The following is a 54421-nucleotide window of genomic DNA, read 5'->3' on the forward strand; positions in this document are numbered from 1 at the left end:
GATCTGGGTCAGGATCAGCGCGGCCAGCGCACCACCCGCGGCAGCGGTGTTGGTGTTGGCGAAGATCCGGCTGATGTCGGCGACGTTGCCTGCGGTGTCCATGTAGAGCTGCGAACCGCCGTTGAAGCCGAACCAGCCCAGCCACAGGATGAACGTGCCCAGCGTGGCCAGCGGCAGGTTGGCGCCCGGCATCACGTTGACCTTGCCGTCCTTGTACTTGCCAAGGCGCGGGCCGAGGATCAGCGCACCGGCCAGAGCGGCCCAGCCACCGACAGAGTGCACGACGGTCGAACCGGCGAAGTCGAGGAAGCCGCCAGCATCAAGGAAACCGCCGCCCCATTTCCAGGACGCCTGGATCGGGTAGATCAGGGCGGTCAGGATGACGCAGAAGATCAGGAACGGCCACAGCTTGATCCGCTCGGCCAGCGTGCCCGACACGATCGAACAGGTCGTCGCGCAGAACATGAGCTGGAAGTAGAAGTCCGAGCCGACAGAGGCATAGGTCAGGTCGGTTTCGGTATCGGCCAGACCCACCGGCTCCAGCGAGGTGATCGCGAAGGCGCCAAGAACGCCGTCGATCGACCAGCCGTCACCCGGGTACATCAGGTTGTAGCCGATCAGGTAGTACATGACCGCCGCGATCGCGAAGAGCGAGACGTTCTTGATCAGCTGCATGGTGGTGTTCTTCTGGCGCACCAGGCCGGCCTCGAGCATGGTAAAGCCCGCGGCCATCCACATCACCAGAAAGCCGGTGACGAGGAACATGAAGGTGGTGAAGATATAGCCGATGTCTTGCATCGGCGGCGTTTCTTCCACTGCCTCGGCAGCTTCTTGCGCCAGCCCCATCACCGGCAACAGCGCGACGGCTGCGGCGACAGGCAGAATGCGGGAGAATTTCATTTCGTTGCGTCCTCTCTTCATCTCTCTGCGCCGCCTTACAGCGCGTCCTCATTCGTCTCGCCCGTGCGCACGCGAACCGCGGACTGCAGGTCGAGGACAAAGATTTTGCCGTCGCCGATCTTGTCGGTCTTTGCCGTGGTCTGGATGGTTTCGACCACCTGGTCGGCCATCGAGGCCGGCACCGCGATTTCCAGCTTCACCTTCGGCACGAAGTTCACCGCATATTCCGCACCGCGATAGATCTCGGTGTGGCCGGACTGCGATCCGAAGCCCTTGATTTCCGTAACCATCATGCCGCGCACGCCGATGGCGGTCAGGGCTTCCCGGACCTCCTCCAGCTTGAACGGCTTGATTGCTGCAATGATGAGTTTCACGTCTTCACCCTTCCGATTGACAGGTCGCCCCTGCGGGATTCCACGCCGCACAGAAAGCGCGCGCTGACCCCGGGTGACAATGATGTGAAGGTCAATTTACGATCTATTAGGACATCGAATTGCACAATTTTTGCACAGTTTGGTGTTTCTGATTAAAAAATGTGCAGGTCAAAAAGATGCCACATTCAAACGGTCCTGTCTCCACATTCGCGCCCGCAGCGTTTATCCTGACCAAAACCAAAGGCATCGAGTAGCAGACCCTTACATGAGCGGGAACGGACCAAAGCGGCCGCCCCTTGTAGCCGATAAACGGCCCAAGGCGTCCGGCAAGCCGAAGACGTCGAAAAAGCCGTCGCCCTCAAAGGCGCGGGGCAAGTCCAGTGGCGGACGCCGGGGCCGGCGTCGCACGGCGCCGCGGCGTCGGCGCGGAATACTGGGATTTTTCGGCGCGATCTTTGCGTTTTTCTTCCGGCTGTTCTTCCGGCTGTTCCTGGCCGGAACCGCCGCGGTGGTGCTGATCCTCGGGATCTCGACCTACTATTTCAATTCCCAGCTTCCGCCGCTCGAGGATCTGCTCGACGGCCGGTCGCGCGGCTCCGTCACCATGCTCGACCGCAATGGCGAGGTCTTTGCCTGGCGCGGCGAGCAGTTCGGCGGCTACATCACCGCCGACACGGTCTCGCCGCATCTGAAGAACGCCGTCGTCGCCACCGAGGACAAACGCTTCTACCGCCATTTCGGGATCAGCCCGCGCGGCATCGCCTCGGCGATGCGGATCAACCTGCGCGAGGGCCGCGGACCGCTTTCGGGCCACGGCGGCTCCACCATCACCCAGCAGGTGGCGAAACTGCTCTGCCTCGGCGTGCCCTACGACAAGGAAGTGTGGAAGACCCAGGCCGATTACGAGGCCGACTGCCGCCGCACCACGGTCTGGCGCAAATTGCAGGAGATGCCGTTCTCCTTCGCGATGGAGACGAAATACACCAAGGACGAAATCCTTTCGATCTATCTCAACCGCGCCTATCTCGGCGCCGGCGCCTATGGCTTCGAGGCCGCCGCCCAACGCTATTTCGGCAAATCCGCCGCCGAGGTGAACGCGCCCGAGGCGGCGATGCTCGCCGGGCTCCTGACCGCACCGTCCTATTACGCTCCGACCGCCGATCTGGCGCGGGCGCAGAACCGCGCGAACGTGGTGCTGGGCCTGATGCACGAGCAGGGCTATCTCACCGATCAGGAGTTCGCCCATGCCGAAGGCGCGCCGGCCGAGCTGTCGCAGGCCGCAGAGGCCAGCGCCGGAGGCTATTTCGCAGACTGGATCATGGATTCCGGCCCGGGATTCCTGACCCGGGAGACGACCGAGGACGTGATCATCCGCACCACCTTCGACCAGCGCATCCAGGAGGCGGCCGAATCCGGGCTGAACGCCGTTCTCGATGCCAAGCTCAAGGAAGGCTCCAAGGCCCAGGCGGCGGTGGTGATCATGTCCGCCGATGGCGCCGTCCGCGCCATGGTCGGCGGACGTCAGTTCAAGGGCATCGCCGGTCAGTTCAACCGGGCCATCATGGCCAAGCGACAGACCGGTTCGGCCTTCAAGCCCTTCGTCTACGCGACCGCGCTGGAACTCGGCTACCGTTACGACGACACCATTCTCGACGGGCCGTTGACCATCAACGTCCCCGGCTCCGGCCCGTGGTCGCCGCGTAACTACACCCGCGAATTCTATGGCGAGGTGACCCTGACCGAGGCGCTCGCGCGTTCACTCAACACCGCCACAGTGCGCCTGTCCGAGGCCGTTGGCCGCGAGAATGTGCGCCACGTTGCAGAGGATTTCGGCATCGTCTCGGACCTCGCCGTCGGTCCGGCGCTGGCGCTCGGCACTTCCGAGGTCACGCTCCTGGAAATGACAGGCGCCTATGCCGGCATTCTGAACGGCGGCTCCTCTGTGAAACCCTACGGCCTCATCGACCTCCGCCTGATGGGTGACGACGCGCCGCTGATGGACCAGGCCGGCGGCATGGGCGAGCGGGTGATCTCCGAAGACGCAGCGCGCCAGCTCGTCTACATGATGACCAAGGTCATCGAGTACGGCTCCGGCGGGCGCGCGAAACAGCCCGGCCGCGAGGCGGCGGGCAAGACCGGCACCACCCAGGCATCCCGAGATGCCTGGTTCATGGGCTTCACCGCCGATTACGTCGCCGGCGTGTGGATGGGCTATGACGACAACACGCCGCTGGCCGGCGTCACCGGCGGCGGCCTGCCCGCCGAAATCTGGGGCGAGGTGATGACCCGCGTTCACGAGGGCCTGCCGGCCAAGCCGCTGCCAATGATCGACCCGAACACCTTCCCGCCGCGAAATCCGCCGCCCAACACCGTCGACAACGGCTTTGGCAATCGCGGCGGCGGCGGTTTCGGCAGTGGCCCCCTGACCACGCCGGATCGCGGCGGCACCGCCGACCGCATCATCCTCGACGTGCTCGATTCGATCTTCGGCATGCCGAACCGCTAAAGCCTCTGCGCCAAAATGCCGGTTTGGTTTTCCCGCCGCACCGGCTACATGCTCCCCAAGCCGGGCAACAAAGGACCGAACCCATGTGGCAGGATCCCCTCTTCGTCGTCATCGTCATCGCGGTGCTGCTGGTTCTGGTGATCCTGATGGTCGGCATTGGCAGCTTCGCCAAGGGCGGAGCGTTCCACAAGAAACACGCCAACCGCATCATGCGCTACCGCATCGCGGCGCAGGCGGTGGCGGTGCTGCTGGTCCTGCTCTTCGTCGCGGTGCGCCGGATGGGAGGGAACTGATGGTCGTTCTGTCCAAGATATACACCCGCACCGGCGACGGCGGCGACACCGCCCTGGGCGACGGCACCCGCGTGCCCAAGCATTCCGCCCGCGTCGCCGCCTATGGCACCGTGGACGAGTTGAACGCGACGCTGGGCCTCGCCCGGCTTCATGCGGACGGAGACCTCGACGCACAGCTCTCGCGCATCCAGAACGACCTCTTTGACCTCGGCGCCGATCTCTGCCGCCCGGGCATGGAAAAGGATGCCGAGGCGGAATACCCGCCGCTCCGCATCATCGACGCACAGGTCACGCGGCTGGAACAGGAAATCGATGCGATGAACACGCGGCTGGAACCGCTGCGCAGCTTCATCCTGCCAGCAGGCACCGCCCTGTCGGCGCATCTGCACATCTGCCGCACCGTCGCCCGCCGGGCGGAACGCGGCGCCGTGGAACTCGCCGGACTGGAACCGGTGAACCCCGCCGCGGTCAAGTACCTCAACCGCCTGTCGGACTGGTTCTTCGTCGCCGCCCGCATCGCCAACGACGACGGCAAAGCCGACGTGCTTTGGGTTCCAGGCGCGAATCGCTGATCGTCAGATCGGCGGCGAAACCATGGGCTTCGGCGACTGGAAGCGCAAACCGCTGATCCGCAAGTCAGCGGCGAAACCTGGGACCATGGCCCCTTAGCCCGCAACCGGCTCCCACAGCTCGATCGGCGTGCCTTCCGGGTCGTGGATATGGGCGAACCTGCCGATCCCCTCCATCACCGCCTCGTTGGTCACTTCGATCCCCGCGCCGCGCAGCTGCGCCAGCATCGCGTCCATGTCGCGCACCCGGAAATTCAGCATGAACGACTTGTCGGCCGAAAAGTAATCCGTGTCGGCCCTGAACGGGGCGAACACGGTCGGCCCGCCTTCCGCCATCCATGGCAGCGTGCCCGCATCCGTAGGCACCGGCGAAATCCCGAGATGGTCGTGATACCACTTCGCCAGTGCGTCTGGGTCCTTCGCCCGAAAGAAGAACCCGCCAAATCCCTCGATCCTCTGCATCCTGTCCTCCCGTCATGAACTCCAACACGCCGGCGCGTACCCGTGCGCCAGACCACCGCGCCTACGGTACCCGTTCCACCGGAAACCAGATCTCCAGACCGCCTTCGCCTGTTTCCGGGTCGAACTCGCGCCCGTACAGCTCGAACTGCGGTCCCTGACCCAGTGAATAGCCCGATTGCTCGTCGACCCACTCGCTGAAAAACCATGCCCATGTTTCGCCAAGCTCAGAGATATGCCCCCGATGCTCCACCACGGCATAGCGCCCCGGCGGCAGTGTCACCTCTGCCATGCCCTCCGGCAATTCCCAATCCGCGGGCACTTCCGCCCCGGCGAGATAGTGAAACCGCATACCTTCCTCGAACATGTAGCACACGCCGTACCAGTCGGTCGGATACGGCTCGCCGTACATCGCCGGGTCCAGCATCTCCCATTGCGCCGGAATCTCGCGCCGGCTCTCCGCGTCGTATCCCACCGCGCTCCCCGCGATCCGCCGCGGCTCGCGCAGCTCCATGATCCTCGGCTCCGGCCGCATCTCCGTCATTCCGCATGCTCCTGTTCCAGATGGCGAATCGCCGGGCAGCCGCGCCGCCCGGTTAGCGCTCACCTTCTGATCTAGCACCGCGAAACCCGGCGTCCAAACGCCGGAACAGGTCGGATTTGCCCTGTTTCCCGGCTCTAGGACCGGATAACACATGGCGGGAAATCGAAACCGCGCCTGCGGTTAGGGAGGCGCAGATGACATCGAAAGGATCGCCATGAAGGTACTCGTACCGGTCAAGCGTGTGATCGACTACAACGTGAAGGTTCGCGTGAAGGCGGACGGGACGGGGGTTGATCTTGCCAATGTGAAAATGTCGATGAACCCGTTCGACGAGATCGCCGTGGAAGAGGCGATCCGTCTGAAGGAAGCGGGCAAGGCGGAAGAGGTCGTGGCGGTTTCGATCGGCGTCAAGCAGGCGCAGGAAACGCTCAGGACCGCTCTGGCGATGGGCGCCGACCGGGCGATCCTCGTTGTGGCCGCCGACGACGTGCATCAGGACATCGAACCGCTGGCGGTCGCCAAGATCCTGAAGGGCATCATCGACGAGGAACAGCCGGGTCTGGTCCTCGCCGGCAAGCAGGCAATCGACAACGACATGAACGCCACCGGCCAGATGCTCTCGGCGCTCCTTGGCTGGTCTCAGGCCACTTTCGCCTCGAAGGTCGAGATCGAAGGCGACAGCGCCAATGTCACCCGCGAGGTCGACGGCGGTCTGCAGACGATCAAGGTGAAGATGCCTGCCATCGTCACCGTAGACCTGCGCCTGAACGAGCCGCGCTATGCCTCGCTGCCGAACATCATGAAGGCCAAGAAGAAGCCGCTCGATGAAAAGACGCCCGCCGATTACGGCGTCGACGTCGCGCCGCGGCTGGAGATCGTGAAGACAGAGGAACCGGCGGCACGCAAGGCCGGGGTCATGGTCGGCTCGGTCGAAGAGCTGATCGCGAAACTGAAAGACGAAGCGGGGGTTCTCTGATGGCTGTTCTTCTTCTGGGCGAAGTCAACAACGGCGAACTGTCGCTGGACGCCACCGCCAAGGCCGTGACTGCGGCAAAGACTCTGGGCGATGTCACCGTGCTCTGCGCCGGTGCCCATGCCGCCGCCGCAGGTGAAGCCGCCGCCAAGATCGACGGCGTGGCCAAGGTTCTGGTCGCCGAGGATGCCTCGCTGGGCCACCGCCTCGCCGAATCCACCGCCGCGCTGATCGTGTCGCTGGCCGGCGATTACGACCACATCGTCGCGCCCGCCACGACCGATGCGAAGAACGTGATGCCGCGCGTCGCGGCGCTGCTCGACGTGATGATCCTGTCGGATGTCTCCGGCGTGATCGATGCCGACACCTTCGAACGCCCGATCTACGCGGGCAACGCGATCCAGACGGTGAAGTCCTCGGATCCGAAGAAGGTGGTGACGATCCGCACCTCGACCTTCGAGGCGGCGGGCGAACAGGGCGCCGCACCGGTGGAGACGATCTCCGCCGCCGACAACCCGGGCCTCAGTGAATGGGTCGAGGACAAGGTCGCCGAGAGCGACCGCCCCGAGCTGACCTCGGCGGGCATCGTCGTCTCCGGCGGCCGTGGCGTGGGCTCGGAAGAGGACTTCGCACTGATCGAGAAGCTGGCCGACAAGCTCGGCGCCGCCGTCGGCGCGTCGCGGGCGGCGGTCGACTCCGGCTACGCCCCGAACGACTGGCAGGTCGGCCAGACCGGCAAGGTGGTCGCCCCCGAGCTCTACGTCGCCGTCGGCATCTCCGGCGCGATCCAGCACCTCGCGGGGATGAAGGACTCGAAGGTGATCGTCGCGATCAACAAGGACGAGGAAGCGCCGATCTTCCAGGTCGCCGATTACGGCCTCGTCGCAGACCTCTTCACCGCCGTGCCGGAACTCATCGAAAAGCTCTGAGTGGGGCGCGCGGCCCGTAAGGACCGTGTCCAAGGTATGCACTGATCAAGTCCGCCGGTTTCGGCGGACTTTTTCCTGCCCGGCGCCGCGTGCTTTTCAGTGTCCAGCCGCGATGAGCCATCCCTGCCGCCGGTGTCACCCGGATTAGTGGCGTTCCCCGAGGAATTTTCGACCGGGGGAATCAGAGGATCACATATTTCCCAGAATCTGGCCCGAATGCTCAGCCAGATATATGCGCAGCCAGGGTGTGAACCGTTCCGGTTCGGCGGCAATCTCCGCTTCAAGCTCGGGCAGACCAACCCACCGGGTTTCCATCACTTCCTGCGGTTTCGGCACCACCTGAAGGTCCGGCCCGGCGGCGCATAGATAGACCTGCACCACTTCGTCCTCGACCATCCCGTTGCCGACATCGGCGCGATACCGCACCTCGCCCCGGTACTCCGGCCGCAGTCCTGTAATCCCAAGTTCCTGCTCAAGCCGCCGCACCGCGCAATCCGCATCCGCCTCGCCCCAACGCGGATGCGTGCAGCACGTATTCGCCCACAGCCCCGGCGTATGGTACTTCTCCAGGCTCCGCCGCTGAATCAATGTTCTGCCATCCGCCACCACGAAGACCGACACCGCCTTGTGGCGCAGACCCTCGCGGTGCGCCGCCACCTTTTCCGCCGGAACCAGTTCGCCGTTGACCCAGGCCGGGATCATCTCCTGCATGCGCCGGCAGATAGGCCATCCCGCGCGCCCGCGCCAGCCCCGGATAAATCGACGCAGGTACGCCCCATCGGTCGCGGAACCGGTTGCAACCGCAGCCCAAAAAGACAAACTGGCCCCGCGCGCGAGTTGACCATGTTCCGCTCTGCCGGCGCCGGGCGGCCCGATCAGCAACGCCCCCGACCGCGCCCGCAAGAGCCCGATAGCGAAATGCGAGGGGAGCCCATGAAACGCCTAGCCATCACCAGCCTGACCGCCGCCACACTGGCCCTGCCGGCCGCCGCACAGGATCTGTCCGAAGCGGCCGCCTATGCCGCCGACGAATTCCGCCAGTGCGCCACCTGCCACGTGATCGTCGATGACGACGGCAACACGATCGCCGGCAAGCGGTCAAAGACCGGCCCGAACCTTTACTGCGCCTTCGGCCGCGCCGCCGGCACCTACCCGGATTTCCGCTATGGCAAGGATCTCGTCGCCGCGGGCGAGGCCGGGCTGGTCTGGGACGAGGAACACCTGATCTCCTACCTTCAGGACCCGCGTGCCTTCCTGCAGGAATACCTCGACGATTCCGGCGCCCGGTCGAAAATGACCTTCAAGGTCCGCAAGGACGGCGACATGGCACCCGAAGACGTCGCTGCAGCCTTTGCCGCCTATCTCAAGGAAACCTGCCCGACTGCCGCCACCAACTGACGGCGTCTCAGGCCAGGGTCTTCAGCACCGGCGCCAGCGCCTCGGCGATGCGCCGGTGCACCACCGGCCCCAGCATTTCCTCGGCCGCGGCCTGCTCGGCCTCGTGGAACACCATCTCGTCCAGCCCCTGCACCCGCTCGCCCGGATCGGCGACAACCTCGACCACCCGCGCCACGGCGCCCTTCATCTCGTCCAGCATCGCGCGATCCACGAAAAGCGGGTCGGTGGCGTCAGGATCGTGGTCCGCCTCCGCCGCCGGCGCGTGATCCGACAGGTACAGCAGCGCCACCTTCCCCTCGATCTGCGACAGAAGCAGCCGCATCCGCGCGGTCCAGGCTTCCTTCAGCTCCCGTTCCAGCATGTTGAATTTTTCCGGCGAGATCTCCGCCAGGCGATGCAGCAGGTGCCGGGTGAAACTGAACTCGGTGAAATCCACCTCCGGATAGATCTTTTCCAGCAGCGGCGAGGCACGAAGGAACCGGTCGTTGCGCCGCGGATGCACGGCATAGAACCGGTTCGACATGTTATGCGCGCCCATCGCCTGGATCACCGTCACGCGCGCCTTGCTGCAGATATCGGTCAGCGCCTTGTCGTTGGCATAGGCGTCGATCCCCGCGTTGATGCAGCCCAGGTTCACCGAGCGGATTCCGGTCTCCACCTCGACCAGCGCCGGATAGGGCGCGACTATGAACTTTCCATAGGTCTCGGTACCGCCCAGAAAGGCAATGTATTCGCCCTCCAGCCGGCGCCGCGGCCCGCGGAACAGCTGTTTGGAGTTACCGTACCGGCACTGGAAATAGTCCAGTTCCGTCTTTTCCAGAGTCGAGAAATTCATTCCACCCGCTCGCGTATCTGACCACCCGAAGTGCAGATTCGCACAAACACCTTGCCAAGCACCTAAACCCCGCATTTGTCGCGAATTGTCGCCACCATTCGCCCTTGCAACCGCAGCAGGGCGGGGCCTATGGTCGCGCGCGAAAACCGAAGGGGCAGCGCATGGAGATCAAGAGAATCGGCGTCGTCGGCGCAGGCCAGATGGGCAACGGCATCGCCCATGTGATGGCGCTCGCGGGCTACGAGGTGCTCCTCAACGACATCAGCGAAGAAGCTTTGTCCCACGCGCTGGCGCAGGTCACCAAGAACCTCGACCGGCAGGTTTCTCGCGAAAAGATATCCGAAGAAGACAAGAAGGCCAGCCTCGCCCGCATCGGCACCACGCTGACCCTCACCGATCTCGGCAAGACCGATCTGGTGATCGAGGCCGCGACGGAACGCGAGACGGTGAAACAGGCGATCTTCGAGGATCTGGTGCCGCACCTGCAGCCGCACACGATCCTGACCTCGAACACATCCTCGATCTCGATCACCCGGCTCGCCAGCCGCACCGACCGGCCCGAAAAGTTCATGGGCTTCCACTTCATGAACCCGGTCCCGGTGATGCAGCTCGTCGAACTGATCCGCGGCATCGCCACCGACGAACCGACCTACAAGGCCTGTCTCGCCGTCGTCGAATCCATCGGAAAGACCGCCGCCTCGGCCGAGGATTTCCCGGCCTTCATCGTCAACCGCATCCTGATCCCGATGATCAACGAGGCGGTCTATACACTCTACGAGGGCGTCGGTTCGGTGCAGTCCATCGACCAGTCGATGCGGCTGGGCGCCAACCATCCGATGGGTCCGCTGGAACTGGCCGATTTCATCGGGCTCGACACCTGCCTCGCGATCATGAACGTGCTGCATGACGGTCTTGCCGACACCAAGTACCGGCCCTGCCCGCTGCTGGTGAAATATGTCGAGGCCGGCTGGCTCGGCCGCAAGACGCAGCGCGGCTTCTACGATTACCGCGGCGATACCCCCGTCCCGACCCGCTGATCCCGCCAGGACCGATCCGCTTCGGAACCGCCGTCGCCTGAGACCAAGCGGACAGGCGCCGGTGCGGCGATCAAGAAGAGTCGCCGAGGGGCCCCGCCTGCGGGGATGCGGCTATTCTTCTTGAGTGGCGTGCCGGAGGCTGTCAGCACAGGCGAAGGTGATGGCGGAACCGAAGCGCGCATCCGCTTTGGTGAGCCAGAAGCTGAATTTCTGATCTGAACGCCGCCCAGCAGCCCGGCAGAGCCGTCGCCTTTCCGCATGCCGGAACAGGAATGCGCGGCAGCGCCCTGCTGACCTCCGCCAGAGCGTTGTCGATCTAGGCCCGTTCCTTCAGCGATAGCGTGTGCTCGCGCAGCCAGGCCATGTAGGCGCGCGGGTCCTTGATCGGCTCTTCCCAGTCCTCTGGCCGGATCGGCTCGCCGATGACCGGCCGCTGTGGCTTCTTGCAGGCGGCGACGATCTCGTGCAGCAGCAATCCCTGCCGCACCGTCGCCGAAAGCTGGTTGGCGATCTGGTACTTGCGCGAGTTCGAACCCGGGAAGTAGACCGGCAGGATCGTCGCGCCGGAACGGCGGATCATCTTCGCGGTAAAGACGTTCCAGTCTTCCTCGACAACGGGGCCGAACATGGTCTGCGAATGCGCGACGACCCCCGACGGGAACAGCGTGATCGCGCCGCCCTCGGCCAGGTGCTGCATGGCTTCTGCCCGCATCTCGATGCCCTTGCTCTGGGCGTCCTCGTCATGCGGGAACGGCACAGATATCAGGAAGCTCGCGGCCATTTCGTCGATGCCGGTAAGGAAGGCGCGGACCAGTACCTTGTAGTCGGTGCGGGCGCGGCTGATCAGATGCGCCATCACCATCCCGTCGACCAGCCCGTGCGGATGGTTCGCCACCACCACCAGCGGGCCGGTGGCGGGGATCCGCGCGATCTCGTCCGGCGGCGTCTGCAGCTCGATCCGCATCACGTCCAGCGCATCGCCCCAGAAATCCTCGCGGGTATGCGGACCGCGGCGCTGGAACTCGCGCAGCATGCGGATGATCGTGATCTTGCCCGTTACCCATTCGAGCGCCCGGATAGAGAACGCCTTCATCGGGCTGTCGAAAGTGTTGGCGTAGGTCAGGCGGCGGCGGTCGTAGCCCTGGGCACCCGGCGGCTTCGCCGGATCCAGCCCCCGCTTGGCTCCTCCCGCGGCCCGCTCACGCCGCGCGCGCATCAGCGCCTGCCTTTGTGGGGTTGTGTCCGACAAGTCAAACTGTCTCCCCGGGGGTCCGGATTACATCTCTTCGCCGAACCGGTCGGCAACAAGGGCTTCCAGCGCATCAGCGAGCCTTTCGGCGTCCGCCCCGCTGGTCTCGATCTCAATAGAGGTTCCTTTCGAGGCTGCCAACATCAAAAGCCCCATGATGCTGTCGCCTGACGCGCTCATCCCGTCTTTCCAGACGGTTGCGCGGGCGTCATGTTCCTCGACGACTTCCACCAGTTTTGCCGAGGCGCGGGCGTGCAGGCCCTTTTCGTTCACGATCAGCAAGGTTCGTTTCGTCGCAGCGCTCATGAAGGACAGCTATCTCACGCAACATCGTAGCTGTCGATATATTTCCGCCCCGCCTTCAGCGCACCTTCGACGGCCTCGCCGATCTTCAGATGGCGGGATTTCGCCAGCTTGATCAGCATCGGCAGATTCGCACCGTACAGGATTTTCCGGTCTTGCGGTGTGCAGGCGCGCAGGGACAGGTTGCTCGGCGACCCGCCGAACATGTCGGTGACGACGACCACGCCGTCACCACTGTCGACACTGTCGGCGGCGGCGCAGATCTCGGTCTGTTTCAGGCTGCGGTCATGATCGGGCTCGATGGAGATCGCGCGGATTCCGTTCTGCCGCCCCACAACGTGTTCGACGGCACTTAGGTACTCGCGGGCAAGACCGCCATGTGCGACAATAACGATGCCGATCACGTCAAGATAACCCCGTGGAGGGCGGCGGCACGGAATGGGCGCGCCGTTCCAGTTCCCTGTGTCGTTTAGAAACCTGCCACCCCTGCTTTGCAAGGGTCTTGGCGAGCTTTTCGGTCAAAGTGACAGAGCGGTGTTGCCCCCCGGTACACCCGAACGCGATGGTCAGATGCGACTTACCCTCATCGCGATAGGCGGGAAGCAACATTTCAACCAGACCGGTAACGCGGTCGAAGTATTCCTCGAACAGCGGATCGCTCTCAATGTATTCGGCGACCGCGGCGTCGCGCCCGTCCAGCGGTCGCAGGTCGGGCTTCCAGTGCGGGTTTCTCAGGAACCGGCAGTCGAATACGTTGTCGGCCCCTTTCGGCACGCCGCGCTTGTAGGAAAAGCTCTGCACCGAAATCGCCAGCCGCGCGTCCGGGTCCGGATCGAACCAGCGCTGCAGTTCGTCGCGCAGCTCGTGCACGGTCAGCTCCGAGGTGTCGATCAGGAAATCCGCCTGGTTGCGCACCGGCTCCAGCAGCCGCACTTCCCGCTCGATCCCGGCCATCGGGGAATCCGATGGCGCCAGCGGGTGCCGCCGCCGCGTCTCGGAATAGCGCCGCGCCAGCACGTCGGCGCGGCAGTCCAGGAACAGAAGCTCCGCCCGCGGCCCCGGCCCGCTGCCATACTCGCGCACCAGCTCCATCAGCCCGTCGACGCTGAAATCCCGGTTCCGCACGTCAAGCCCCAGCGCCATTGGCCGGCCCACCGGCAGCCCGTCCAGCAGGCGCGGCAACAGCCGCATCGGCATGTTGTCGATGGCCTCGTAACCCAGATCCTCCAGCACGTTGATCGCGGTCGACCGCCCGGCGCCCGAAGGCCCGGTCACCAGCACCAGCCGGTGCGTCTGGGATATGCTCTGGATGTCGTTCATATCGTCGCCGATCCGGCTTTCAGATATACGAATATCGCTGAGGCGAAATGAACGCTCTCCACCTTGTGAAGCAAGGGGATCGTGCATCCCAGAATCCGTGTGTGGCGTTCGGGCGGCAGTCTCTCGGCTTCCGCCACGTCCATGTCGACCACCAGCGCCACCCGCGCCGGCGCCGCCGCCTCGACCGCGAGTATGCCGACACCCCGCGCCTCGATCCGGCCACGGATCGCCGGCGGGCAGGACGCCACCGGCCAGCCCTCGACCAGAGTCAGTTCCGTCTGGTCATCCGCCACCAGCCCCGCGCCCAGCGCGATCAGCTGCAGGGCCAGCGCCGACTTACCGGATCCGGACGCCCCCCGGATCAGCACCGCGCGGCCTTCTATCGCCACCGTGCTTGCATGGATCAGCATGGCGCCGCACTCAGCCGCATCGGGTCAGGCGGCGCGGCTGTCGGCGCGCCGTGCACCGCACTAGACCGGCAGGCCGACCACGAACCGCGCGCCCAGCGGGTCCGAGGTGACATCGGCATCGGTGGGCCGGATGTTCTCTGCCCAGACAACCCCGGAATGCGCCTCGACGATCTGCTTCGAGATCGCCAGGCCGAGGCCGGAGTTGTTGCCGAACTGGCCGGCGGGGCGTTCGGAATAGAACCGGTTGAAGATCTTGGTCAGAGCCGATTCCGGGATACCGGGCCCGGTATCCTCGACCACGATCAGAACCCGGTTGTCGCGGCGCCGCACCCAGACCCGGATCGCGTCGCCCTCGTCGCAAAACGAAATCGCGTTGGAGATCAGGTTGACGAAGACCTGCGCAAGCCGCGCTTCCAGCCCCTGGATCTCGATCGGTTCCGACGGCATGTCGGTGATGAACTCGATGCCCTTCTCGCGCGCCTCGTTGCCCAGATAGTCGGTCAGGTTGCGCAGCATCAGCAGCAGATCGAACTGCTCCTCGTCTTCCTTGACCAGCTCGCTGTCCAGCCGCGAGGCGTTGGAGATGTCGCTGACCAGCCGGTCGAGCCGCCGTACGTCGTGCTCGATCACCTCCAGCAGCCGCTCGCGCTGATCCTCGCGTTTCGCCACGCGAAGCGTCCCGATGGCGGACCGCAGCGATGCCAGCGGGTTCTTGATCTCGTGCGCCACATCCGCCGCGAACTGCTCGTTCGCATCGATACGCTCATACAGCGCGCCGACCATGCCGCGCAGGGCGGCCGAAAGCCGCCCGATCTCGTCCGGGCGTCCGCTCAGATCCGGGATGCGGATCCGCGCCGGGCTGCGTTTCTTCGAATTCCGGTCCTTCCCGATCTCCGCCGCGGCGGCCAGGTCGGACAGCGGGTTGGCGATGGTGGATGCCAGCACAAGGCTGAGGCCGATGGACACGAGAATTGCGATCACGAACATCTGCAGCACCTGTTCGCGTTCGGACCGCACCAGTTCGTCGATCTCGCCCGCGGCGCTGGAAATCGCGACGACACCCACCGTCTCGTCGCCCTGCTTGATCGGCGTCGCGACGGAAAAGATCGTGCCGCCGTCGCGATAGACGTCGCTTTCCACCATGGTCTCGCCGGCGACCGCACCGTCGACCAGATGCTGCAGCGTCTCCTCGATATCGACGTCAGAGATCGACGCATCCTTGCCGTTGATCAGGACAGACAGCGCCTCCCACCCCTTGCTGAGGGAGTCGGTCAGGATGGTAGAACCGTGGTCGGTGTCCATTTCGGGCAGACCGTCGACCGCATCGCGCAACTGCCCGACCGAGCTGCCCAGCAGATCGCCATCGGCATCGAAGACATAAGCCTCGACCCCCGGCGGCAGCCGCAGGCCCTGCAATGTCGCTTCGGCGTCGAAATCCGGCGGTCCTGCAGTGGGTCCGTCTGGCAGGCCATCCTCGAACACGTCGGCAATCAGGTGCGCTTCCGTCACCAGGCCGATCTCGCGCTGCAGAACCAGGTTGTCTCGGACCGGGTTCAGATACAGCACGCCAGCGACAAGCATCAGCATCGCCAGCAGGTTGAACGTGATGATCTTCCGCGCAAGCGGCGACCGGTTCATCGAGATGAACGATCGCCTGTTGCGGCGCTCGCGCACGTCGGCGCTCAGATCGGATTGCGGCTGAACCCAGTCCTCGCCAAGAACCAGATCGTTCAGGTCGTTATCCCGGGCCGGCGTCGAATCCTGCACGTCAAATCCCGACGTGTCGCGCATTATTCTTCGTTATAGCGGTACCCGATCCCATACAGGGTCTCGATTGCCGAGAACTCGTTGTCGACGGTCCGCATCTTCTTGCGCAGGCGCTTGATGTGGCTGTCGATGGTCCGGTCGTCGACATAGACCTGGTCGTCATAGGCTACGTCCATCAGCTGATCGCGCGACTTGACGAAGCCGGGCCGCTGGGCCAGCGCCTGCAGCAGCAGGAACTCGGTAACGGTCAGCGAAACGTCCTGGCCCTTCCAGGTCACCGCGTGGCGCAGCGGATCCATGGTCAGGTTGCCGCGCTGCATGACCTTGTTGGCTTCGGTATCGCCCTTCTCGCCGGTTTCGATCGCTTCCTGCCGGCGCAGCAGCGCGCGGATGCGTTCGACCAGCAGCCGCTGGCTGAATGGCTTCTTGACATAGTCGTCTGCGCCCATGCGCAGACCCAGCACCTCGTCGATCTCGTCGTCTTTCGAGGTCAGGAAGATCACCGGCATCGAAGTCTTCTGCCGGACCCTCTGCAGCAGGTCCATGCCGTCCATACGCGGCATCTTGATATCGAAGACGGCCATGTCGGGCATTCGTTTGTTGAATGCCTCCAATGCGGCCTGTCCGTCGTTATAAGTCTCCACCTCGAAACCTTCGGCCTCGAGAGTCATGGAAACGGACGTCAGGATATTCCTGTCGTCGTCTACCAGTGCAATCCTCGACATGAGAGGTTCCTCTGCTGCTCTAATCTAATTATCTGCCGTTTTCCGCATAGTCCTCAGTCAGTGGTTGCAAATCAACAAATAAGTGCGAATCAGTTGGCAGATAACCATGATCCGACCACGAAAATTCGTAATCAATTGCTAATATGTCTCACTCACCGGCATTGATCCGCCAACGCGACGGATGATTGCGCTAACCCGCGGATGGTTGCGCTAACTGTGCGGATGCGTCCTGTTCACTGTCAAAACAGGCATGTTATAGGCCCTTTGCGGGTCCGGTGGCGGTGCCCGGGAGTGGCGCAATTTGTGCCATCGTTGTCAGCCAATCAGACGCCGCATCACCCGGCGAGGGAGACAAGTGCATGGAAACCGGACGGGTTAATCCCAAGCAACGTTTGCAGGACCAGGGCATAACGGAGCTCGGCCATGTCTATTACAACCTTCTGGAACCGGCCCTGATCGAAGAGGCGCTGAAACGGAAAGAAGGCAAACTCGGCCAGGGCGGCACCCTGCTGGTGGATACCGGCAAGCACACCGGCCGCTCACCCAAGGACAAGTTCGTCGTCCGCACGCCATCGGTCGAAGACACGATCTGGTGGGAAAACAACCTGCCGATGGACCCCGCGGCTTTCGACCAGCTTCACGCCGACATGGTCGCGCACATGAAGGGCCGCGACTATTTCGTGCAGGACCTCTACGGCGGCGCCGACCCGCAATACCGGCTGGACGTCCGCGTCATCAACGAACTTGCCTGGCACAACCTGTTCATCCGGCACATGCTGCGCCGTCCGTCGCGCGATGAGTTGGACGATTACACGCCGGAATTCACCATCATCAACTGCCCCAGCTTCCTGGCGGATCCGGAAAAGCACGGCTGCCGCTCCGAAACCGTCATCGCGCTGAATTTCGAGAAAAAGCTTATCCTCGTCGGCGGCACCGAGTATGCGGGCGAAAACAAGAAGTCCGTCTTCACACTGCTGAACTACATCCTGCCCGACAAGGGCGTGATGCCGATGCACTGCTCCGCCAACCATGCCGAGGGCAACCCGGTCGACACCGCGATCTTCTTCGGCCTGTCCGGCACCGGCAAGACGACGCTCTCCGCCGACCCGCACCGCATCCTGATCGGCGATGACGAGCATGGCTGGTCGCCGCGCGGCACCTTCAACTTCGAGGGCGGCTGCTACGCCAAGACGATCAACCTGTCCGCCGAGGCGGAGCCGGAGATCTACGGCACCACCTCGATGTTCAGCACCGTGATCGAGAACATGGTCTTCGACGACGAGACGCTGGATCTCGACTTCGACGACGACTCGCTGACCGCGAACATGCGCTGCGCCTACCCGCTGCACTACATCTCCAACGCGTCGCACACCTCGCTCGGCGGGCATCCGAAAAGCATCATCATGCTGACCTGCGATGCCTTCGGCGTCCTGCCCCCCATCGCGCGGCTGTCGCCCGCACAGGCGGAATACCACTTCCTCTCCGGCTTCACCTCCAAGGTCGCCGGCACCGAAAAGGGCGTGACAGAGCCCGAACCGACCTTCTCCACCTGCTTCGGCGCCCCGTTCATGCCGCGCCGCCCCGAAGTCTACGGGTCGCTCCTGCGCGAGAAGATTGCCAAGCACGGCGCCACCTGCTGGCTGGTGAACACCGGCTGGACCGGCGGCGCCTACGGCACCGGCTCGCGGATGCCGATCAAGGCCACCCGCGCCCTGCTGACCGCCGCGCTCGACGGCTCGCTCGCCGACTCGCAGTTCCGCAAGGACCTGAACTTCGGCTTCGACGTGCCGGTCTCCGTCCCCGGCGTCGCCGCGATCCTGCTGGACCCGCGCCGCACCTGGGACGACCCCGAGGCCTACGACGCCCAGGCGGAAAAGCTCGCCGGCATGTTCGCCGAGAACTTCGCCCAGTACGAGGCGTATATCCACGAGGACGTGAAGGCCGTCGCGATCGGCTAAGGCCGATCCTGCATCAGCAGGTCCGGATCGCATCCTGATCCGGACCGCGCCTGGCTGTGCCATCCGCCCGAACCGGGCTCCAGGTAGTTAGAACGCTCATGCATGCATGGATATGCTATCCTGCATCATGTGTCGTACGATTGTTCCGGTGTTAGCCATTGCGCTGGGTGTTCTGTCCCTTCCAGTCCAAAGCGGGGCAGAGACCATTGCGTGCACCAGTCTCGCCCTGGACATCCGGCGAACGGAAAGCCGCCCCACACAATACCAGGTATTCTGCGAAGCGACACCGCGGGCCTGCCTTATGCAGGGTCCGGCATCCATCGGGCTCGATCCTGACAGGCTGCAACAGGTGGCTACCGTCAATCGGGCCGTGAACAACGAAATCATTCTGCGGCCGGACATGGAATGTTACGGCCTGGAAGAGATCTGGACCCTGCATAAGGCAGGCGGTTACGGCGACTGCGAAGACATGGCGCTCGAGAAACGGCAGCGGCTTGTCGAAGCGGGGTTTCCATCGGCGGCCCTGACGCTGGCTATCGTGCACCATAGGGAGCAATACTTTGCTCATGCCGTGCTGTTGCTGGAATCCGATCATGGAACTCTGGTCCTCGACAACCTGTCGGACGACATCGCCTGCTGGGACGATGCGCCCTACGAGTTCGAGCGCCGCGAACACCCTGACGGCACCTGGATCCGCTTCGTCCGCCCGAATGTCAGACACTGACTGAGCTCGCAAACACGGCAGGATAGGTGATGTCGGCATTGCCGCTCACAGCTCGACCTCCTGCGGCCTCATCCGGCTGCATTTGATCTGTTTGAGCAGATGCTTCCAGCACAGAGCCACGCATCGACGGGCTGCAGCGCGGCGATGGAGTTGCCGTTTGACGAAAGCTGTTTGGCCGCTATCGGTCTGACTGTACCGATCATCGCCAACGCACTCGCCGCTAAAGACCGTTCAGAATTTCCATCGTGTCTGGCATCCGCTTCAGCGAATTCGCAATGTGTCCGCGCCAGCGTGGGCCCACGTCCATTGCGGTGTCGTAGGCTTGAGACAGGTCATCGGGCCGGTCTTCTGCCATCGCCTCAATCAGAAACGCCGCCTGCTCCCGGTCCTTCGACGCTTTCAGGTTACCGGCGCCGTCACGCCGCCGATCAGCGATGATCAGTTTGTGGATTGCGTACCTCTCCGGGCGCGGTACCTGCACCAGAACACCTGATCGATAGATGGCCGCTGCGTGGATCGGTTCGGCGATCAGGAAATTGAGGTAGTTCAGTGCCTGCGCACTGACGCCGAGTGCGGGCAGGTCGCGGATGGTTTCTTCGCCGAAGGCGGGCGTGAGAAATTCGACCAGCTGGCCACTACCCCCCTGCGCCCAGCGCCACGTCCGGGCCGGATCGATCCCGGGCAATGGGGCGAATTTCAAAGCCGTGAACGTCTCGGCCAGTCCCGTGTCAACCTGATCCGCCAGCGCGACGCTGAGTTTCTCGAACTGGGCGATGTCGATGTCGCCCGTGTTTGCCATTCCGCCCAGGGGCAGACGGATGCCAAGCTCTCCCTCGTACAGGCGAAAGGCATTCGTACCGACGATGGTACCACCCAGCCGAAACGTCCCCGCATCCGCCATGGCTGACAGGATGGAACCGGTCGCCCGATCGGTCGGCGTCATGCCTTCCGCCCGGAGCAGGCGGACCAGCCGCGACCGCTCCGCCCGCCGCTCCTTCGCTGTCTCAATAAGTTCCTCGATGCGGCCGATACGCGCGCGCGTTTCATCGCTGTCTTCGCCGATATAGGAAAACCGCATGTCAGATCCGACGCGGCGCGCAGCGTACCAGTAAGCCTTTTCGCCACGCTGCTTCAGGGTTGGTTTACCGGCTACGCCGGACACTGCGTCGTCCTTCAAAAGCCGCACAAGATCGGTATATGCGCTCATCGCTATGCTGCTGAGTGCGGTCATGCCTATCACTTTCTATTTTTGCTTGGCACGAATATGCCTATCAAAAGTTCAAATTGCTAGACATGCTCGATAAAATGGCATCAGAGCAGCAAATGAGCCTTGATCCAGCTTAACACCGCAAAGAACGTTCTGAGCTCTGCGCAAATATCCGTAGCACCCCCAAATCGCCGCCTATCCAACCACACCAAGCACCAAGGGTCGCACTGGCTCAGCCACCGCAGCCCGAACACTCCTGGCTTCGCTCAACAGTTTTACCGCCCACCAACCCACCCCTTCCCGTCACCCGAATCCCCGCCTAAACTCCCCCCATGACCGCCCGCACCCTGCTCGCCGCCCTCCTCCTCACCTTGCCCGGCGCACTCCATGCCGGTGCCGTATCAACCGGTGCTGCGGAACTGGACTACGGCTATTTTTGCGCTCTCCAGCCCGTCGATCAGGGGCCCGCCGCCGACACCATTTCCGGCACCGTAAATTTCGTCGAGGGCCGCCCCGACTTCCTGCGCCGCGGCTCTCTCGTCCCGGCGCAGATGGGGCTTGGCTTCGGCGTCCATGTCCGGCCGCTGCCCGATTACGACGGCCTCGTCACGGTCGAGGTCACCCACCCACCGATGGGTCCGCAGGGCGTCACCCACCAGACCTGGGTCACGGAACTCGACAGCACCGAGCTGGAATATCTCGGCTATTCCTTCGACGAGGATTACGAACTGGTCGAGGGCGTCTGGACCATGAAGGCGCAGTCCGAGGGCCGCACGATCTACGAGGTCGCCTTCACCGTCGTCGATGCCGACGTGCTGCCCCCCGTCACCTGCGAAATGGTGCCGATGTCCTGAGGCGATGGACGCCGACCGGCTTTCCTGCTTACCTCCCCGGCGGGAGGACCTTAACATGATCGAAGAACCGCCACTGCTTACCATCCGGCGCCCCAACCGGCGGCCGACGGCAGAGCAGATCGCCGCCTTTCAGGGCGTGCCCACCAGCTTCGTCGTCGACGCGATGTACGGCGCCGGGGCCTTTCCGGCCACCATCCGCGCCCTTGGCGACGGGCGCGATTACGACTGCCGCGCCGCCGGACCCGCCCTGACGGTCGACACGGGGCCGGGTGACATCTTGGCACTGCTCGCCGCCCTGCCCGAGATCCGCGAGGGCGACGTGGTCGTGTCGTCCTTCGGCGGCTATCAGGGCGTCGCCGCGGCGGGCGACCGGGTGTCGGCGATGATGAAGAACTGCGGCGCGGCCGGCTTCATCACCGACGGGCCGATGCGCGACTATGCGGGGATCGTAGCCGTCGGCCTGCCCGCGTGGTGTTCCGGGCTGACCCCCGGATCGCCCTTCGGCAAGGGACCGGGCCGTGTCGGTTTCCCGGTCACGGTGGCCGGCCAGCCGGTCGAGACCGGAGACATGATCGTCGCCGACCGCGACGGCGTTGTCGTGGTGCCCTTTGCGCGGATCGACGAGGTGATCGCCATGCTGCCGCATGTGACGGAACTGGAGAACACCCTCGACGCCGAGCTGCAGAAGGGCCTGAAGATCCCGCAGGACATCCTCGATCTGGTCGCGTCGGATCAGGTGAGATACGTCTGAGCCGGGCGGGCGTTCCGGCGCCCGTCCTCACCCGACGTTTGCGCTAACACGCCTGGAATCAATCACTTGACCCCCCGTCCCCATGGGGACGCCCCGTTTTAGATCCCGGCCAGACCCCGCCGCACCAGGTTCAGCCCCGCCACCACCAGCACCGCCAGCGTCATCCTCCGGAACCGCTCCTGATCCATCCGGTCATGCGCCAGATACCCGATGACCAGCCCGATCATGCAGGGCACCAGCATCGCCACCGAAAGCGGCAGGGTCTGCCCGTTCAGAACCCCCGACCTCAGGTGCGACAGCAGCAGCACCACCGACCCCGCCCCATAGATCACCCCCTGCACCCGCATCTGCTCCGCCTTCGGCGTCTCCAGCGCCGTCAGGTAGGCCACCGTCGGCGGCCCCCACACGCCCGACAGCCCCCCGATGAACCCCGCCAACGAGGCGATCATCACCTCCGCCCGCCGCCGGTGCTCTGCCCGGATCACCAGCCGCCACCCCAGAAGCTGCGCCAGGGCAAAGGCCGTCACCGGAACCCCGAGGATCAGGTAGAACACCCACCCCGGCATCACCCGGACCAGCTGCGCACTCGTCGCGATGAAGACCAGCGTAATCGCCGTGTAGACCCAGAACCTCCGGACCGACTCCAGCGCCGCCGCCAGCCCGTCCCGCATCGACTGCCAGATATTCGCCACCACCGTCGGCACGATCAGCGCCGCCAGCGCCAGCTCAGGCGGCAGGAAAGAGCCCAGCCCCGAGATCATAATCATCGGCAAGGCAAAGCCCACGGCGCCTTTCACGAACCCCGCCAGCACCCCGACCACCGCCGCAAGTGCCAGAAAAACCGGCCCGATTTCCCCGAAGATTTCCACGCCCTTACCGTCCCCGCCGCCGTTTCACCCGGTCTTATCCGCTAACACTCCGGTGTGCATTCCAAATCAATCGGGACACTTTTGTACATTTTTTATGCATCCCATGAATTATTATTGCGCCACGGCTGCAAACACACTATCCCCGACCGGACCAGTAAGGAGACCCCGCATGCCGCTCGACGGACAGGATACCGACAACAGCACCGCGCATCTGCCGGACCTGCTTGCCCTTACCGGTGCCGCCATCGGACCGGCGGAACGCCTGCTCGACATGGCGCGGACCCGGATTCGCGCCGAAGTGACGGAGGCGGGCAAGGTCTCTGCAAACCAGCTTGAACAGCACCAGACCGCCGCCCACGCGCTGGCCTGGCTGTCGACCTATGTCGAATCCCTTCGCCAGATGCAGCACTGGGCCGAGCAGCTGGAAACCGAGGGCCGCCTTGGCGAGACGGAACGGCTGATCCACCAGATCGCATTCGGCGAATACCTCTGGCAGATCTACGGCGGTATCCCGATGAGCCAGGGCGAGACCGCCCGCCCGCAGGACATGTACCTGACGCAGGAAGACCAGCGCACACTGATGGTGCCCGAGGTCATGACCCTGACTCAGCGCGGTAACACCCAGGCTGCCCGGCTGCGGCTCGTCGAGCTGATGCGGGGCAATCATGGTCATGCCACCGTCGGCGCCACCGGGCTAGATGTCGAACTGGAGATGATCCGCGACCAGTTCCGGCGCTTCGCCGACGAAAAGGTGGTGCCGCACGCCCATGACTGGCACCTGAAGGACGAACTGATCCCGATGGAGATCATCGGCGAACTCGCCGAAATGGGCGTCTTCGGCCTGACGATCCCGGAGAATCTTGGCGGTCTCGGCCTGTCCAAGACCTCGATGGTCGTGGTCTCCGAAGAACTCTCACGCGGGTATATCGGCGTCGGCTCGCTCGGCACCCGGTCCGAGATCGCGGCAGAGTTGATCCTCTGCGGCGGCACCGACGAGCAGAAATCGCACTGGCTGCCGAAGATCGCCAGCGGAGAGATCCTGCCGACTGCCGTGTTCACGGAACCGAATACCGGCTCCGACCTCGGCTCGCTTCGCACCCGCGCCGCCCTTGACGGCGACACCTACGAGATCACCGGCAACAAGACGTGGATCACCCACGCCGCCCGCGCCCATGTAATGACCTTGCTTGCCAGAACCGACCCCGCCTCGACCGACCACCGGGGCCTGTCGATGTTTCTGGCCGAAAAGACGCCCGGCACCTCAGATGATCCCTTCCCGACCCCGGCCATGACCGGGGGTGAGATCGAGGTGCTGGGCTACCGCGGCATGAAGGAATACGAACTGGGGTTCGACGGCTTCCGCGTTCCGGCCGACAACCTGCTCGGCGGCGTGGAAGGGCAGGGCTTCAAACAGCTCATGCAGACTTTCGAATCCGCCCGTATCCAGACCGCTGCCCGCGCCATCGGCGTGGCGCAATCGGCGCTGGAAGAGGGGATGCAATACGCCGAAACCCGGCACCAGTTCGGCAAACCCCTGATCACTTTCCCGCGCGTCGCTTCCAAGCTGGCGATGATGGCCGTCGAGATCATGGTCGCCCGCCAGCTGACCTATCATTCCGCCCGCGAAAAGGACGAGGATCGCCGCTGCGACCTCGAGGCGGGGATGGCAAAACTCCTCGGCGCCCGCGTCGCCTGGGCCGCTGCCGATAACGCGCTGCAGATCCACGGCGGCAACGGTTTCGCGCTGGAATACAAGATCAGCCGCATCCTCTGCGATGCACGGATCCTGAACATTTTCGAGGGCGCCGCCGAAATCCAGGCGCAGGTGATCGCGCGCCGGCTGCTCGGCTAGACATCCGGTTGCACCCGTCCTTTTGCCTCGACACACTGGCGCGGCAGGACGGGGACCGCGCATGACAATAACGCATCTGGACGACGACACGCTGGCCGGGCTGGGCTTGACCACGGAAGAGATCGTCGAGGCAATCGAGGACACGGTTCGCGGCATCGCTGCCGGAACGCTTTCCGCCGCGCCGAAAACCGCGGTGACGGCGACGGATGGCCGCTACATGATGGCGACCCTCGCTGCGTCCGACGATGCCGGGGTGATCGCGGTCAAGGCGGTGCAGGTGAATGATCGCAACAAGGCCAGCGGCCTTCCGGCGATCAACGGCGCGATCATGCTGCTCGACAGCGAGACGGGTGCGCTGGTCGCAACAATGGGATCGAACTGGATCACCGGGGTCCGCACCGCCGGTCTGTCCGCGACCGCGGCCCGCCGTCTCGCCGATCCGAACAGCCGCACGCTTGGACTGATCGGCGCCGGCGTACAGGGCGAAAGCCACCTGCGTGCGTTCAAGGATCTCTACCCGCTGGAACACGTCCGCATCTACAGCCGCAGCCAGCCGGGCATCGACAAGCTCGCCGCCATCGCGCGGGACCTCGGCCTGTCGGCGGAACGCGCGAGTGCGAAGGACACGATTTCCGGCGCAGATATCGTCGTCAGCTCGGTGACGCTGGATCATTCCATCGCGCCATTCCTCGACGCGCGGTGGCTGAAGCCCGGCGGCTTCGCCGCGATCACCGACCTCGGCATTCCTTGGGAGCCGGAAGGTCAGAAAACGTTCGGCCGCCTATATGTCGACGATCTGGCGCAGGAAAAGACGATGCCAAAGCCGCTTGCCCCGGCGGAGCTGATCGACGGCGATCTGATCGACCTCGTCACGAAAGGGGCGGAGCCCGCCGATGGCCCCTCCGCTTTTGTCTTCCGCGGTATCTCTGCCGGTGACCTCGCAGTGGCCGCACTTGCCTGGAAGCGCGCAAAGGGCTGACGGGTCAGACCTATGACAGGAACGCTTTCATCCGGCCCAGGGCCTCGCGGATATTGTCCTGACTGTTGGCGTAGCTCAGCCGCACATATCCTTCGCCCAGCACGCCGAAATCCGGCCCGCCGACAGTAGCGACGCCGGTTTCCTCCAGCAGCGCCAATGCGAGCTTCTTGGCCTTCCACCCTGTCTCCGACACGTTCGGGAAGGCATAGAACGCCCCCTTCGGCGTGATGCAGGAGACGCCCGGCAAATCATTCGCCAGTTCCACGACCAGCTTCCGCCGCGCGTCGAACTCGGCGACCATCTTGCCGACCGCGTCCTGCGGACCGGTCAAAGCCTCCAGCGCGGCGTATTGCGACGGCGTGTTCACACAGGACCAGGCGTTCACAGCCAGCTTGCGTGCCTTGTCGTGAAGCTCCCTGGGCCAGACGGAATAGCCCAGCCGCCAGCCCGTCATCGCATAGGTCTTCGACCAGCCGTTCAGCAGGATCAGCCGGTCGCGGATCTCGGGATAGCCCAGCAGCGTGACGTGTTCTTCCCCGTCATAGAGCATCTGGTCGTAGATTTCGTCGGACATCACTGCGACCTCGGGCCAGTCGGCGAGCCCGGCAACCAGCTTGTCGACCTCAGCCTTGGGCGTCACGCCGCCGCAGGGGTTCGCAGGCGAGTTCACGATGATCAGCCGCGTCCTGTCGGTGATCAGCGACAGCGTCTCTTCGGCCGAGAAGGCAAAGCCGTTCTCCTCGCGGATCGGGATCGGCACTGGCTTGGCGCCGGTGAACTCGATCATCGAGCGGTAGATCGGGAAGCCCGGGTCCGGATACAGGATCTCTGCCCCCGGCTCGCCGAACATCAGGATCGCGGTGAACATCGTCACCTTGCCGCCCGGCACGATCAGCACGAGGCCCGGATCGACTTCCGCCCCGAAGCGCCGGTGCAGGTCGGCCGCCACCGCTTCGCGCAGGGCCGGGATGCCCGTGGCGGGCGTATAGCCATGCTGCCCGTCGCGCAGTGCCTTCACCGCCGCCTCGACGATGTTCTCCGGCGTCGGGAAATCGGGCTGGCCGATGCCGAGGTTGATGACGTCCATTCCGCCCGCGGCCAGCTCGCCCGCACGGGCCAGCACGGCAAAGGCGTTTTCCTCTCCGATCCGGTCGAGCCCGGCGATCGTCTTCATCTCTGCTCCTCCCAGAAATCTGCCCGCCGTTCTTTCCAATCGCGCGGGTATTGGCAAGCCCTAGACCAACCGCGCCTGCAGATCCGCCAGCCGCTGCCGCGCCGGGGGCAGGGGTTTATCGCCCAGCGCCGGCGCCAGCCAATGCTCGAGAAAGTAGCCCGTCGTGCGAAGCCCCTGCGCGATTTCCTGCGGCGGCGCCGGCTGCAGCACCAGCAGACAGCGCGGCAGCGGCAGCAGCCGGTCCTTCCACGCGCCGGCCGCCGCCTCGGTAACCGCGCGGCCGGTCTTGGGCGAGACATAGGCCAGCCCGTCCGTCGCGCCGGTCACGGCGCAGGAAGAGAAATCCAGCCCGAACCCCATCTCGTCCAGAAGCGCCAGTTCCCAATGCAGGTAGGCCAGCGGCCACAGCTCGGACTCGCCGATTAGATCCAGCAGGGCGACAGACCGATGATACAGGGGCTCGTGCGCCTCCCGCTCCGGCAGCGCGAAGGACAAAAGCGCCGTCACCGCGTTCAGCGCCGACAGGCCCAGCCGGTCGCCCATCAGACCCGCCGCGCGGGATCGCAGAGGCTCGACCGTATAGGCCCCCAGATGCGCCTCGAGCCGCGCCTTCCATGTCACGTCAAGCTGCGCACCCGCCTGCAGCACAGGCGCGGTCTTGCGGCTGCCGCCACCGCGGACGACGCCCAGATGCCGGCCGTGACCGGGCGTGAACACCTCGATGATCGCCCCGGATTCACCATGTCGGCGGCTGGACAGCAATATTCCCTGATCGCGCCACTCCATTCCGCCACTATTCACGCAGGGTCATTGGGTTCAAGCACTTGCCACAGCGCATGACCGGTTCAGATTGTCTGCATGCTGCTTGCCTTTCCCGCCCGCCTTCTGGCGGCACTGACGGCTTGCACCGCGCTCGTCGCGCTGGTGCTGAAGTTTGTCGTCACCCTGCGGATCACCGGCGGCAGCGCACCCGAAGCTGCCTGGTACCTCGCCCGCTACTTCACCATCCTTAGCAATGCCATCGTCATTCTCGCCTTCGGCTGGATGACAGTCACCGGCAGGCGCATGCATGACAGCCTGGTCGCCGGGCTTGTGCTGTGGATCGGCGCGGCAGGGCTGGTCTACCGCCTGCTGCTGGCCGACCTGTGGGAGCCGCTGGGCCTGAACTGGTACGCCGACCAGGCCGTGCACGGCATCGTGCCGTTGCTGGTGTTCGTCTGGTGGCTGGCCTTCGGCCGAACCGACCGTCTGGGCTGGGTCGATCCCCTGCTCTGGATGATCTGGCCGGTTCTGTACCTCGCCTACGCGCTGTTGCGCGGGGCCGCCGACGGGATCTACCCCTACCCGTTCCTCGATCCGGGACGCCTGACCTGGCCGCAGCTGACATGGAACGTCTCGCGCCTGATGGAAGGGTTCCTTATCGCCGGTTACGCGCTGCTCGCCCTGTCGCACCTGCGGATCCGGCGCCGGCTGAGGCGGTTCCTGCAGAAAGCGCAAAGGCGCTAACTGTCCAGACCCTCCTCGTCCAGCAGATGCCGGCCCGCGCGGTCCTCCACCTCGATCACCCACAGGTCCGGGTCGAACCCGCGCTGCCGCGCGATTGCCGCGTCCACCTCCGCCTCCGGCCCTTCGGCGAGCACGACCCAGGTCCGCGCGCCGGTCATCAGGTCGACCGAACGCTGGTACAGCACCGCGCTTCCATCGAGCGGGTTCTGCTTGACCAGCACTGCCCCCGCCGTCACGTCGCCCTTCGAAACAACGAAGGCCGGGATCTCCTGCAGCCGCAGCCGCGTCAGGTAGGCCTGCACCCACAGTTCCGCCGTCAGCCGGACCATCGGGTCAGCCGTTGCCGTCCGAGAAGTCGAGCCCCATCGCCGAATACCGTTCCGCCTCGTCCAGCCAGTTCGGCCGCACCTTGACCTGCAGAAACAGGTGTACCGGACGCTCCAGCATCTCACGCAGTTCCTCGCGGGCGGCCTGGCTGACGGCCTTCACGGTTTCGCCGCGCTTGCCCAGCACGATCCCCTTATGCCCGTCGCGCGCGACGTAGATGATCTGGTGGATCACCGCGGACCCGTCGTCCTTTTCCTCCCAGCTCTCGGTCTCGACCGTCAGCTGGTAGGGCAGTTCCTGGTGTAGCCGCAAAGTCAGCTTCTCGCGCGTGACCTCCGCCGCGATCATCCGCATCGGCAGGTCGGCGATCTGGTCTTCGGGATACAGCCACGGCCCTTCCGGCATCCTGTCGGCCAGCCATTTCCGCAGGTCATCGACGCCGCGCCGTTTCTCCGCAGAGATCATGAATGTCTCTACAAAGGGATACCGGTCGTTCATTTCCTTGGTAAGGCCCAGCAGGACCGGCGCCTGCACCCGGTCAATCTTGTTGATCGCAAGCGCCACCGGCGCGCCGCTGCCGCGTTCCTCCAGTCCCTTCAGGATTTCCTCGAGGCCTTCGGTCACGCCGCGATGCGCCTCTATCATCAGCACGATCACGTCTGCATCCGCCGCGCCGGTCCAGGCTGCTGCCACCATCGCCCGGTCCAGCCGCCGCCGCGGGCGGAACAGCCCGGGCGTGTCGACAAAGACGATCTGGCTCTCACCCTCAAGCGCAACGCCCCGGATCCGCGCCCGCGTCGTCTGAACCTTGTGGGTCACGATGGACACCTTGGTCCCCACCATCGCGTTCAGAAGCGTGGACTTGCCCGCATTGGGCTCTCCGATCAGGGCAACGAAACCGGCGCGTGTTGTCATGGAATTCCTGCAGATCTGGATGTTGGCGACATAATCAATCCCGTCACCAAAGACTAGTTCAATGCAGTCCACGAACGGGCCGCACAGGTGGTTAATTTATGCCGATCAGGGCATAACCCTTTTAGGAACGAAACAAATTGACAGTTAGCGAGTTCAGCCGATGGGACTTTTGCGTATGATTTTCCGGGCATTAACGCCCGTGAATCGAATTGGGCCGCCCCCGACTGTTAGAGCCGAAAGGCGACCGCAGATTCGAACAGAGATTGTCTCCCGGACTGTAATCTCGGTCGAAACTCGTCGGCCTGCACCTGTCGAGACGCAACGTAAAATCGTCGGACGCGCCTATGTCATCGATGGCGATACGATCGTCATCCAGAAAGCTCGTATCCGGATCGGCGGAATCGATGCGCCCGAACTGGACCATCCCTACGGACAGAAATCCAAATTCGCGATGGTTAGCCTGTGCAAAGGACAGGTCGTAACCGCCACGGTGAAGGAAACCGATGTCCATGGGCGCGTTGTGGCCACGTGTCATCTCCCGGACGGAAGAGACGTCGCGGCGGAACTCGTCAAGATGGGCCTTGCAATCGACTGGCCAAAATACTCCGGCGGAAAATATAGCCGCTTTGAGCCTGCCGGCATTCGCAAGAGGCTCTGGCGGGCCGATCTGAGGCAACGCGGCCGCATGATTCATTAGCCGCTTAGACGACCACCTTCTCCAGCAGGTCCTGCGCCGCCGCCTGTTCGGCGCGCCGTTTCGACGGGGCCGCGCCGCGGCCGGTCTCTCCACTGTCGAGCCGCACCTCGATGGTGAAGACCGGGGCGTGATCCGGCCCGGTCCGGCCTATTTCGATATAGCTCGGCGGCTTCTGACCCTTGGCCTGCGCCCATTCCTGAAGCGCCGTCTTCGGGTCGCGCGCGTCTTCCTCGACCGCGCCGATCCGGTCGCCCCAGGCATGCAGGATCACGTCCCGCGCGTCCTCGAACCCGGCATCCAGGTAGACCGCGGCAATCACCGCCTCCATCGCATCGCCCAGCAGTGCCAGCTTGCGCCGCCCGCCCGACAGCATCTCGGACCGGCCGAGCCGCAGCACCTCGCCAAGCCGCAACGCCTCGGCCACGTCGGCGCAGGTCTCTTTGCGCACCAGCGCGTTGAACCTCGGCGCCAGCTGTCCCTCGGTCGCGTCACGGTCGGCGGCCAGCAGCGCCTCTGCCATCACCAGCCCCAGCACCCGGTCGCCCAGAAACTCCAGCCGCTGGTTGTCGGGCCGTGTCGCCGAGGACATCGAGGCATGGGTCAGCGCCCGCTGAAGCAGCTCTGGCCGGGCGAACTCATGGCCCAGACGCTTGCAGAATGCGGCCTGATCCGCCGACAGTTTCATTCAACGACCTCGAAATACCTGCCCGGCCGCCATGCCCAGACGGCCAGGGGCGATGTTGAGGCGGTAGAAAAGACCACAAGCCGGACTTTGGCAATGATGTTGCCGACCGGAAGGAAACCGACGCCGTCGGCGCTTGGCGGCAGGCGGCTATCGACTGCATTGTCGCGGTTGTCGCTGATCAGAACCACATGCCCTTCGGGCACTTCAAAGGACGGCGTGTTGTCGAGCGGTCCATTTCGGATATCCAGAACGGCGTGGCTTTCGCCGTCAGGAAGCAGTTCCATCCGCCGGCGCTTGATGCAGTCCGATCCCGGCGCCGGGCCGAAATTCGTACATTGCGGCCACAGGTCCATCGGCCCCTGCTCCTCGAAGATCTCCACGAACGGCTCCAGTTCGACGGAGTCCACAACCGTGCCGTCAATGAAAATGGCGCCGTCACGAAGCTGCACCGTCTCCCCCGGCAACCCGATTACGCGTGAAATGTGGCGGCCCACTCGCTCCGGATGCTGGTACACCACCACGTCGCCCCGCCTCGGCATACCGGGAAAGTGCGTCGCGACGAGGTAGTCACCGATCAGAAGCGTCGGCTTCATGCTGCCAGACGGGATCATCACTGGCTGCCAGAAAATGCGCGACGCGGCGAACAGAACGATGAGTGTCAGCAGCGTAAGGCCGGCAATGGGCCATTCCGCCGGATAGATCTCAAGGTCCGGGTTGTCGCGCGATGGTTTGATGAGCAGGACGGCAAGGACCACCAGACCGACGACCGGAACAAAGACCCAGAAGGCGTTCAGCCCGGACACGCCTATGTCGTGGAAGCGGCGCACGCTGAACCCCGCCAGAGGATAAAGCAGCAGAGCCAGAAGTATCACGAGGGCCACGCGTATTGCCTCGGGCGTGGCTTCTATGGCCGAGATCGCCTGGGCGATCACGCCAGTGGCGAAATAGATCGCCAGAAAGATCCCGAACTCTCTGCGTCCCGTCCGGCCATCCCAGTCAAGCCAGTCGGCCAGTAACCAACCTACTCGATAGCCTTGAAGAACCGGTCCTTCCTCCACGTCCAGAAGAACAGCATCGACCGCCCCGCTGAGGAGAACATGATCCGGTCCGCGCGGCCGATCAGGTTCTCGTAGGGCACCATCCCCACACCCGCCGGCTGCGCCACGCGGCTGTCAGTCGAGTTGTCCCGGTTATCCCCCATGAAGAAGAAATGCCCCTCCGGCACCGTGAAGACGCGGGTGTTGTCCAGACTGTTGGTGCCGATGTTCAGGATCGAGTGCTCGACGCCACCCGGCAAAGTCTCGCGATAGCGGTCCTTGATGCAATCCGCGCCGATGCCCGGGCTGCGGTTCTGACACAGCGGCAGGTTCCGTGCCGGACCCTGTTGTTCATAGGTTTCGATGAACTGGCCGTCAGGCACCTGCGTCGCCTCTTCACCGTTGACGGAAACGACGCCGTTGGTCACCTGCACCTTGTCGCCCGGCAGGCCGATGACCCGCTTGATGAAGTCCGACCCGCTGCTGGGATGACGGAACACGACAACATCGCCGCGCTCCGGTTCGGAGCCCAGGATGCGGCCCGAGAACGGGCACATCGCGAACGGGCAGGAATACTGCGAATAGCCGTACGCCATCTTGTTCACGAACAGGAAGTCACCGATGAGCAGCGTGTCCTTCATGGAACCGGAAGGTATCCAGAAAGGCTGAAAGAATAGTGTCCGGAACACGCCGGCGATCAAAAGCGCGTAGACGATGGTCTTGATCGTCTCGACGATCCCGTCGCCGAACCCGGATTTCTCGGACATGCTCATACCTGCCTCGCGTTGTGTCGCCCGTGTCATGGGCGCGGCGCAGGTAAGTGTCAAGGCAACGGCCGGGCCTCGATGATCACGAAAGCCTGCGCCCAAGGATGATCGTCGGTCAGCGTCACGTGGACGATGGCCTCGTATCCTTCGGGCGTCATGTTGGCCAACCGTTCCGCCGCCCAGCCGGTCAGATGCATCTGCGGCTGGCCGCTCTGCAGGTTGGTGACCGCCATGTCCTTCCAGGAGATCCCCATCCGCAACCCGGTGCCCAGCGCCTTGGAACAGGCTTCCTTGGCGGCCCAGCGTTTGGCATAGGTTCCGGCGACATCTCGGCGCCGCTCGGCCTTCAGCTGCTCGACATCGGTGAAGACACGGTCGCGGAACCGGTCGCCGAAACGTTCCAGCGTCTCCGCGATCCGTTCGATATTGGCAAGGTCTGTGCCGATGCCGAGGATCATAAGGTCTTCATCCGTCTCAGGGAATTTCAAATCGCGGGGCGATCACCCCGGTTGCCTGGTTTATGCTCACAGCCAGGATCGCCGGGTCGAAGCCGGCGGTCGCGGGCGCGAACCGCTGTGCGGGCATACGCAACGTCAGACCCGTCGCCGGCTCGTATGCCGCCGCAATCTGTTGAAAATCAAGCCCCGCGAAACCTATGCCGCCATCGTCCTCCGCCACGATACCGCAAATCCGGTCACCAAGCTCCTGGCGTGGCGGCGTCAGGACCAGCAGATAGAATGCACCCGCGGCCGGTTCGATCGTATCCAACAGCGCCACGCGGATCTCACCGTTGGCATAGCCGCGCGAAAAAGTCTCCCATGGCTCCGCGATGTTCCGCGCGGACGCCTGCCAACCGTCACAATCTATCACCGACTGGGCTGCAGTCGGCAGGGCGCCGAGCAATAGCAAGGCTGCCCCCAAGAAATGCCTCAGCATGAAATACCCTTTCACGACCCCACGGTAACCAGCTTTCGCACGGGTCCGCGCAATTGGCAAACCCGTGGAGTGACTTGTTCGCAAAACCGGTGATATGGGAGTCACAGATAGGGAGGAATTTCATGATTGACCGCTTCGGCATTGCCGTGGTCGGCGCCGGAATGGCCGCATTGCCGCATGCCAGGGCCCTGCGCGACCTGTCGGACAGGATCGACGTCTGCGGCGTCTACACACGCAACCCGGAAACGCGGCAGGCGTTCTCGCGGGAATACGGATTTCCGGTCGCCGACGACCTCGGAACACTTGTGGCCGATCCTGCCGTCGACGCACTGCTTTTGCTGACGCCGCCCGACGCGCGGCTGGACCCGATCCGCAGCTTTGCCGAAGCCGGGAAACACATTCTGAGCGAGAAGCCGCTCGGCCGCACGGCCGAGGAGGCCGCCGCCTGTATCGACATCTGCGATCGTGCCCGCGTCAAGCTCGGCGTCGTGTTCCAGCACCGCTTTCGCGCGGCCTCTGTCAAACTGCGGCAGATGGTGGAAGACGGCGCACTTGGTTCCATAGAACTGGTCCGGGCAGAGGTGCCCTGGTGGCGCGATCAATCCTATTACGATGCGCCCGGCCGCGGAACGCGGGCGCGCGACGGTGGCGGCGTGCTGATCAGCCAGGCGATCCATACGCTCGACCTGATGCTCTCGCTGACCGGTCCCGTTGCCGAGGTACAGGCGCTTGCTGCCACTACCGGCCTGCACAGTCTCGAATGCGAGGATTTCGCCACCGCAGGCTTGCGCTTTGCCAGCGGCGCCGTGGGGTCCGTCATGGCCACCACCGCCGCATATCCCGGCGAACCGGAATCGATCCGCCTGGACGGCACAAAGGGCAGCGTGACCCTGAGATCCGGCATTCTCCGGGTGCATTGGCGTGACGGGACCGAAGAGACGATTGGCGAGGAAGCCACCGGCACGGGCGGCGGCGCCGATCCGATGGCCTTTCCGCATGACTGGCACATGGATTTGATCTCTGCCTTCGCCGATGCAGTGTCGAACGGTCAGGAACCGGTGCCGTCGGGCAGGGACGCCCTGCGCGTACAGCAATTGATAGACGCGATGATCCGCTCCTCCGACGAGGGCCGCGCGATCCGGATGGAGGACTAGATGACAGGACCCGTAATCGGGGTGATCGGAATCGATCACCGCCACAGCTACGACATGCTCGGCAACATGCTGGACATCGGCGCCACCGCGAAAGGCTGGTGGACAGAGGGCGAGCCCGGCACGCTGCCGGGCTTCGTGAAACGGTATCCCGACCTGCCCCGCGTTGGGGACCGGGCCGCGCTGATCGAGGATCCGGAAATCGACTTGATCCTGATCGCCGGCATTCCCGCCGACCGTGCCGAAGTGGCCATCGAGGCGATGCGCGCCGGCAAGGACGTCATGGTCGACAAGCCCGGCTGCACCACTGCGGCGCAGCTGGCCGAGATTCGCAAGGTTCAGGCAGAGACCGGCCGCATCTGGTCAGTCAACTATTCCGAGCATTTTCAGGTCCCTGCCGTCACCCGAGCCGCCGAAATTGTGGCCGAGGGCGCAATCGGCACCGTCATCCAGACAATCGGCATGGGACCGCACCGGCTGAACCGTCCGACACGGCCGGGCTGGTTTTTCGACGAGCAGAGATATGGCGGCATCCTCTGCGATATCGGCAGCCACCAGATCGAGCAGTTCCTGTTCTTCACCGGCAGCGACGAAGCGCAGATCGTCTCTTCCTCCGTCGGGAACTTCGCCAATCCAAAGGACCCCGGTCTGCAGGATTTCGGCGAGATCCTGCTGCGCGGCTCGGGCGGTCAGGGGTATATCCGCTGCGACTGGTACACGCCGGATGCGCTGCCCAACTGGGGCGACGGTCGCCTGACGATCCTCGGGACAGAAGGCTATATCGAGCTGCGAAAGTACGTCGACGTCGCCGGGCGCGACGGGACCAACCACCTGTTCCTCGTGAACGGGACGCGCTGCGAATACATCGACTGCGCGGATGCGGGACTGCCGTACTTCCCCGCTCTCGCCGCCGACATCCGCGACCGCACAGAAACCGCCATGGCGCAGGAACATTGCTTCCGGACGATGGAACTGGCGCTGCAGGCACAATCGTTGGCTGTGCGGCTAGGCAATCTCCACTAGCCGAACTCGATGGATACACGTCTCTGAAAAAGGAAATCGGCCGGCGCCCCCGTGCCGGCCGATCTACCTGCGCCGTCGGGGCTGTCTAGTCCGACATAAGTGCGCGGGCCTCGTAGGCGCGCAAAACCGGTCTGGCCGGCGCGCCGAATGTTTCAGTATCCCTTTCTAAATGCGGGAAGACTCGGAAGAGTTCCGCCCTGGCCGCATTATCCAGTGTCGACAGTCCGTTTGCGCCCGGGTGAAAGCTTTCTGCCTCCAACCCATTGGCGTAGACGATCTCGTGGCTATCGAAGCTGAAGTGGTAATAGGTCACGTCGTCGGTACCATTCTCCACAGTCACACTGTGATCGTTGACCAGCGCCTTTGCCGGAACCAGCAGTTCATCTTCGCCAAACATCGCGTCGCAACGCCAGTTGCCGATCAGAACCCGATGCTGTTGCGAAACTAGCAGGTCGCGCTCCGGCAGGGTTGAACCAAACGCTCTGGCCCTGATCCGGATCGGCCGCAGGTTTGGCTGACGGGCCAGTTCCGACGCGTGCAGAACCCGCCGCGCGATCCAGCGTAGCGGCTGATAGCCGTGGTCCTTGGTCAGAACCATGTCACCGGGCATCAGATCCTCAACCCGTTTGATACCTTCCTGTACGCGGATCCCGGTTCCGGCGGCAAAACAGATAGGCGGTGGCATTTCGTCCGCGAAGTCGATGTTCACATTGGTCCGGTGCCCACCGGCCACATCGAGCTCAAGGCAGATCGTCTTCTCTTCGCCATTGGCGTGAAGATAGGTGACTTCGTATGCGGCCGGGCGGCAGTCGTCCGTTTCCTCCAGACGATAGCTTGCATCCCCGAATGCATCGCCGTTCGCATCTCCACCCTCGCCATGACCGTAAAGGTTCGTCGCAGTGAATGTGGGAGAGATTGCATTGCCCTGCGCGTCCAGCGCGGTGAAACTCAACACATTGGCCAGGTTCAACTGATCCATCGACTGCATGTTTTTCACGTGCAGGCGGAAATTCCCTTCGAAGTCGCTGACATTCACCTCGACCGTGTCGACTTCGCAGCCGCGGCCATCATAGGCGATCGTGACATCCTCACCCGCATCCTGGCCGGTGCCGTCAAGCTGGGTGTAGGTATCCTGTCCGCTATACTTCTGCATCGTGGCGATTGAGTGGTCGTCGAATGCGCCACCCGGATTGTCGATCCGTACCTGATCCCGATCGTCGATGTCCGCCTGGTAAACCCGGGCACCCTCTGTTCCGTTCGCATGACCGGAATCGCTTCCCGGCTTGGAATGACCTGTATTCTTGTCCGAATTCGACACACTCATGATGGCTGCCCTCGCATTGGCACGATCCTATTTCTAGGGAACACCTCAGCCACAACAAAGCCTGGATTTTGACAATTTTTCGTAAATTATGGCGTGTTTGTGTTGAAAATCAGTCAACTACTGCCGACGAATACTCGTTTCGGGTTTCAGCCATACCTTTACCCAACGTCGTTCAAGTTGCCTCGCCTCTCTCAATCAGCGCGAATTGAACGAATTATACAGTGTCCATATTCAATTAACCTTTGACCAGGCTGCCACGTCACGCGAATCGCACCTGCTCCCGGGTTTTCGGAGCGCGAAGTGAATATGGCGGAAACTGGGCACCGACACGCCGGCGTTCCGTCTCCGGACCACTGGGGATCCGCGCCGAAAAGCCTGACGGAAGGTCCGGGTTACGGCAACCGACAGCTGCTGGCCTGCCCGGCTTCGGGCCCGTTTCCGGGGACCAGCCGGCGTACGAATGCGGTCCCTCCAAGGTGTCACGAAAGCTTCATGTGACTTTTACACGTTCAACACACCTGCGTCCGAAGCAGCAGGTGGAACCATTCCAGGGAGTTTCCACATGAAGACCTTATGCATTTCCGCAGCCGCGCTGGCTGCGGCCACAACCGTCAATGCACAAACCATCGTCCAGATGGACAGCGACTGGTACTCGGCTGGCCAGGAATACATCCAGGCTGAACTCGCACGGATGGCGAACACCGCCCAGGCCAAGAACGTGATCCTGATGATCGCAGACGGCAACGGCGTCGGCACCAACTACGCCACCCGCCTGTTCATGGGCCAGCAGGAAGGTGGCCTGGGCGAAGACTACGTTCTGCCCTACGAGCAGCCCGGCTTCTACAGCGCGCTGGTCAAAACCTACAACATCAACGCCCAGACGCCGGACTCGGCACCCACCGCCGGCTCGATGAACACCGGTGTCAAACAGCGCTTCAACCTGATCAACCTCGGCGAAGACGCGATCCACGACGATTGCTCGACCGTCGAAGGTAACGAACTGACCCTGTTCTCGGAACTGATGACCGAGATGGGCAAGTCCGTAGGCATCGTTTCCACTGCCCGTATCACCCACGCCACTCCGGCTGCCGTCTACGCAAAGACCGCGAACCGGAACTGGGAAGACGAAATCCCGGAAGGTTGCACCGCCCAGGCGGACATCGCGACCCAGTTGATCGACGCCATGGAAGCCGGCACTGTCGATTTCGCCATGGGTGGCGGCGGCCGTTACTTCCTGCCCGAAGGCATGGAACTGGGCGGTCTGGGCGGTCATCGTCCTGATGACACCAACCTGATCGAACGCGCCGAAGGACTGGGCGCTGCCTTCGTCACCGATCAGGCCGGCTTTGACGGTCTCGACCTTGCTTCGGATGCCCCGGTCCTCGGTCTCTACGAAAACAGCCACATGCTCTACGAGGCAGACCGCGAGAACGAGCCGTCGCTGGCCGAGATGACCGCTGCAGCCATCGAGTACCTGTCGAAAAACGAGAACGGCTACTACCTCGAGGTCGAAGCCGGGCGTATCGACCACGGCAACCACGCCGGCAACGCCTACCGCACCCTGACCGACGGTGTGGCCTGGGCCGAGGCCGTCGCGCTGGCCGACGAGATGACCGATGACGCGGACACGCTCATCGTCGTGACCGCCGACCACGAGCACGCCATCGCGTTCAACGGCTACTGCGGCCGTGGCTCGCCGATCACCGGCCTCTGCTACGACGTCGCGCAAACCGGCATCGAGCATTCGGGCGAGGCGCTCACCGCCGCCGACGGCAAACCCTACACCGTCATCGGTTACCTGAACGGCGCAGGCTCGCTCCTGACCGAACAGTCGGACGGTTCTTTTGCCGCGCCGGAAGGCCGCGCTGAATTGACCAACGAAGAAGCCATGGACCCGGACTTCCTGCAGCAGGCTATGCTGCCGATGTCGTCGGAAACCCACTCGGGTGAAGACGTCGCTGTCTATGCCAAAGGCCCCTGGGCGCATCTCTTCGACGGGACGATCGAGCAGAACATCATCTTCCACGTGATGATGCACGCCGCGACCGCCGAGTAAGGCGTCCTTTTTTCCTTACTGCGGGAGGGCCCCCTGACGTGGGGCCCTCTTCGAATTAGAATTCGGGCAACCTTCCCGAACCGATTCCGGAGGATCCGATGCTTACCCGCCGCACATTGCTGCTTTCCGCTCTGGCCGCCCCATTCGTATCGCCCGCGTCTGCCGCCAACGACAATACGCTGAAGATGCGCGAGCTCTACGGCATGGGCCACGGCTTTTCCGACCTTGCCTATCAGCTCGATGGAAACCGGATAACTGTCGAAGGCTACATGGCGCCGCCGCTCAAGGCCGACAGCCAGTTTTTCGTGCTCACCCGCATTCCGATGTCCGTCTGCCCGTTCTGCGAGACCGAAGCGGAATGGCCCGATGACATCATGGCCATTTACACCAAGCGGGTGATCGACGTGGTCCCGTTCAATGTGAAGATCAAGACCAGCGGCTTGCTGGAAATGGGCAGCTACAAGGATCCCGACACCGGGTTCCTCAGCCTCATTCGCCTGACCGACGCAACTTACGACCGATGACCCTGCCGCTCAGCGTGGCCGACCTGGCCATCCACAGTCCCGGCGGACCTGCAATCCTGACGTTGGACCGGCTGGAACTGCCTGCGGGGATGCTGCTGGGCGTGCGCGGCCCGTCGGGTGCCGGCAAGTCCACGTTGATCTATGCGTTGGCGGGCCTCTGGGAAAAAGCCAGCGGCCAGGTTCACTGGGGTGATACGGAAATCCTTTCCCTCGGCGATCGCCGGCGCACCGCTTTCCGCGCGCAGAACATGGGGATGATCTTTCAGGACTTCCTGCTGTTCGAGGAACTCACCGCGCAGGGCAATGCCGAGCTCGCGTCGATGTTCCGCCGTCGCGCCGACCGCTCCGACATTTCGCTGCGCGCCGCCGACCGTCTGCGCCACCTCGGTCTGCCCGAAACCGCCCGCTCCGTCGCCAGCTTCTCTGGCGGAGAGCGCCAGCGCGTTGCCGTCGCGCGCGCCCTCGCCCACAACCCGGCGATCCTGCTCGCTGACGAACCCACCGCCAGCCTGCACCGCGAAGCGGCCGACGCCCTGATCGGCGACCTGACCGCGCTCGCCAGAGACGCCGGCACGACCCTGATCGCCGTCAGCCATGACCTGCACCTGCTGGACAGGATGGATCGCGTTCTGACCATCGAGGACGGTCGTGTCACCGAGGACCGGATGGCCGCCTGATGGAGGGTCTCTGGAACAGCCTGCCGGTTCTTGCGCAGGACCTGATCGTCAGCATCGCGCTGATCCTGCCGATCCTCATCGCGGCGGTCCTGCTGATCCGTGGTTATGCCCCCTTCCCGCTCGCCCACGCGATCTTGTGGCGGTTCCGCTGGGCCAACCTGATGTTCATCCTGCTGATTGCCGTCTCGGTCGGCATGGGCATCGGCCTGATCGCGCAGGAACGCGGGTTGCGGCGCGGCATGGCCAATTCCGCCGACAAGTTCGACCTCGTTGTCGCCGCCCCCGGCAGCGAGTTGACGATGATGCTGGCCACCGTATTCCTGCAGCCCTCCGATGTGGGCCTGCTCGACGGTAACGCCTTTAATGAAGTGGCCGGACACGAGAACGTCAGCATCGCCGCCCCCATCGCTTTTGGCGACAGCTTCAACAACGCGCCTGTCGTCGGCACCACCGCCGAATTCGTCACCTACCTTACCGACGGAGAGCTGGACGGCCGGCTCTGGGAAACACATGAAGAGGCCGTCACCGGCGCCGCCGTCGATCTGGCAATCGGCGACAGCTTCACTCCCGCCCACGGCGTCGGCGATGCCGCCGAGGAACACGCCCACGAAGGCGCGGGTTTCACCGTCGTCGGACGCATGCCGCGTACCGGCACCCCCTGGGACCGCGCCATCCTGATCCCTATCGAAGCGGTGTGGGAGGTGCACGGCCTCGCCAACGGCCATGCCCCGGAATCCGGCGAACAGATCGGCCCGCCCTACGATGCCAAGTTCTTTCCAGGCACCCCCGCCATCATTGTCCGGGCCGATGCGCTGTGGGCCAATTACGCGCTCCGCTCCGAATTCACCCGCGACAACCAGATGATGGCTTTCTTCCCCGGCTCAGTGCTGGCCAACCTCTACCGCGTGATGGGCGACGTACGTCAGGCAATGTCGCTGATGTCCGTCGTCACTCAGGTCCTCGTCGCCGCCAGCGTGCTGCTCGGCCTGTTCATTCTCACCCGTCTGTTCCAGCGGCAGGTCGCGATGCTGCGCGCGCTCGGCTCGCCGCGCCGTTTCATCATGGCTGTGATCTGGCTCTACGGCGTGCTGCTGCTTGCGGCCGGCACCGCACTGGGCGTCGCGCTCGGCTTCGCCGCCTCCGCCGTCCTGTCCCGCATCGTGACGCTGCGCACCGACATCCTCGTCGAGGCCAGCCTCGGCTGGTCAGAGATCCATCTCGCCCTCGCCTTCCTGTCGATCACCAGCGTGCTCGCCCTGATCCCGGCCTTCGCGCTGATGCGCCAACCCGTCGTCGCGAACCTGCGCGCCTGAATTTCAGGCAGCCCACAGTCAATCCGCAATCTGTCACCAAACTGTCGCGCAACCCCGTTAGCCCGAGCCGGCATAAAGCAACGAGGGGAGATTCCGACATGCTCTGCAGACTTCTCCTTGCAGCCTCCACGCTGGCCCTTGCCGCCGGCGCCGAGGCGCAAGTCTTCAACCGCATCGCCAGCTACCCGGTATCCGAGAACTCCGGCGCCGACATGGACACCGAAACTTCGCCCGAGATCATCTCGGTGACCGAGGACGGCATGACGCTGGTCTATTCCGACAGCCCGCTGGGCGTGATCGGCATGGTCGACATCACCGACCCCTCCGCGCCCGTGGGCAAGGGCACTGTCGAGATGGACGGCGAACCCACCGCGGTTTCCGTCATCGGCACCATCGCCTTCGCTGGCGTGAACACGTCGGAAAGCTACACCAACCCGTCGGGCAAGATGGTCTCCATCGACACCGCAACCGGCGAGATCACCGGTGAATGCGTCCTGTTCGGCCAGCCGGACTCCACCGCGCCCGCCAAGGACGGTTCCTTCGTCGCCATCGCCATCGAGAACGAGCGCGACGAGGATGCCGGCGACGGCGGTCTGCCGCAGATGCCCGCCGGCGCGCTGCAGATCGTTCCCGTCGCCGACGGCGCCATGGATTGCGACGGCATCATCACCGTCGAGATGACTGGCCTCGCCGACATCGCACCGGAAGACCCGGAGCCGGAATTCGTCGACACCAACAGCCTCGGCCAGATCGCCGTGACGCTGCAGGAAAACAACCACATCGTCATCGTGAACCCGGACGGAACCATCGCCAACGACTTCTCGGCCGGCGCTGTGGACCTCAAGAACATCGACACCAAGGAAGAAGGCGCCCTCGTCTTCACCGACAGCCAGGATGGCCGCCTGCGTGAGCCCGACGCGGTTCAGTGGCTGGACGACGACCGCATTGTCATCGCCAACGAAGGCGACTGGAACGGCGGCTCGCGCGGCTTCACCATCTTCAACAAGGATGGCACCGAGCTTTACGAGAACGGCACCGGCATCGAGTACGAGGCCATCATGGCCGGCCACTACCCGGAAGACCGCTCCGGCAACAAGGGCGTGGAACCGGAAGGCATGGAAGTCGGCTTCTTCGGCGACGACACCTACATCTTCCTCCTGCTGGAACGCGCCAACCTGGTCGGCGTCTACAAGGACACCGGCGGCGACCCGGAATTCGTTCAGCTCCTGCCCTCGGGCATCGGGCCGGAAGGCGCCTACGCGATCCCGTCTCGGAACCTGGTCGTGACCGCCAACGAGGCAGACCTTGGCCCCGACGGCGGCATCCGCGCCCATGTCATGATCTACGAACTGGGCGACGGCCCCGCCGCCTATCCGCAGATCAAATCCACCATGGATGGCGACGTGCCGATCGGCTGGGGCGCCCTGTCGGGCCTTGCCGCCGACGCGACCGAAGACGGCAAGCTCTATGCCATCTCCGACAGCTACTACGGCATGCAGCCGGCGATCTTCACCATCGACGCCACCCAGACCCCCGCGCTGATCACTGACAAGCTGGTCATCACGCGTGAGGGCGTTCCGGCCCAGGGCATCGACCTCGAGGGTGTCTTCGCCAACGAAGACGGCACCTTCTACGTCGCCTCCGAAGGCCGCCTCGACCGTGGCATCCTGCACGCGATCTACCATGTCGCCGACGATGGCGAGATCGAAGAGACGATCCCCTTCCCCAAGGAGATCATGGCGGTCGAACGCCGCTGGGCCGCCGAGGGCGTGACCCGCATCGGCGACACCCTGTGGGTCGCCATCCAGCGCGGCTTTGACGACGATCCGGAGAACCAGGTCAAACTGCTCTCTTACGATCTCGAGTCGAAGGAATGGGGTGGCGTTGCCTACCCGACCGAGCCGGTGGAAAGCGGCTGGGTCGGCCTCAGCGACATCACCTACGCCGGTGGCGACGTGATCTACATCATCGAGCGTGACAACCAGATCGGCGGCAATGCCAAGCTAAAGGCGCTGTACTCGGTGCCGCTCAGCGATCTGGAGCCTGTCGCCCTGACCGAGGAACTGCCGCTGGTCTCCAAGACCCTCGTGCACGACTTCATCCCCGACCTGCAGGCTCTCAATGGCTTCGTGGTCGACAAGATCGAAGGTTTCACCATCGACGTCGAAGGCCACGCATTCGCCGCCACCGATAATGACGGTGTCGACGACAGCTCGGGCGAGACCCTGTTCTTCAAAGTCGACATGGACATGTAAGACGCGCACAGCGCGGACAAAAAAGAACCGCCGCGTGCCCCGGGTACGCGGCGGTTTCTTTTTGTCTGGCCCCAACGCCGCGCTAGTCGGCGAACCCCAGACGGTTCAATGCGGTCCGTGCGATGCTGGAACTGGCGGAGTTCTTGGACAGAACCGCCTCGTTCAGCTGATGCACGATCCTATGCAATTCGCGCTCGTGCAGGCGTTTCTGCACGAACTCATGCAATTCGCTGGCAGACAGGCTGTTGATCCTGCGTGCCAGCCCAATATGGGCGGCAGACGCCCCCTCACTGTCCCATTTCATGAATTTTTTATGACCCGCCGGGACGATTCGGTAAAGCGTTAAGGACTTCTCTGACCGACGGTTTCTGTGGACAAAATACTCAACGACGTGACGTCAGATCGGGAACCTCTTTTGCTTCCGCAGCGTTAGTCCCAAAGCGGATTTCCGCGCATGTTTCCGAACCTGGAGAATGACGATGGCCGAACTCAGTATGTTTGAACTCAGCGGTATCGGAGGGCTGATCCTGCTTGCCCTCGATGTCTATGCACTGGTGAATATCTTCCAGTCGCGTACGTCCACCGGCGGCAAGGTGGCCTGGGTTCTCGGCGTGGTCGTCTTCCCGTTCCTGGGCTTCCTCGTGTGGCTGTTCTTCGGCCCGCGCAAAGCCCAGCAGCATGCCTGACGGTAAGGTCCGCCGCAGCCTGTTACCGCGGCCCGTCATCGCTTCGTGGATCGCCGTCGGCCTTGCGGCCGGCGGTGCTATTCTTTCCGCGACAGAGCCAATTCTGGCGCCGATGGTGCTGGCGCTGGTGACAGGCATCGTGCTGTCGCCGATTGCGGTCTCATGGGAACGCGTCGGCATCCCGCATCGCTTCGGTGCGCTGATCAATCTGGTCTTCGCACTGTTCCTGATAGGCGGCGTGCTGCTGCTCCTGCAGCCGGTTGCCGTGAGGCTTGCGGAACAGGCACCCAAGGTCGCGTCGGATGTCGAGCAATCTCTCCGCGATCTGCGCGCGTCGCTGCGTGGGCTTACCGAGATGTCGAAAGACGTGGCAGAGGCCATCTCGCTTGATGACCCGGCTTCAACTGTTTCCATTGTTCCCGCCGCCGAAGAGTCTGCGCCGGCCGAGTCCGCCCCCGTGCCGTCGGTCGCCGACGCACTCTGGCTGGCACCCTCGATCCTGGCGCGTGTCGCGGTTTTTGCAGGTACGCTGTTCTTCTTCCTCGCCACGCGGGAAGACATCTATCGCTGGCTGTCGCGGCACATTCCCGGCCGTGACGACAGCGAAGATATCGAACGACGGCTGCTAGAGGCGGAATGGCGCGTGTCGCGCTACTTTCTGACAATCGCGATGATCAATGCCGGCCTCGGCGTGGCCGTCTTCATCGTCACCAGTCAACTGGGCGTGCCCGGCGCAGCGGTCTGGGGCCTGCTGGCGTTTCTCGCCAATTTTGTCCTCTACCTTGGCCCGGCCTGCTTTGCCCTGGCGCTGCTCTATGCCGGCATTGCGGCCTTCGACGGTCCGATGACCCTGCTCCCGACAGCTTGCTACCTGGGCATGAACTTCATCGAGGGCCAGTTCGTTACCCCGGCACTGGTCGGCCGGCAGATGCAGATAAATCCGCTGGTTGTCTTCCTGTCGGTGATTTTCGGGATCTGGCTATGGGGACCGATTGGCGGGATCGTGGCGATCCCGATCATGGTCTGGCTTCTGGTCCTGCACGACACGCGGCCGGCGAAAGAAGTCCCACCGACCACAGCCGACAAGGCCTGATCAGATATCTGCCACGCCGGGCAATGTCTTAAGCTCTTCGCGGCTTTGCTCGGCGTGGACAACAAAGCTCTTCAGTTCCACGCCACCTCGCTCCTCGACCTGAAGCCGGTCGAAGCTGACTTTCACGCGGTCGCCACTGACACCCAGCAGGCCGCCGGTCAGCCGCACCACTGCGTCCGTGATCTGCCCGGTATCGGAGACCACCAATTCCGCCACGCTTCCGACCACCTTGTCGCGATTGTCGACGACGACGGCACGCATCAGTGCATCCACATCGACCTCGGTGAAATACAGCCGATCTTCGGGAACGAATACGGCGGACGAACTCGCCGGCACAGTCACCGGCTTGTCGGACGCTTCCATCTGGATGCCGGCAAGCGCCGGTACTGCGATGACGGAAGCCAGGATAAGTGTTCTGGTCAGCATGGGTTTGCCCCTTGTTCCAGCGTAGGATCTTGAAGGGAAAACGCATGCGCGCCGCTAAAGTTTCGGTTCGGGTCAATAACTTTCTGAAAAGCATTAAAATACCGCGCCATTCCGGCGCGGCTTTGTCGATTTCACGTTGCTTGCCGGTTAGTCGTCACCCTTGGGCTTGGTGCGCGACGAAGCGATTCCGGCCCCAAACCCTTGCATGAACGCCGCCAGGATGGTGGTCACGGCGGATGCGGGCGTCGGCGGCGGGGCGGGAGGCGGAGGCGGAGCACGTTTCACCGCAGCCATGGCCAGCAGGATCAGCCCCAGGCCCGCATAAACTGCGGCGACGACCAGCGTGGCCACCAAAGCATCATGCGCCTGTTCCAGCGCGATCCACCCTGCCGCGGTCAGGAAACCCAGCGCAACAAGTAGCAGCAGAACACCAACAAGGCCCAGCGCGGAACGCCGGGCCAGTTCGCGCAACTGGTAGCGCAGTCCATAGAACACGTGGGCCTACTTCCTTCCGAGGATCACACCAACAAGAAAGCCGACACCGGCGGCAATGCCAACAGCCATTGCGGGATTTTCTCGAACGGACGCTTCGGCCTGTTCGTAGGCCTCCAGACCCTTCACTTTCGCCTGACCTACCGCTGCCTCGCCTTGCTCCCGCAGTTGCGCGGCGCGGGTTTTGCCCATCGTCTTCATGGTTTCGGTCAGCGCCGTGATATCGGCCTTCAGCGTGGCGATCTGCGCCTGCAACTCTTCGACATCCTTCGATGTGGACGTTCCGTTGCTTTTCGGTGTGGAGGCGGCGGTTGCCATGTCAAAACTCCTTGCTTCAAACAGTTCTCTGACGCGCGCTCGCGCGCGATTCTTGGAGATTTAACGCAATTATAGGCCAACGGTTCCCGGTTTCGGCAGAAATCTTTTTGGGAACTCTGGCACGAAAACCGGCGTTTCTTCCCCAATACGACGCGTCATGGGACGCGGACGAAGCTCAAATGCAGGAGGTATGAGACATGCTTGGTTGGGCTCTTACTTTTCTGGTCGTCGCGCTGATAGCAGCGTTGTTCGGCTTTGGTGGCGTCGCCTCGGCTTCTGCCGGGATCGCCCAGGTACTGTTCTTCGTCTTCCTGGTCTTGTTCGTGATCGCGCTTATCGCCCGCGCGGTTCAGGGCAAGCCGCCAGTGTAGGACGAGAAAGGCGCGGAGCGGTTCGCCGCTCCGCGCCAACTATTTCCTTGGCACATTCGTGTCTTCGTTTCTGTCGCGCAGAAGAATAAAGCCGACAGCCGCCGAAACGGCTGATCAGCTCACGCTTCCAAAGTCTCCGTACTCGCAAAGAACATCGCCTGGCTTACCGCCGAGCGCACCTGCTCTTCCGAATAGGGCTTGGTGATGACAAAGGCCGGCTCCGGCCGTTCCCCTGTCAGCAGGCGTTCCGGGAAAGCGGTGATGAATATCACGGGAGTTTCGCGGGCACCCTTGAGGATCTCGTTCACCGCATCGATACCGGACGAACCGTCGGCAAGCTGGATATCCGACAGGATCAGGTCCGGTCGTTCCTTCTCTGCCAGCGACACAGCGCCGGAGGCGGTACGGGCAACGCCTGTGATCGCATGACCCATATCGGCAACGATCCCCTGCAGGTCCATCGCAATGATCGCTTCGTCTTCGATCACCAGAACACTGCCTTTCACGCTGTCCTCCATCTCGCGACGCGCGATCGACACCAGTTCTTTCACTTCGTCGATGTCGGTTTGCATGATCTCGGCAATCTCTTCGACCGAGAACTCTTCGACCGTGTGCAGCAAAAGCGCCTCGCGGGTGTTCGCGGTCAGCTTCTCGAGATGGCGTTGAGCCCGCTTCGCGATACCGATGTCTTCGCCACCCTCGACGGGGGCACCGGCACTGCTCCAGATCAGGTGGAAGGCGCGGAACAGCGCCACCTTGTCGGATAATCCCTGATCGAAGACCGACCGGTCGACCAGCAACGCCTCCAGCGTTGCTGCAGCGTAGTTATCCCCTGACGACTGACTCCCCGTAAGCGCGCGCGCATAGCGGCGAAGATAGGGTAGCAGCCCGGCCACTTTCACCGACAGGAAATCACTCTCTTTGTCCATTGGCATGGTCAGTCCCATTTTTTTGCATTTTCATGGAACCAAACGCTCGGCGGCGCGTTCGGTTCCCGACTCTGACGGAAAAAATGCGCGCATGAAAAACGTCGCGCAAGGGTGGGCGTCGTGAATTGGAAGGTAGGATGAATCGAGAACGGGACCAATCGCATCTGGAGCAGCAGATCGATGAGAACCTCCGCAAGGTCTATCAAAGGACCGTGGAAGAGGAGGTTCCCGACCGGCTGTTGAGCTTGCTTAAGCAGCTCAAGGAGCAGGATGCACCAAATGAACGCTGACGCTGCGTCCGGTAAGGACCCGCGCGACGAAGTGGTTGAGCATTTGCCGGCCATGCGCGCGTTCGCAATGAGTTTGACGCGGGAATCCGCAGCAGCCGATGATCTTGTGCAGGACACGATCCTGAAAGCCTGGAAGAATTTCGACAAATTCTCCAAGGGCACAAATCTGCGCGCCTGGCTGTTCACGATCCTTCGCAACACGTTCTATTCGAACCTGCGCAAAAGCCGCCGCGAGGTGCCCGACGTGGACGGCGCGATGGCAGCTACGCTTTCGGAAAAGCCCGCGCATGATGGCAGGCTGGCAATGGCCGATTTCGAAAAGGTGTTCGCCGACCTGCCGGTAGAACAGCGCGAGGCGCTCATCCTGGTCGGCGCGTCGGGCCTCTCCTACGAGGAAGCGGCCGAAACCTGCGGTGTGGCAATCGGGACGATCAAGAGCCGTGTAAACCGCGGTCGTGCGCGGTTGGTGGAATTGCTGAACCTTAACGATGATGAAGCGCTCGAGATGACCGACAGTGCTACCCTCGCGGTTGTGACCAATACCGCTCTGCCGAGGAAGAACATCGCTTGATCGCGAAACTTCGGGAGACGAGCCAGTCGCTGACCTTTCGGATCGCGGCGTTACTGGCGCTTGCGCTGCTGCCGATCGGATTGATCTCGGTGGCAACGACCTTCCAGCTATTGCGTCAGGCTGACCGCAAGGCCGAAACGAACCTCCTCGCTCTGACCTCCGAGGCGGCGGCGCCAGAGGAATCTTTTGTGCGTACCGGCATCGGGGCGGCGACGATGTTCGCCTCGATGATCCCGGGCCTGAAGGACACCGACTGGGATTGCCAGGTCGCGATGCGCAATTTCGTCGAGCAGTCAGAAGCCTACATCTTCGCGGGCTACGTTACCGCGGACGGGACCATCGAATGCGCCTCCGACGGGGAAGGCATGGATGTCTCCAGCCGCGAGATCTACAAGGACATGGTCGCGGATCCACGCATGCGCGTAACCGTAGCGCCAGAGGCTGCCGTCTCCCGGACGTCCGTGGTCCTTATCGGCGTCCCCGTTATCTCGAATGGCGCTTTTGACGGTTACGTCGCCGTCTCGCTGCCGCACGGGGCCCTTTTCCGGCCGCTGGACGAGATCTCCGCCGACCGGCCGCTCAACCTGCTGACCTACAACTCGGATGCCGAGCCTCTGACAGCCAGCGGCGGCCTGGACACTGCGTCGCAATTCCTGCCCGCCAACGTCGCCCTGGAAGATCTCGTCGTCGACGAGGAACTGGCGTTTATCGACTACACGCGGAATGGCGACCTTCGTGTGTTTGCCGTTGTGCCCATCGTCGAAGGACAGGTGTTTGCGCTGGGCAGCTGGGCCCATGAGCGCAATGCGGTGCTTGAGGGCCTCAGTATCACCAGTTCGATGTTTTTCCCGATTGCCATGTGGCTGGTTTGTCTTGGCGTGGCCTTTTTCGCCGTGCAGCGGATGGTGATCCGGCCAACCCGCAACCTGCGCGCGCGAATGCTGCAATTCATGCGCTCGCGCCGGCTTACGGAACCGAAGGACGACCGCGCTGTCCCTCGCGAGCTTCGCGACATGGAAGACACCTGGATGCGGCTGGCCGAGAACGTGCTGCATGACGAGGCGGAGCTGTACGACACCATTCACCAGCGCACCGTGCTGCTGAAGGAAGTGCATCACCGCGTGAAGAACAACCTGCAGCTCATCGTCTCGATCCTGAACATGAAGGTGCGCAATGCAGAACGGGGATCCGAGGTGCGATATGCGCTCGGCGATATCCGTGACCGCGTGATGGGTATCGCCAGGGTTCACCAGAATCTCTACGAAACCTCCACCGCTGAGCGGGTCCATGTCGGTGAGCTTCTGCGCACCATCGTCACACAGATCGTGCAGTCCGGCATTTCTCATCCCGAAGACATCGACTTCACCGAGCATTACGACGATATCGTCGTCTATCCCGACCAGGCGGTTCCGCTGGCGCTGGCTGTGACCGAATTGCTGACCAACGCCTTGAAGCACTTTGGCGACCCGCAGCAAACCCGGCCGAGCCTTTCGGTAAGTCTGAACCGTGATGGCGAGAACCGCGCCAAGCTCGTGGTCTGCAACTCGATCTGCGATCAGCCTACAGAGGGCGAACCGCCCGCCGGCTCCGGGCTTGGCCTCGCGCTGGTGACAGCCTTCAGTCAGCAGATCGAGGGGACCGCGGAAACCGAACAGGACGAGGAACAATTCTGCGTCACGCTGCGTTTCCCAATCGCCGAGTTTGTTGAAAGTGATCTGCCCGCCGAGCTTGCCCTGGCGGAGTAACCCCGCGATGAAAGATATGGCCCAGGCAAAGGCCTCCGCACCGGAGGTGTTGATCACGGCGGAGGAAGCCTACCCCGTTTTCGAACGGCGGGTTCTGGCTGCGCGCGAGCAGATCGTCATGGGCTTCCGCATTTTCGACCCGACTACCCGGCTGCACTCCGAAGAGGCCAAAGCTGTCGGCGACACCTGGGCCGATCTTCTGCTCGACGCGCTGGAACGCGGTGTCCGCATAGAGATCCACCTGTCAGATTTCGATCCAGTCGCGGCAACCGACCTGCATGAGATCTGCTGGCGTTCGGTCCGCGTGCTTTGCGGTGTCCGCGAGATCGCCGGCCCCGCCGGCAAGAACCTGACAGTCCACCCCGAAATCCACCCGGCCAAGACCGGCGCCGTCGCCCGGGTCTTCTTCTGGCCCTTCGTCGCCGCCAAGATGCGCCAGCTCGTGCGCCGGATCGAACAGGACAACCCGGCATCACACCGCCGCCGTGTGCTGAAATACATCCCCGGCTTCGCCTACCTGCACGATCGCTACAAAGGGCGCCCGGTCTTTTCCTTTCCGGCCTCGCATCATCAGAAGCTGGCGAGTTTCGACGACCGTTGGCTCTATATCGGCGGGCTCGACTTGAACGAACGGCGCTGGGATCGCAAGGACCACGACCGCCCCGCACAGGAAACCTGGCACGACGTTCAGGTGCTGGTCGACGATCCCGAGGCCGCCACATCGGCCCGCCGCCACCTCGAATGCTACAACGCCACCGCCGCCGGCCATCACGAGGTGATAGACACACCGGGGATTCTGCGCACCCTGTCCCAGGATCAGAGCCATCGCAGGCCGTGGTCAATGGCGCCCCGCACCATCGTGCATGAACTGGCCGACATCCATCACGAGGGCATCCGCAAGGCGAAACGCCTGATCTATCTCGAAACCCAGTTCTTCCGCGACCGGAAGCTGGCCAGCGCGCTGGCCCGCCGCGCGCGCGAGAACCCCGATCTGCATCTCATCCTGATCCTCCCCGCCGCGCCGGAAACCGTCGCCTTCTTCAAGAACCCGAAACTCGACGGCCGCTACGGCGACTTCCTGCAGTCGCGGTGCCTGCGCAAGATCCGCCGCGCCTTTCATGGTCGCCTGCTGATCGCCAGCCCGGTGCAGCAACGGCGCACCAACGGCGTCGATGTCGATGCCGACCGCGCCAGCCTCGCCGACGCCCCGATCATCTATGTCCATGCCAAGGTCTCGATCTTCGATGACGAGCTCGGCATCATCTCCTCCGCGAACCTCAACGGCCGCTCCCTGCGCTGGGATACCGAGGCTGGCGTCGCATTCCGCGAACCGGAGAATGTCATGCGCCTGCGAGAGCAGGTCATCCGGCACTGGCTGCCCGACGACCCGGAGGCTTTGACGCCCGAGTCCGGCTTTGCCCATTGGCGGAAAATCGTGCGGGAAAACAACACCCTGCCGCCGGAAGACCGCCACGGCTACCTCGTGCCCTACGACCGGAAAGCGGCCGAGGCCACGGCCCTGCCGCTCCCCGGCATGCCCGAGGAAATGGTCTAGCCTGCGTTTCCGACCCGGCGCAGCAAGGTCACGTTGTCCAGTACAGTGGCCGTCTGCCCGTCCGGCCCGTTGGCAATCCGCTCCATCCCACCGACCTGAACGCGTTCCCAGTCGCCCTCATTGACCAGAAGACTCGCCAGCGTCTCTTCCGCCGTCGGGAACTGCGCATCCTCATCCGACCAGGACCACGGCGCCCGCGACCCGTGATCCACGATCAGCAGATGGCCCCCACGTGCCACTGCCTGCGCCGCACGTTGAAAAACCGCCTCACGCGGGTGAGCGGCCAGAAAGCTCGCCGCGATGAGGTCATAGAGCCCTTCCGGAAACGTCTGTGTCAGATCGTGCCGCTCGAACGCGATCCGGTCCGCAACGCCAGCCTTCGCCGCATTCGCGGCGGCATAGTCCAGCGCGGTCTGTGAAATCTCCACCGCGGTCACGGTCCAGCCCTGTCCCGCCAGCCAGACGGCGTCGTCGCCCTTCCCGCACCCCAGTTCCAGCGCCCGGCCCGGAGCGAGCGGTTCGACGAACCGGCGAAGCATCTCTCCGGGCCGTCCGCTCGAGGCCGGAGAACCGGAGCTATAGCGCGCCTCCCAGAAGCCCGCCTGATCTGCCCGCATTTCCTCGATCCAGCTGCCCATCGCGTTTTCTCCAGTTACGTACTTTCACAAGTTACGTGACTGATCCGACGCCGTCAACTCAGGAAACATCTCTTGTTACGTGAAAACCCGGGAGCATTCGCTGCTCGCCGGAACAGCCACCGCACCAGAAGAAAACCGCGCATAAAAAAGGGCCGCGCCTAAGCGCGGCCCAGGTAGTTCTCATGTCAGCCGTTCGGCTTACCCGTTGTATTCCGGGCGCTGCTCCAGCTGCTCTTTGGTGGCCGAGACATGCACTTCGACATTCTCGCTGTCGGCATTCCGGATCACCTGCAGCTCATCAAAGTCGATGGCAATGCGGTGTTCGCCGATGCCCAGGAAACCGCCAACGTCGACGATCGCCTTCTCGATGGTGCCGTCTTCTGCAATGACAAGATCCGACACTTCGCCGACATTCTCTTCTTCCGGACCGTAAACACTGGTGCCCTCGATCATCTCGGCGGTCAGGTCGACCATCTCGACGGTCTCGAAGCCATCACGCTGAACGTCCGGGGCGGTCCAGCCGCTCTCGTCCGACGCCATCTCGGTATCGTCCGCCGGCATCGCTTCAATGCTGTCTTCCGAAGCCATCTCGCTGTCGGTCGACGTCGCATCGGCGGACGGTGTCATCGCCGGTTCATCACCGGCACCGGCGCTTTCCTGCTCGGTCGTTTCCGTCAGGCTGGCGTCGTCAGACTCGGTGCTCATCGGCAGCGCGTCCGACAAATCGAATTCCGGCGCGTCCTCGAACATGGCGCGGCTACCGCTCACGACGATGAAATAGTCGTCTGGGTTGTCGCTTTCGGTAACGAACTTCAGTTCGTCCATGCTCACGGCAATCTGGCGCTCGCCGATCCCGAGGAAACCGCCGATGTCCAGCAGAACCGCACGGACCTCACCGTCTTCGCCCAGCAGGATGTCGTTGATCTCGCCAACGTCTTCCCAGTCCTGGCGCGCCTCGGCGTTCCAGTCGGCATCCGCGTCGACGTCCATTTCGGACACGTAAAGGCGCTTGCCGATCAGGTCGCTGGCATAGTGGTCGCCAGCCTGGCTTTCGACGGCAAAGCTCGAAGAATCGGTCGCGGCAATCGCGGGGCCGGCCATAGCGGCGGCAAGTGCGGTAGTGATAAGCAGCTTACGCATAACAGTCTCCATCAT

61 protein-coding genes (1 of these 61 running past the window's edge) are annotated in these 54421 nt (G+C 63.5%); 29 read left to right on the forward strand and 32 right to left on the reverse strand.

What is annotated here, in order from left to right:
* A protein-coding gene (locus tag HCO70_RS22985; protein WP_172300241.1) for an ammonium transporter crosses the window boundary here: on the reverse strand, window positions 1-900 show its 5' portion. It extends 435 nt beyond the left edge of the window; only the first 900 of its 1335 coding nucleotides appear in the window; it begins with the start codon at window positions 898-900; its stop codon lies off the left edge, out of view.
* Between the two features lie 35 nt (window positions 901-935).
* Complete coding sequence (locus tag HCO70_RS22990) at window positions 936-1274, reverse strand: P-II family nitrogen regulator (protein WP_172300242.1); 339 nt, start codon at window positions 1272-1274, stop codon at window positions 936-938.
* 265 nt (window positions 1275-1539) lie between these two features.
* Between HCO70_RS22990 and HCO70_RS22995 the strand changes: the two genes are divergently transcribed.
* From HCO70_RS22995 to HCO70_RS23005, 3 genes are all read left to right on the forward strand, one after another.
* Window positions 1540-3780 carry a transglycosylase domain-containing protein gene (locus tag HCO70_RS22995; protein WP_172300243.1) on the forward strand — a complete coding sequence of 747 codons (2241 nt, stop codon included), beginning with the start codon at window positions 1540-1542 and terminating at the stop codon, window positions 3778-3780.
* An 83-nt stretch (window positions 3781-3863) separates the two neighbouring features.
* Entirely contained in the window at window positions 3864-4073 is a 210-nt protein-coding gene (locus HCO70_RS23000) for a twin transmembrane helix small protein (protein ID WP_172300244.1), read from the forward strand.
* Window positions 4073-4645: a cob(I)yrinic acid a,c-diamide adenosyltransferase gene (locus HCO70_RS23005; protein WP_172300245.1), complete on the forward strand. Its 573-nt coding sequence runs from the start codon at window positions 4073-4075 to the stop codon at window positions 4643-4645. Before HCO70_RS23000 ends, HCO70_RS23005 begins: the two co-directional genes overlap by 1 nt.
* A gap of 93 nt (window positions 4646-4738) precedes the next feature.
* Here the strand turns inward: HCO70_RS23005 and HCO70_RS23010 are convergent, their stop codons facing one another.
* Both HCO70_RS23010 and HCO70_RS23015 read right to left on the reverse strand, forming a co-directional pair.
* Window positions 4739-5104 carry a VOC family protein gene (locus HCO70_RS23010; protein WP_172300246.1) on the reverse strand — a complete coding sequence of 122 codons (366 nt, stop codon included), beginning with the start codon at window positions 5102-5104 and terminating at the stop codon, window positions 4739-4741.
* Window positions 5105-5165: 61 nt separating this feature from the next.
* Entirely contained in the window at window positions 5166-5645 is a 480-nt protein-coding gene (locus HCO70_RS23015; RefSeq protein ID WP_172300247.1) for a GyrI-like domain-containing protein, read from the reverse strand.
* A gap of 214 nt (window positions 5646-5859) precedes the next feature.
* Between HCO70_RS23015 and HCO70_RS23020 the strand changes: the two genes are divergently transcribed.
* Window positions 5860-6621 carry an electron transfer flavoprotein subunit beta/FixA family protein gene (locus HCO70_RS23020; protein ID WP_172300248.1) on the forward strand — a complete coding sequence of 254 codons (762 nt, stop codon included), beginning with the start codon at window positions 5860-5862 and terminating at the stop codon, window positions 6619-6621.
* A complete protein-coding gene (locus HCO70_RS23025) occupies window positions 6621-7547 on the forward strand; it encodes an electron transfer flavoprotein subunit alpha/FixB family protein (protein WP_172300249.1) in 927 nt (308 codons plus the stop codon). The genes HCO70_RS23020 and HCO70_RS23025 overlap by 1 nt, the downstream gene beginning before the upstream one ends.
* A 189-nt stretch (window positions 7548-7736) precedes the next feature.
* Here HCO70_RS23025 and idi read toward each other — a convergent pair whose 3' ends face one another.
* Window positions 7737-8258 (reverse strand): isopentenyl-diphosphate Delta-isomerase, encoded by a 522-nt coding sequence (idi, locus tag HCO70_RS23030; RefSeq protein WP_172300250.1) that lies wholly within the window; start codon window positions 8256-8258, stop codon window positions 7737-7739.
* Window positions 8259-8480: 222 nt separating this feature from the next.
* Here idi and HCO70_RS23035 point away from each other — a divergent pair, with 222 nt between their 5' ends.
* Window positions 8481-8945, forward strand: coding sequence for a cytochrome c family protein (locus HCO70_RS23035; RefSeq protein WP_172300251.1), 465 nt, complete (start codon window positions 8481-8483; stop codon window positions 8943-8945).
* Between the two features lie 7 nt (window positions 8946-8952).
* Here the strand turns inward: HCO70_RS23035 and HCO70_RS23040 are convergent, their stop codons facing one another.
* Window positions 8953-9780 carry a DUF6473 family protein gene (locus tag HCO70_RS23040; RefSeq protein WP_172300252.1) on the reverse strand — a complete coding sequence of 276 codons (828 nt, stop codon included), beginning with the start codon at window positions 9778-9780 and terminating at the stop codon, window positions 8953-8955.
* A gap of 161 nt (window positions 9781-9941) precedes the next feature.
* On the opposite strand from HCO70_RS23040, the gene HCO70_RS23045 reads away from it, so the two are divergent.
* Complete coding sequence (locus HCO70_RS23045; RefSeq protein ID WP_172300253.1) at window positions 9942-10817, forward strand: 3-hydroxybutyryl-CoA dehydrogenase; 876 nt, start codon at window positions 9942-9944, stop codon at window positions 10815-10817.
* A gap of 316 nt (window positions 10818-11133) precedes the next feature.
* On the opposite strand, the gene HCO70_RS23050 is transcribed toward HCO70_RS23045, so the two are convergent.
* From HCO70_RS23050 to HCO70_RS23080, 7 genes are read right to left on the reverse strand one after another with little or no spacing between them, the layout of a single operon-like run.
* Window positions 11134-12033 carry a lysophospholipid acyltransferase family protein gene (locus tag HCO70_RS23050; RefSeq protein ID WP_172300316.1) on the reverse strand — a complete coding sequence of 300 codons (900 nt, stop codon included), beginning with the start codon at window positions 12031-12033 and terminating at the stop codon, window positions 11134-11136.
* Window positions 12034-12093: 60 nt separating this feature from the next.
* Window positions 12094-12372, reverse strand: a complete 279-nt coding sequence (locus tag HCO70_RS23055) for an HPr family phosphocarrier protein (RefSeq protein ID WP_172300254.1) — start codon at window positions 12370-12372, stop codon at window positions 12094-12096.
* Between the two features lie 14 nt (window positions 12373-12386).
* Entirely contained in the window at window positions 12387-12773 is a 387-nt protein-coding gene (locus tag HCO70_RS23060; RefSeq protein WP_172300255.1) for a PTS fructose transporter subunit IIA, read from the reverse strand.
* A 1-nt stretch (window position 12774) separates the two neighbouring features.
* Window positions 12775-13689, reverse strand: a complete 915-nt coding sequence (gene rapZ / locus HCO70_RS23065) for an RNase adapter RapZ (RefSeq protein WP_172300256.1) — start codon at window positions 13687-13689, stop codon at window positions 12775-12777.
* A complete protein-coding gene (locus HCO70_RS23070; RefSeq protein WP_172300257.1) occupies window positions 13686-14099 on the reverse strand; it encodes an HPr kinase/phosphorylase in 414 nt (137 codons plus the stop codon). Before HCO70_RS23070 ends, rapZ begins: the two co-directional genes overlap by 4 nt.
* A 60-nt stretch (window positions 14100-14159) precedes the next feature.
* Window positions 14160-15890, reverse strand: coding sequence for a sensor histidine kinase (locus tag HCO70_RS23075; RefSeq protein ID WP_172300258.1), 1731 nt, complete (start codon window positions 15888-15890; stop codon window positions 14160-14162).
* Window positions 15890-16591: a response regulator transcription factor gene (locus HCO70_RS23080; protein WP_172300259.1), complete on the reverse strand. Its 702-nt coding sequence runs from the start codon at window positions 16589-16591 to the stop codon at window positions 15890-15892. The genes HCO70_RS23075 and HCO70_RS23080 overlap by 1 nt, the downstream gene beginning before the upstream one ends.
* Window positions 16592-16950: 359 nt before the next feature.
* Between HCO70_RS23080 and HCO70_RS23085 the strand changes: the two genes are divergently transcribed.
* A complete protein-coding gene (locus tag HCO70_RS23085; RefSeq protein WP_172300260.1) occupies window positions 16951-18549 on the forward strand; it encodes a phosphoenolpyruvate carboxykinase in 1599 nt (532 codons plus the stop codon).
* A 127-nt stretch (window positions 18550-18676) separates the two neighbouring features.
* The gene (locus HCO70_RS23090) at window positions 18677-19273 is read left to right on the forward strand and encodes a transglutaminase-like cysteine peptidase (protein ID WP_172300261.1); all 597 of its coding nucleotides are present in this window, start codon (window positions 18677-18679) and stop codon (window positions 19271-19273) included.
* Between the two features lie 220 nt (window positions 19274-19493).
* Here HCO70_RS23090 and HCO70_RS23095 read toward each other — a convergent pair whose 3' ends face one another.
* A complete protein-coding gene (locus HCO70_RS23095; RefSeq protein WP_172300262.1) occupies window positions 19494-20504 on the reverse strand; it encodes a GSU2403 family nucleotidyltransferase fold protein in 1011 nt (336 codons plus the stop codon).
* A 308-nt stretch (window positions 20505-20812) separates the two neighbouring features.
* Here HCO70_RS23095 and HCO70_RS23100 point away from each other — a divergent pair, with 308 nt between their 5' ends.
* Window positions 20813-21334: a DUF3859 domain-containing protein gene (locus tag HCO70_RS23100; protein WP_172300263.1), complete on the forward strand. Its 522-nt coding sequence runs from the start codon at window positions 20813-20815 to the stop codon at window positions 21332-21334.
* 55 nt (window positions 21335-21389) lie between these two features.
* Window positions 21390-22085 (forward strand): RraA family protein, encoded by a 696-nt coding sequence (locus tag HCO70_RS23105; protein ID WP_172300264.1) that lies wholly within the window; start codon window positions 21390-21392, stop codon window positions 22083-22085.
* 98 nt (window positions 22086-22183) lie between these two features.
* On the opposite strand, the gene HCO70_RS23110 is transcribed toward HCO70_RS23105, so the two are convergent.
* Entirely contained in the window at window positions 22184-22954 is a 771-nt protein-coding gene (locus tag HCO70_RS23110) for a TSUP family transporter (RefSeq protein WP_172300265.1), read from the reverse strand.
* A 169-nt stretch (window positions 22955-23123) separates the two neighbouring features.
* On the opposite strand from HCO70_RS23110, the gene HCO70_RS23115 reads away from it, so the two are divergent.
* Both HCO70_RS23115 and HCO70_RS23120 read left to right on the forward strand, forming a co-directional pair.
* On the forward strand, window positions 23124-24806 hold the full coding sequence (locus HCO70_RS23115) for an acyl-CoA dehydrogenase family protein (RefSeq protein ID WP_172300266.1): 1683 nt from the start codon (window positions 23124-23126) through the stop codon (window positions 24804-24806).
* Between the two features lie 61 nt (window positions 24807-24867).
* Window positions 24868-25785 (forward strand): NAD(P)-binding domain-containing protein, encoded by a 918-nt coding sequence (locus HCO70_RS23120; protein ID WP_172300267.1) that lies wholly within the window; start codon window positions 24868-24870, stop codon window positions 25783-25785.
* A gap of 10 nt (window positions 25786-25795) precedes the next feature.
* On the opposite strand, the gene HCO70_RS23125 is transcribed toward HCO70_RS23120, so the two are convergent.
* Entirely contained in the window at window positions 25796-26959 is a 1164-nt protein-coding gene (locus tag HCO70_RS23125; protein WP_172300268.1) for a pyridoxal phosphate-dependent aminotransferase, read from the reverse strand.
* Window positions 26960-27019: 60 nt separating this feature from the next.
* Complete coding sequence (recO, locus tag HCO70_RS23130; protein ID WP_172300317.1) at window positions 27020-27745, reverse strand: DNA repair protein RecO; 726 nt, start codon at window positions 27743-27745, stop codon at window positions 27020-27022.
* 72 nt (window positions 27746-27817) lie between these two features.
* Here recO and HCO70_RS23135 point away from each other — a divergent pair, with 72 nt between their 5' ends.
* Complete coding sequence (locus HCO70_RS23135) at window positions 27818-28465, forward strand: Pr6Pr family membrane protein (RefSeq protein WP_172300269.1); 648 nt, start codon at window positions 27818-27820, stop codon at window positions 28463-28465.
* On the opposite strand, the gene HCO70_RS23140 is transcribed toward HCO70_RS23135, so the two are convergent.
* Together HCO70_RS23140 and era are read right to left on the reverse strand one after the other, a co-directional pair.
* Window positions 28462-28794 (reverse strand): DUF1491 family protein, encoded by a 333-nt coding sequence (locus HCO70_RS23140; RefSeq protein ID WP_172300270.1) that lies wholly within the window; start codon window positions 28792-28794, stop codon window positions 28462-28464. The two genes, HCO70_RS23135 and HCO70_RS23140, sit on opposite strands and share 4 nt — an antisense overlap.
* Before the next feature lie 4 nt (window positions 28795-28798).
* Window positions 28799-29707: a GTPase Era gene (era, locus tag HCO70_RS23145; RefSeq protein WP_172300271.1), complete on the reverse strand. Its 909-nt coding sequence runs from the start codon at window positions 29705-29707 to the stop codon at window positions 28799-28801.
* 160 nt (window positions 29708-29867) lie between these two features.
* Between era and HCO70_RS23150 the strand changes: the two genes are divergently transcribed.
* A complete protein-coding gene (locus HCO70_RS23150; RefSeq protein ID WP_253913441.1) occupies window positions 29868-30404 on the forward strand; it encodes a thermonuclease family protein in 537 nt (178 codons plus the stop codon).
* A gap of 4 nt (window positions 30405-30408) precedes the next feature.
* Here the strand turns inward: HCO70_RS23150 and rnc are convergent, their stop codons facing one another.
* Genes rnc through HCO70_RS23175 form a run of 5 tightly spaced genes read right to left on the reverse strand, consistent with a single transcriptional unit; the run spans window position 30409 to window position 33844 of the window.
* Window positions 30409-31089 carry a ribonuclease III gene (gene rnc / locus HCO70_RS23155; protein WP_172300273.1) on the reverse strand — a complete coding sequence of 227 codons (681 nt, stop codon included), beginning with the start codon at window positions 31087-31089 and terminating at the stop codon, window positions 30409-30411.
* The gene (gene lepB, locus HCO70_RS23160) at window positions 31086-32147 is read right to left on the reverse strand and encodes a signal peptidase I (protein ID WP_172300274.1); all 1062 of its coding nucleotides are present in this window, start codon (window positions 32145-32147) and stop codon (window positions 31086-31088) included. Before lepB (HCO70_RS23160) ends, rnc begins: the two co-directional genes overlap by 4 nt.
* Window positions 32111-32899 carry a signal peptidase I gene (lepB, locus tag HCO70_RS23165; protein WP_172300275.1) on the reverse strand — a complete coding sequence of 263 codons (789 nt, stop codon included), beginning with the start codon at window positions 32897-32899 and terminating at the stop codon, window positions 32111-32113. The genes lepB (HCO70_RS23160) and lepB (HCO70_RS23165) overlap by 37 nt, the downstream gene beginning before the upstream one ends.
* 50 nt (window positions 32900-32949) lie before the next feature.
* Window positions 32950-33351 (reverse strand): holo-ACP synthase, encoded by a 402-nt coding sequence (gene acpS / locus HCO70_RS23170; RefSeq protein WP_172300276.1) that lies wholly within the window; start codon window positions 33349-33351, stop codon window positions 32950-32952.
* A gap of 16 nt (window positions 33352-33367) precedes the next feature.
* Window positions 33368-33844 (reverse strand): hypothetical protein, encoded by a 477-nt coding sequence (locus HCO70_RS23175; RefSeq protein ID WP_371742318.1) that lies wholly within the window; start codon window positions 33842-33844, stop codon window positions 33368-33370.
* Between the two features lie 107 nt (window positions 33845-33951).
* Between HCO70_RS23175 and HCO70_RS23180 the strand changes: the two genes are divergently transcribed.
* On the forward strand, window positions 33952-34983 hold the full coding sequence (locus tag HCO70_RS23180) for a Gfo/Idh/MocA family protein (RefSeq protein WP_172300277.1): 1032 nt from the start codon (window positions 33952-33954) through the stop codon (window positions 34981-34983).
* A complete protein-coding gene (locus tag HCO70_RS23185; RefSeq protein WP_172300278.1) occupies window positions 34984-36003 on the forward strand; it encodes a Gfo/Idh/MocA family protein in 1020 nt (339 codons plus the stop codon).
* Window positions 36004-36088: 85 nt separating this feature from the next.
* Here the strand turns inward: HCO70_RS23185 and HCO70_RS23190 are convergent, their stop codons facing one another.
* Window positions 36089-37327: a Hint domain-containing protein gene (locus HCO70_RS23190; protein ID WP_172300279.1), complete on the reverse strand. Its 1239-nt coding sequence runs from the start codon at window positions 37325-37327 to the stop codon at window positions 36089-36091.
* Between the two features lie 562 nt (window positions 37328-37889).
* Here HCO70_RS23190 and HCO70_RS23195 point away from each other — a divergent pair.
* The 5 genes from HCO70_RS23195 (at window position 37890) to HCO70_RS23215 (ending at window position 44152) form a co-directional block, all read left to right on the forward strand.
* Window positions 37890-39383 (forward strand): alkaline phosphatase, encoded by a 1494-nt coding sequence (locus HCO70_RS23195; protein WP_172300280.1) that lies wholly within the window; start codon window positions 37890-37892, stop codon window positions 39381-39383.
* A gap of 98 nt (window positions 39384-39481) precedes the next feature.
* A complete protein-coding gene (locus HCO70_RS23200) occupies window positions 39482-39907 on the forward strand; it encodes a hypothetical protein (protein ID WP_172300281.1) in 426 nt (141 codons plus the stop codon).
* On the forward strand, window positions 39904-40584 hold the full coding sequence (locus tag HCO70_RS23205; RefSeq protein WP_172300282.1) for an ABC transporter ATP-binding protein: 681 nt from the start codon (window positions 39904-39906) through the stop codon (window positions 40582-40584). The genes HCO70_RS23200 and HCO70_RS23205 overlap by 4 nt, the downstream gene beginning before the upstream one ends.
* Window positions 40584-41897 carry an ABC transporter permease gene (locus tag HCO70_RS23210; protein WP_172300283.1) on the forward strand — a complete coding sequence of 438 codons (1314 nt, stop codon included), beginning with the start codon at window positions 40584-40586 and terminating at the stop codon, window positions 41895-41897. Before HCO70_RS23205 ends, HCO70_RS23210 begins: the two co-directional genes overlap by 1 nt.
* 98 nt (window positions 41898-41995) lie before the next feature.
* Complete coding sequence (locus HCO70_RS23215) at window positions 41996-44152, forward strand: esterase-like activity of phytase family protein (protein ID WP_172300284.1); 2157 nt, start codon at window positions 41996-41998, stop codon at window positions 44150-44152.
* An 82-nt stretch (window positions 44153-44234) separates the two neighbouring features.
* On the opposite strand, the gene HCO70_RS23220 is transcribed toward HCO70_RS23215, so the two are convergent.
* Window positions 44235-44456 (reverse strand): hypothetical protein, encoded by a 222-nt coding sequence (locus HCO70_RS23220; RefSeq protein ID WP_172300285.1) that lies wholly within the window; start codon window positions 44454-44456, stop codon window positions 44235-44237.
* A 175-nt stretch (window positions 44457-44631) separates the two neighbouring features.
* On the opposite strand from HCO70_RS23220, the gene HCO70_RS23225 reads away from it, so the two are divergent.
* Window positions 44632-44838, forward strand: coding sequence for a PLD nuclease N-terminal domain-containing protein (locus tag HCO70_RS23225; RefSeq protein ID WP_253913442.1), 207 nt, complete (start codon window positions 44632-44634; stop codon window positions 44836-44838).
* Window positions 44831-45931, forward strand: a complete 1101-nt coding sequence (locus HCO70_RS23230) for an AI-2E family transporter (protein WP_172300286.1) — start codon at window positions 44831-44833, stop codon at window positions 45929-45931. Before HCO70_RS23225 ends, HCO70_RS23230 begins: the two co-directional genes overlap by 8 nt.
* Here the strand turns inward: HCO70_RS23230 and HCO70_RS23235 are convergent, their stop codons facing one another.
* The 3 genes from HCO70_RS23235 to HCO70_RS23245 all read right to left on the reverse strand — a co-directional run bounded on the left by HCO70_RS23235 (window position 45932) and on the right by HCO70_RS23245 (window position 47167).
* Window positions 45932-46357, reverse strand: coding sequence for a hypothetical protein (locus HCO70_RS23235; RefSeq protein WP_172300287.1), 426 nt, complete (start codon window positions 46355-46357; stop codon window positions 45932-45934).
* A 147-nt stretch (window positions 46358-46504) separates the two neighbouring features.
* Window positions 46505-46852, reverse strand: a complete 348-nt coding sequence (locus tag HCO70_RS23240; RefSeq protein ID WP_172300288.1) for a phage holin family protein — start codon at window positions 46850-46852, stop codon at window positions 46505-46507.
* 6 nt (window positions 46853-46858) lie between these two features.
* Window positions 46859-47167, reverse strand: a complete 309-nt coding sequence (locus tag HCO70_RS23245) for a YqjD family protein (protein ID WP_172300289.1) — start codon at window positions 47165-47167, stop codon at window positions 46859-46861.
* A gap of 197 nt (window positions 47168-47364) precedes the next feature.
* Here HCO70_RS23245 and HCO70_RS23250 point away from each other — a divergent pair, with 197 nt between their 5' ends.
* A complete protein-coding gene (locus tag HCO70_RS23250) occupies window positions 47365-47538 on the forward strand; it encodes a DUF1328 domain-containing protein (RefSeq protein ID WP_172300290.1) in 174 nt (57 codons plus the stop codon).
* A 119-nt stretch (window positions 47539-47657) separates the two neighbouring features.
* Here HCO70_RS23250 and HCO70_RS23255 read toward each other — a convergent pair whose 3' ends face one another.
* On the reverse strand, window positions 47658-48473 hold the full coding sequence (locus HCO70_RS23255; RefSeq protein WP_371742319.1) for a response regulator: 816 nt from the start codon (window positions 48471-48473) through the stop codon (window positions 47658-47660).
* Window positions 48474-48604: 131 nt separating this feature from the next.
* Here HCO70_RS23255 and HCO70_RS23260 point away from each other — a divergent pair, with 131 nt between their 5' ends.
* The 4 genes from HCO70_RS23260 to HCO70_RS23275 are packed head-to-tail and all read left to right on the forward strand — an operon-like array spanning window position 48605 to window position 52628.
* Entirely contained in the window at window positions 48605-48757 is a 153-nt protein-coding gene (locus HCO70_RS23260; protein ID WP_172300291.1) for a NepR family anti-sigma factor, read from the forward strand.
* The gene (locus tag HCO70_RS23265; protein WP_172300292.1) at window positions 48747-49328 is read left to right on the forward strand and encodes an RNA polymerase sigma factor; all 582 of its coding nucleotides are present in this window, start codon (window positions 48747-48749) and stop codon (window positions 49326-49328) included. The genes HCO70_RS23260 and HCO70_RS23265 overlap by 11 nt, the downstream gene beginning before the upstream one ends.
* Window positions 49325-51073 (forward strand): sensor histidine kinase, encoded by a 1749-nt coding sequence (locus tag HCO70_RS23270; RefSeq protein WP_172300293.1) that lies wholly within the window; start codon window positions 49325-49327, stop codon window positions 51071-51073. The genes HCO70_RS23265 and HCO70_RS23270 overlap by 4 nt, the downstream gene beginning before the upstream one ends.
* Window positions 51074-51080: 7 nt before the next feature.
* Window positions 51081-52628 (forward strand): phospholipase D family protein, encoded by a 1548-nt coding sequence (locus tag HCO70_RS23275; protein WP_172300294.1) that lies wholly within the window; start codon window positions 51081-51083, stop codon window positions 52626-52628.
* Here the strand turns inward: HCO70_RS23275 and HCO70_RS23280 are convergent.
* Together HCO70_RS23280 and HCO70_RS23285 are read right to left on the reverse strand one after the other, a co-directional pair.
* Entirely contained in the window at window positions 52625-53266 is a 642-nt protein-coding gene (locus HCO70_RS23280) for a bifunctional 2-polyprenyl-6-hydroxyphenol methylase/3-demethylubiquinol 3-O-methyltransferase UbiG (protein ID WP_253913443.1), read from the reverse strand. The genes HCO70_RS23275 and HCO70_RS23280 overlap by 4 nt on opposite strands.
* A 198-nt stretch (window positions 53267-53464) precedes the next feature.
* Window positions 53465-54406 (reverse strand): PRC-barrel domain-containing protein, encoded by a 942-nt coding sequence (locus HCO70_RS23285; RefSeq protein ID WP_172300295.1) that lies wholly within the window; start codon window positions 54404-54406, stop codon window positions 53465-53467.
* Window positions 54407-54421 lie beyond the last annotated feature (15 nt).

Source organism: Pseudoruegeria sp. HB172150 (genome assembly GCF_013184805.1).
In the GTDB taxonomy this organism is placed as follows: Bacteria; Pseudomonadota; Alphaproteobacteria; order Rhodobacterales; family Rhodobacteraceae; genus Psychromarinibacter.

Excerpts from the sequence above, each read along its gene's own strand:
- HCO70_RS23215 (WP_172300284.1), top strand. The coding sequence starts at position 41,996 with ATGCTCTGCAGACTTCTCCTTGCAGCCTCCACGCTGGCCCTTGCCGCC.
- era (WP_172300271.1), bottom strand. The coding sequence starts at position 29,707 with ATGACAACACGCGCCGGTTTCGTTGCCCTGATCGGAGAGCCCAATGCG.
- HCO70_RS23180 (WP_172300277.1), top strand. The coding sequence starts at position 33,952 with ATGATTGACCGCTTCGGCATTGCCGTGGTCGGCGCCGGAATGGCCGCA.
- HCO70_RS23070 (WP_172300257.1), bottom strand. The coding sequence starts at position 14,099 with ATGCTGATCCATGCAAGCACGGTGGCGATAGAAGGCCGCGCGGTGCTG.
- HCO70_RS23075 (WP_172300258.1), bottom strand. The coding sequence starts at position 15,890 with ATGCGCGACACGTCGGGATTTGACGTGCAGGATTCGACGCCGGCCCGG.
- HCO70_RS23280 (WP_253913443.1), bottom strand. The coding sequence starts at position 53,266 with ATGGGCAGCTGGATCGAGGAAATGCGGGCAGATCAGGCGGGCTTCTGG.
- HCO70_RS23105 (WP_172300264.1), top strand. The coding sequence starts at position 21,390 with ATGATCGAAGAACCGCCACTGCTTACCATCCGGCGCCCCAACCGGCGG.
- HCO70_RS23080 (WP_172300259.1), bottom strand. The coding sequence starts at position 16,591 with ATGTCGAGGATTGCACTGGTAGACGACGACAGGAATATCCTGACGTCC.
- HCO70_RS23190 (WP_172300279.1), bottom strand. The coding sequence starts at position 37,327 with ATGAGTGTGTCGAATTCGGACAAGAATACAGGTCATTCCAAGCCGGGA.
- rapZ (WP_172300256.1), bottom strand. The coding sequence starts at position 13,689 with ATGAACGACATCCAGAGCATATCCCAGACGCACCGGCTGGTGCTGGTG.
- HCO70_RS23275 (WP_172300294.1), top strand. The coding sequence starts at position 51,081 with ATGAAAGATATGGCCCAGGCAAAGGCCTCCGCACCGGAGGTGTTGATC.
- HCO70_RS22995 (WP_172300243.1), top strand. The coding sequence starts at position 1,540 with ATGAGCGGGAACGGACCAAAGCGGCCGCCCCTTGTAGCCGATAAACGG.
- HCO70_RS23135 (WP_172300269.1), top strand. The coding sequence starts at position 27,818 with ATGCTGCTTGCCTTTCCCGCCCGCCTTCTGGCGGCACTGACGGCTTGC.
- HCO70_RS23205 (WP_172300282.1), top strand. The coding sequence starts at position 39,904 with ATGACCCTGCCGCTCAGCGTGGCCGACCTGGCCATCCACAGTCCCGGC.
- acpS (WP_172300276.1), bottom strand. The coding sequence starts at position 33,351 with ATGATCCTCGGCATCGGCACAGACCTTGCCAATATCGAACGGATCGCG.
- recO (WP_172300317.1), bottom strand. The coding sequence starts at position 27,745 with ATGGAGTGGCGCGATCAGGGAATATTGCTGTCCAGCCGCCGACATGGT.
- HCO70_RS23015 (WP_172300247.1), bottom strand. The coding sequence starts at position 5,645 with ATGACGGAGATGCGGCCGGAGCCGAGGATCATGGAGCTGCGCGAGCCG.
- HCO70_RS23210 (WP_172300283.1), top strand. The coding sequence starts at position 40,584 with ATGGAGGGTCTCTGGAACAGCCTGCCGGTTCTTGCGCAGGACCTGATC.
- HCO70_RS23090 (WP_172300261.1), top strand. The coding sequence starts at position 18,677 with ATGTGTCGTACGATTGTTCCGGTGTTAGCCATTGCGCTGGGTGTTCTG.
- HCO70_RS23200 (WP_172300281.1), top strand. The coding sequence starts at position 39,482 with ATGCTTACCCGCCGCACATTGCTGCTTTCCGCTCTGGCCGCCCCATTC.
- HCO70_RS23100 (WP_172300263.1), top strand. The coding sequence starts at position 20,813 with ATGACCGCCCGCACCCTGCTCGCCGCCCTCCTCCTCACCTTGCCCGGC.
- HCO70_RS23260 (WP_172300291.1), top strand. The coding sequence starts at position 48,605 with ATGAATCGAGAACGGGACCAATCGCATCTGGAGCAGCAGATCGATGAG.
- HCO70_RS23235 (WP_172300287.1), bottom strand. The coding sequence starts at position 46,357 with ATGCTGACCAGAACACTTATCCTGGCTTCCGTCATCGCAGTACCGGCG.
- HCO70_RS23045 (WP_172300253.1), top strand. The coding sequence starts at position 9,942 with ATGGAGATCAAGAGAATCGGCGTCGTCGGCGCAGGCCAGATGGGCAAC.
- HCO70_RS23020 (WP_172300248.1), top strand. The coding sequence starts at position 5,860 with ATGAAGGTACTCGTACCGGTCAAGCGTGTGATCGACTACAACGTGAAG.
- HCO70_RS23195 (WP_172300280.1), top strand. The coding sequence starts at position 37,890 with ATGAAGACCTTATGCATTTCCGCAGCCGCGCTGGCTGCGGCCACAACC.
- HCO70_RS23085 (WP_172300260.1), top strand. The coding sequence starts at position 16,951 with ATGGAAACCGGACGGGTTAATCCCAAGCAACGTTTGCAGGACCAGGGC.
- HCO70_RS23120 (WP_172300267.1), top strand. The coding sequence starts at position 24,868 with ATGACAATAACGCATCTGGACGACGACACGCTGGCCGGGCTGGGCTTG.
- HCO70_RS23115 (WP_172300266.1), top strand. The coding sequence starts at position 23,124 with ATGCCGCTCGACGGACAGGATACCGACAACAGCACCGCGCATCTGCCG.
- HCO70_RS23185 (WP_172300278.1), top strand. The coding sequence starts at position 34,984 with ATGACAGGACCCGTAATCGGGGTGATCGGAATCGATCACCGCCACAGC.
- HCO70_RS23125 (WP_172300268.1), bottom strand. The coding sequence starts at position 26,959 with ATGAAGACGATCGCCGGGCTCGACCGGATCGGAGAGGAAAACGCCTTT.
- HCO70_RS23050 (WP_172300316.1), bottom strand. The coding sequence starts at position 12,033 with ATGCGCGCGCGGCGTGAGCGGGCCGCGGGAGGAGCCAAGCGGGGGCTG.
- HCO70_RS23055 (WP_172300254.1), bottom strand. The coding sequence starts at position 12,372 with ATGAGCGCTGCGACGAAACGAACCTTGCTGATCGTGAACGAAAAGGGC.
- HCO70_RS23025 (WP_172300249.1), top strand. The coding sequence starts at position 6,621 with ATGGCTGTTCTTCTTCTGGGCGAAGTCAACAACGGCGAACTGTCGCTG.
- HCO70_RS23250 (WP_172300290.1), top strand. The coding sequence starts at position 47,365 with ATGCTTGGTTGGGCTCTTACTTTTCTGGTCGTCGCGCTGATAGCAGCG.
- HCO70_RS23220 (WP_172300285.1), bottom strand. The coding sequence starts at position 44,456 with ATGAAATGGGACAGTGAGGGGGCGTCTGCCGCCCATATTGGGCTGGCA.
- HCO70_RS23245 (WP_172300289.1), bottom strand. The coding sequence starts at position 47,167 with ATGGCAACCGCCGCCTCCACACCGAAAAGCAACGGAACGTCCACATCG.
- HCO70_RS23230 (WP_172300286.1), top strand. The coding sequence starts at position 44,831 with ATGCCTGACGGTAAGGTCCGCCGCAGCCTGTTACCGCGGCCCGTCATC.
- HCO70_RS23285 (WP_172300295.1), bottom strand. The coding sequence starts at position 54,406 with ATGCGTAAGCTGCTTATCACTACCGCACTTGCCGCCGCTATGGCCGGC.
- HCO70_RS23140 (WP_172300270.1), bottom strand. The coding sequence starts at position 28,794 with ATGGTCCGGCTGACGGCGGAACTGTGGGTGCAGGCCTACCTGACGCGG.
- HCO70_RS23225 (WP_253913442.1), top strand. The coding sequence starts at position 44,632 with ATGGCCGAACTCAGTATGTTTGAACTCAGCGGTATCGGAGGGCTGATC.
- HCO70_RS23010 (WP_172300246.1), bottom strand. The coding sequence starts at position 5,104 with ATGCAGAGGATCGAGGGATTTGGCGGGTTCTTCTTTCGGGCGAAGGAC.
- HCO70_RS23095 (WP_172300262.1), bottom strand. The coding sequence starts at position 20,504 with ATGACCGCACTCAGCAGCATAGCGATGAGCGCATATACCGATCTTGTG.
- HCO70_RS23255 (WP_371742319.1), bottom strand. The coding sequence starts at position 48,473 with ATGCCAATGGACAAAGAGAGTGATTTCCTGTCGGTGAAAGTGGCCGGG.
- lepB (WP_172300275.1), bottom strand. The coding sequence starts at position 32,899 with ATGAGCATGTCCGAGAAATCCGGGTTCGGCGACGGGATCGTCGAGACG.
- idi (WP_172300250.1), bottom strand. The coding sequence starts at position 8,258 with ATGCAGGAGATGATCCCGGCCTGGGTCAACGGCGAACTGGTTCCGGCG.
- HCO70_RS23005 (WP_172300245.1), top strand. The coding sequence starts at position 4,073 with ATGGTCGTTCTGTCCAAGATATACACCCGCACCGGCGACGGCGGCGAC.
- HCO70_RS23000 (WP_172300244.1), top strand. The coding sequence starts at position 3,864 with ATGTGGCAGGATCCCCTCTTCGTCGTCATCGTCATCGCGGTGCTGCTG.
- rnc (WP_172300273.1), bottom strand. The coding sequence starts at position 31,089 with ATGAAACTGTCGGCGGATCAGGCCGCATTCTGCAAGCGTCTGGGCCAT.
- HCO70_RS23150 (WP_253913441.1), top strand. The coding sequence starts at position 29,868 with ATGGGACTTTTGCGTATGATTTTCCGGGCATTAACGCCCGTGAATCGA.
- HCO70_RS23040 (WP_172300252.1), bottom strand. The coding sequence starts at position 9,780 with ATGAATTTCTCGACTCTGGAAAAGACGGAACTGGACTATTTCCAGTGC.
- HCO70_RS23265 (WP_172300292.1), top strand. The coding sequence starts at position 48,747 with ATGAACGCTGACGCTGCGTCCGGTAAGGACCCGCGCGACGAAGTGGTT.
- HCO70_RS23035 (WP_172300251.1), top strand. The coding sequence starts at position 8,481 with ATGAAACGCCTAGCCATCACCAGCCTGACCGCCGCCACACTGGCCCTG.